Genomic DNA, 57,521 nt, shown 5'->3' with positions numbered 1-57,521 from the left:
TGGCCGCGCGGTGTCAGCAAGGAGGATGCCGCGCTGACGCTGTGGCTGAAGGAGATCGCGCCGAGCGACGACTTGCGCAAATGGTTCGGCCATGAGGCGGAGCGCTGGGCTGAGTTTCAGGAGCAGTACCGGGTTGAGTTGGACGGGAATGAAGCTGCGGTGGACAAATTGCGCGGCCTGCTCCGCCACGGCAAGGTGACGCTGCTCTATGGCGCACATGACGAAGCCCACAACAACGCGGCGGCGCTGGCGGGCTATTTGCGCGGGACAGGCTGAAGCGCTTACGTCCTACAACAGCGGCGATTGGCGAAAGCCGAGGCGACATCCGATCTCCCCCTTGCGGGGGAGATGCCCGGCAGGGCAGAGGGGGTGCTGTCCCGCCGACCTTTCAACCACTCGCATCCTCATGCTTCGACCGGTTCGTGTCGGAACAATTTCGTCAACAGATGGCGATCCTTCACACCCCCCTCTGGCCTGCCGGCCATCTCCCCCGCAAGGGGGGAGATCGGCAGTTCGCCGTTCCGCTGGCTCTACTTCTCACCTACCGCCTGCTCATAAACATCCGGCTTGAACCCCACCAGAATCCGATCACCTGTCTCCAGCACCGGCCGCTTGATCATGGTCGGCTTGGCCAGCATCAGCGCCTTGGCCTTCTTTTCATCCAGCCCTTGCTTGTCCTTGTCCGCCAGTTCGCGAAACGTGGTGCTCGCCTTGTTGAACAGCTTTTCCCAGCCGACCTTGCCAACCCAGCCGTCGAGGCGCTTGGCGTCCAGCCCCTCTGCCCTGAAATCGTGGAACCGGTAGGCAACGTCACGGGCCTCCAGCCAGACGCGCGCCTTCTTGACCGTGTCGCAGGTGGTGATGCCGTAGATGGTGATGGTCAAAACAGTGGCCCTTCGGACTTCGAATCTGATCGCAGACTAAGGGCGCCCACCGCACTTTGCCAGCGGCCGCATCCGTGCCCGGCGGGCTGTTCCGGACGCGCATGCAGTCGCGGGACGGCAATGAGGTCAATGACCGCCATTGCTGCTTTCTCGAAATCGTGCCGAACGAGCGGCTGGTTTGGCGTATGTGAAGACGATCTGAACCTCTCACATGGCGGCCAAGACATCGTCTTGGCCGCCACGCTTATCTCTACCCAGCTACGAAGAGAGCAGGCTCCCCAACGCCGTTCCGGCCTCAGTAGTAGAAGCGCTCTTCGGTAATCTTGCCATTCTTGACCGTGTACAGGCCAACCTCATCCATGGTGACACGCTCGCCGGTAGCCTTGGGCGTTATGTCGAACTTGAAGCGCACCGCGAATTGGTCGCCGTTGACATAGGGCCCCTCGACCGAGCCGCCATGCACTTCGTTGTTCTCCTGCCACCATTGGCCCTTCTGTTTGAGAGCCTCCTTGCCACGAGAGACGGCCATCGGCCCCTCCATGGCTTCGAGGCTGACAATGTCATCGGCATTGTATTTCTCGGCCGCAGCTTCGTTGTTCCCCTGCTTTAGCAGCTCGGTGAAGTCCTTGGCAATTTCTGCAATGGTCATTTGTGTTCCTCCGTTTAGACGAATTGCAAATAGGGAACAGCTTGCTGGCCTGCCATCGTCATCCGCTCGGTAGCTGACAAGCCATGTCAGGATGATATCGCGCGGACCGGCTCCCGCACATTCGGTTGCGGACACGAGCCATTTCCGCGATCCTAGGTGAATGTGCAACCTCTACAACATCACCACGACGCAAGAGGCGGTCCGCCAATGGACGCGCACACTGCGCGATATCAGCGGCAACCTTGAGCCTTCCGTGGACATCTATCCCAACCAGCCCGGCCCGGTCGTTCGCAACACGGCGGACGGGGAGCGTGAGCTGGCGAAACTGTTTTGGGGTTTGCCAACGCCGCCTGAACGCATGAAGGGCAAGGCGGACTACGGCACCACAAACGTTCGCAATCCGCAATATTCTCACTGGCAACAGTTTGTTGGCATCGAGCATAGATGCGTCGTGCCGGTGACCAGCTTTGCGGAACCCAGCCCTACACCGAACGACAAAGACCCGGAAACAGGAATCCAGCGCAATTATTGGTTTGCCCGTGATGAAAGCCGACCTTTATTTTTCTTCGCTGGTTTTTGGACTCGTTGGCATGGCGTGCGGAAAGTCAAGGATGGTCCTGCTGACTTCGAGTTGTACGCCTTCATGACAACCAAGCCTAATGCACTCATCGCGCCAATCCACGAGAGGGCCATGCCCGTGATCCTGACGACGTCGGAAGAGACCGAGGCTTGGCTGACAGCGCCGTGGTCAGACGCGCGGCATTTGCAGCGGACAGCGCTCGACGACGCGTTGGTGATCGTCGAGAAACCAGCCACACAGATCAAATTCCCGCAGCAGGCTCCGGCCCAGGGATCTCTTTTCTAAGCTGCAGGATCGCCGTGTCAGCCCCTTCCTCAATCCTCGTCTCGCCAAATCGCTCGGCGAACCACGCGGATTTCGACAAGGCGTCTGACACGAATTTTCAATCGTTCGACAGCACTCGGAAGGATGATATCGGCGTCAAGCTCGCGTAGTTTGCAGCGTTCGCACCGCATATGCCGTTCCACATCCCAAAAGGGGATGTCACCGACCAGCTTTGCGAGATCGCCGGGCAAGTAGTGCCGAGTGATGTTGCAGTTCCGGCATCGGACACGAACGAGTTGCCCGACGTCGTGCGCCAGGCACAGAGTTTGCACATTTCGGCGCGGTCGGCTGCTGGGTTCCGGCATCGGCCAGATCTAGGAATGTATTCCTTGCCAGTCAATCCATACTTAATTCCATGTGTTCACAACCGGCAGGAGGATCCCAGATAGGCCCAGGCCGACCGCCGACGCGAACCTGGTCCTAGACCCACTAAACCCCATAGCCGATGATGTCCTTGACCTCGAGAAAATCGTGGATCGCCCGGTCGTCATTTTCGCGGCCGCGGCCTGAGTGCTTGTAGCCGCCGAACGGCGCAAACGTGTGTTCCGGTTGTTATCGTCGATGAAACTAGCCCGGCAGCATGGGGCAGTTGGCGCCACGGCGCAGGCTGATATGCGCGACGTCGCCGACGCTGAATTGAAAACCCTCGGCCTGGCGCGGCGCGTCGACGACAACAGGTGCGCCCTGCCCGAGTTCGGCATGCAGGCGCAGCGTGCGACCGTGAAAGACGATGCTGTTGACGCGTGCCGGCGCCGTACCGGCCGCGGCCTCGGTGGCGGCCAGCAGATCCTCTGGTCGCACGCCGACGGTGCGCATGGCCCCTTCAGCGGGAGCGTCGCCGGCTTCGGACGTGGCCTCCAGCGGCAGAGCGCCGGCGACGAAATGCAGGCGATCGCCGTCGCGACCAATGAAACGCGACTGCAGCAGGTTCATCGTGCCGATGAAGCTGGCGACGAATGTGGTGGCTGGCCGGTCGTAGAGTGTGGCCGGCGGTGCGATCTGCTCGATTCGGCCCTTGTTCATGACGACGATGCGGTCCGAGATCGACAGCGCTTCGGTCTGGTCGTGCGTGACCATGACGAAGGTGGTGCCGAGCCGCGACTGCAACCGCTTTAGTTCGACCTGCATCTGCTCACGCAGATGCGCGTCGAGCGCCGACAGCGGCTCGTCGAGCAACAGCACGCGCGGTTCACAGACAATGGCCCGGGCGAGCGCGACACGCTGGCGCTGGCCGCCCGACAGTTCGGAGACGCGGGCGCCGATCTTGTCGGCGAGGCCGACCATGTCGAGCGCTTCGCCGACGCGTTTTGCCTGTTGGCTGCCTGAAAGCTTGCGCAGCGACAGGCCGAAGCCGACATTTTCTTCAACGTTCATGTGCGGAAACAGCGCGTAATCCTGGAACACGGTGTTGACCGGCCGGTCGTAGGGCCGCAGCGCCGTGATGTCGCGGCCGTCGAGCAGCACCTTGCCGCTCGACGGGCTTTCGAAGCCGGCGATGACGCGCAGGCTGGTGGTCTTGCCGCAGCCGGACGGGCCGAGCAGCGTGATGAACTCGCCGCTGACAATGTCGAGATCGACGACGTCGAGCCCGACGATGCCGCCGGGAAAGATTTTCGAGACCGCCTGCAGCCGGACGAGGGGATCAGGCGCCATCGCGAACCTCGGACGGCTTCGTGGTGTTGACCCAGAGGATCTGGCAACGCTCGGCGCCCGGATTGCGGAAGGCGTGCAAAAGCGTGCTCTTGAAGGCAAAACTGTCGCCCGCCTTCAGCACGTATCTTGTCGCATCCACCATCAGTTCGACCTCGCCCGACAGCACGAAGCCGAACTCATGGCCGGCATGGGCATAGGCCTCGGCCGTGCCGCCGCCGGCTTCCACCGTCACCAGCATGCCGGTCAGCGTCGCGCCAGGCGGCGACAGCAGCGCCTTGGCAATGCCTTCCGATTTGACCGGGATCTGCCGCCGCTTGTCGGCACGCACGCAATAGAGATCGTTGGCGGCATCGTTGCCGTCGGCGATCAGCGCCGACGGCTCGATGTCGAGGGCGGCAGCGAGCGGCCAGATCACCTTGACGCGCAGCGAGGACATGCCACGCTCGATCTGGCTCAACGCACCGATCGACACCCCTGCCCTGGCGGCAAGATCGGCCAGCGACAGCTTGCGCTCGAGCCGCAGCGCCCGCACGCGCCGGCCGACCCGCACATCGGCATCGTCCTTCGGCTTCTCAGCCGCTTCGTCCAGCATGTCCATTCATCCGTCCTCGTTTGCTTTTCCCTTCTCCCCTTGTGGGAGAAGGTGGATCGGCGCGAAGCGCCGAGACGGTTGAGGGGTGTTCCAGCGGAATGAGACGCTGGTGTTCCCTGGAACACCCCTCATCCGTCGCCTACGGCGACACCTTCTCCCATAAGGGGAGAAGGAAGAACGCCCTTACCCGCCTGCCTTGACCTTTTCGAACATCTTGGCGAGGTCGTCATTCTGTTTCATCGGTCCGGTGAAGATGGTGGTTTTCAGCATCACCTCGGGATCGGACGGCAGCTGCAATTTCTCCAGTTCCTCCTTCGGCACGGTGGCAAAGGCGGAGCTCAGCGAGCTGCCATAGCCATAGGCCTCGATCAGGTATTTGCCGGAATCGGCGTCCAGCCGGCTGTTGATGAAGTCATAGGCAAGATCGACATTCTTGGCGTCCTTGAGCATGACGAAACCGCAGGCCCAGGTCAGCATGCCTTCCCTGGGCTTCATGAACTCGACCGGCACGCCCTGCTTCTTGAGCGAGGTGGCCGACGCGTTCCAGGTCATGGCGGCGACCAATTGGCCGCTGGCCAGCGCCTGTTCGACCGAGGTCATGTCGGTGGTGTAGTTGGAGAGCAGCGGGCGCTGCTCGCGCAGCTTCTCGGCCACCTTGTCCATCTCGGCAGGCGTCATGTCGAACGGATTGACGCCGGCAAGGAGTGCGGCAACGATCGGCGTGTCATGCACCGCGTCGATGGTCGCCATGCGGCCGGCATACTGCTTGTCCCACAGGAGATTCCAGCTTGCTTCCGGGTTCTTCACCAGATCGGTGCGGTAGAGGATCGAGGTGTTGCCCCAATCCCACGGCACCATCCAGACCTTGCCGTCACCGGCCTGCAGGTCGGGCAGGTTCTTGAACACCGGGAAGATCGAATCCCAGTTCTTGATGCGCTTGGTATCGATCGGCTGCAGCAGGCCTTCCTTGTTCCAGCGCGCCACCTTGTCGTAGCAGGGATGCGCGATGTCGGGGCGGAAGCCGGCCTTGACCTTGGTGAAGGCGTCATCGTCGTCACCGAAGATCGAGGCCTCGACGCCGTCGGGGTGCGCCGCAAGGAAGCTCTTGTTGAAATCGGGCAGTTCGTAGCCCGACCAGGTGAAATATTGCAGCTTGTCGCCGGCGAAAGCGACGGTCGACGACAGCGCCAATGCCAAGGCGGCCAGGCCGGCCCGGACCGTCTTTCCGGATATCGGGTGGCCGGATATCGGGTGGCCAGATATCGGGTGGCCAGATTTCAGGTCGCCAGATTTCAGGTCGCCAGACTTCAGGTCGCCAGATTTCAGGTCGCCAGATTTCAGGTCGAATGCCATTGCAGTTCTCCTCTCTTGGTTTGTTTTGGTTGTGGTGGATCGGCGGGCGCCGCCGCGGCCAAGCCGCGATGGCGCAGGATCTCGGCTGCTGCAGCGATAACGAAGGACACCGCCAGGATCGACGTGCCCAGCGCCATGACCGTCGGCAGCGATTTGGGAAACCGCAGCTGGCTCCAGATGTAGAGCGGCAGCGTCGGCTCTGTGCCGGCCAGGAAGAAGACGACGATGAATTCGTCGAAGGAGATCAGGAAGGCCAGCATGAAGGCCGAGACGATGGCCGGCAGGCTGAGCGGCAGCATGACCCGCCGGAAGGTCGTCCAGTCGGAGGCACCGAGATCGAGAGCCGCCTCGCGAATGGTTTTGGGGATGGCGGCGAAGCGGCTGCGCATGATCACCACCGTTGTTGGCAGCGCCACCAATATGTGCCCGAGAACGATGGCGATGCGCGATGGCCCGAGGCCGATGAGGTTGATGAGGATCAGCAGCGATATGCCGACGATGACGCCGGGGATCAGGATCGGCAGCCGGGCAATGGCGCTGATGGCGGCGGCCAGCGGCGAGCGGCCATAGAGGTCCATATAGGACACGGTGATGCCGCACAGCGTCGACCCCGTGGCGGCAAGGGCACCGATGGCGAGGCTGTTCAGGAGCGCACCGGTCAGCGCCGAATTGCCGAACAAGGTGGCGTACCATAGCAAGGTAAAGCCTTGCAGCGGAAACGCTGCCTGGATCGAGTTGTTGAAGGAAAACAGCGGGATCAGCAGCACCGGCAGATAGAGAAAGACCAGATAGGCGATGACGTAGGCGCCAAGCCAGCGACCGCCCCGCTGCGTGCGTGTGGTGCTCATGTCCGGCTGCCAAATCTGCGGTCGGTGAAGCGCGCGACCAACACCACGGCAAGGATGACCAGCATCACGGCGACGGAGAGCGCGGCGCCAAACGGCCAGTCATTGGCCTTGCCAAATTGCGCCTGGATAAGGGTGCCGATCATGGTGCTGGCCGGACCGCCGACGAGAGCCGGCGTAACATAATCGCCAACCGTCGGCACGAAGACGACAAGGGCTGCCGCCAGCACTCCCGGCATCGAATTGGGCAGCACGACACGGCGGAAAGAGGTGAAGGGCCGCGCGCCGAGATCGGAAGCGGCCTCGATCAGCGATTTCGGGATCGTGTCCAGCGCCACATAAATCGGCAGGATGGCGAACGGCGCATAGGCATGGGCAAGCGTGACGACGACGGCGGCCGGCGTGTTGAGAAAGGCCAATGTCGGCTCGGACCAGATGCCGCCTTCGATCAGCGCCGAGTTCAAAACGCCATTATAGGCGAGCACGATCTTCCAGGCGAAGACGCGCAGGAGATAGCTGGTCCAGAACGGCAGCGTCACCAGGAACAGCAGCAGGCCGCGCCGCCGGCCGGCGTGGAAGGCAAGGTAGTAGGCGACGGGATAGGCGGTGACGACGGTGGCCAGCGTGACAAGCGCCGCAATGACCAATGAGCGCAGCGTCACCGTCCAGTACAGTGGATCGGACACGACAGTCGCAAAATTCGCCGCGGTGAAACCGGCGCCGAGCAGCGAACCGTCATTGCCGCGAAAGGCGAGGAAAAGCACCAGGCCGAGGGCAAACAGGATCAGCAGGAAGGTGACAAGCGCGCCCGGCAGCAGCATGGCGACCCGGAAGCCCGATGACGACCGGGCCTCTGGCGCTGATGCTGCAACGAGGGTCGACATCGACCTGCCTATCGAATTTTGAAATTGGCCTAGATTTTTTCATATTCATGAAACTGTCAAGCGGAATCCTTAATCGGGACCGTTGGCATGAATTGCCGTGGTCAGCGCTCCAGCGCGTCGAGCAGGCGATACCAGGCGATGGTCGCGGCGACGCCGACCTGGCGGAAGGCGTGGAATGGGATCGGCCGGATCGGTGAAAGCGGAAACGGCAATTGCCTCGCATCTCCACTTTGGAGATAGCCAGCGACACGTTCGCCAAGCGCTGTCATCAGGCCGACACCGCGGCCCTGGCAGCCGACCACGGCCAGCAGGCCCTGCTCCGGCACGTGGATGTGCGGCAGGTGGTCCGGCGTCATCGCCACCCGGCCAAACCAGCGCTTCTCGATCGCGATTTCGGACAGCATGGGATAGAGCCGCCGCAGCGCCCGCTCGAGATGTGCCCAGTCACTTGTGCTCGTCGGCAGCGCCATGCGCCCGCGCCCGCCGAGCACCAGCCGGCCGTCGGCGCTCTTGCGGTAATAGACGAGGATGCGCCTGGAGTCCGACACCGCCTGCCCCTCAGGCAGGATCGTGGCCGAAACGTCGGGCGGCAATGGCGCTGTTGCGATCTGGAACGAATGCAACGGCACGATAGTCTCGGCGAGGCCGGGGATCAGACCATCCGTATAGGCATTGGTCGCCAGCACGACCGCTTTTGCCTGCAATTGCAGCCCGTTCTCCGTTGAGATCCGCCAAACGCCGGCGCTTTTCCCCAACCGGACCACCTTCTGGTGTTCGGCGATTTTCGCACCCGTGGCCGCGGCAATTCGTGCCAGTTCCGATGTGTAGGCTAGCGGATCGATGACACCCGCGCGGCGATCTAGCCAGCCGCCGAGATAGCCCTGCGCGCCGGTCTTGGCTGCGATCTCAGCCGCGCTCAGAAGTTGGACATCGGCGCCGCGCGCCCGCCATTGCCGGTCACGGTTTGCCGCCGCCTTCAGCGCGACCTCGGTGTGCGCCGCCTGGATCCAGCCATGGCGAACGAAAGGGACCGTCAGCTTCTCGTCGCGGATCAGTTCGAACACTGCATCGGCGGTTGAAGCGGCGAAGTTGACGAGCGCCTCGCCGCGCTCCGGGCCAAAATGCTCCAGCAGCCATTCCGGATCGTATTTCAGGCCGGGAATGACCTGCCCGCCATTGAGCCCCGACGCGCCCTGACCGATTTCGCCGGCCTCCAGCACCTGAACGGACAGGCCAAGCCGGGCAGCATGCAAGGCGGTCGACAGGCCCATGATGCCGCCACCGACAATGACGACGTCGGCACGTTCGCCGCTGGGAAAAAGCGACTGAAACCTGGAAGTTGCCTGCGGCTTGCGCCAAATCGGATCGGAGAATGGTGCGGGCAAAGGGGTCACCTGGATGTGTTGCGGGCTGGTGAAAATCGTAGTGAGGATTTCACAATTTTGAAAGACCACTTCAGTTTTCGTCTGTGGACCGACGCCGACAGACGAGATCAGAAGCTGGAATCTCGATCGCCAACGACGGGATAGACCTTTGACGGGAATCCGGTGAAAGTGCCGCGCCGATCCAGCCAGCCGCTTTTTTCGATCATTTCAGAGGACCGAATACCAATGACGAACCAGACGCATCTGCCCACCGAGGGCCTTTTTGTCGGCCGCGCCAGCAGCGCCTCGCATCCGCTGGTGGTCACGGTGCGCGACGGCACGGTCTTCGACATCACGTCGCGCGCGGCGCCAACCATGCGCGACCTTTGCGAAATGGGCGACCCGGCAGGGCACGTCCGCTCGGCCAAGGGCAGACCGATCGGGTCGCTCGATGACATCGCCGCCAACAGTTTCGAGGCGACACGCGATCCGACAAAACCCTATCTGCTGTCTCCGGTCGATCTGCAGTCGGTAAAAGCCTCGGGCGTTACCTTCGTCGTCAGCCTGCTGGAACGGGTGATCGAGGAACAGGCGCGCGGTTCGGCTGAAAAGGCCGACGCCATCCGCGCTGACATTGCCGGACTGATCGGCCACGATCTGTCGAAGCTGAAGCCCGGTTCGCCCGAAGCCCTGGAGATCAAAGCCAAGCTCATCGCGCGCGGCGCCTGGTCGCAATATCTGGAAGTGGGCATCGGCCCAGATGCCGAGATCTTCACCAAATGCCAGCCGATGGCCTCGGTCGGCTTCGGCGCCGATGTCGGCCTGCACCCCGTATCGACCTGGAACAATCCGGAGCCCGAGATCGCCATGATCGCCGCCAGCAGCGGCAGGATCGTCGGCGCCACCATCGGCAACGATGTCAACCTGCGCGACGTCGAAGGGCGTTCGGCCCTGCTGCTCGGCAAGGCGAAGGACAACAATGCCTCGGCCGCGCTCGGTCCCTTCATCCGCCTGTTCGACGACACGTTCTCGATCGACGACGTCAAGCGGGCCGTCGTGCACCTGAAGGTCGAGGGCGAGGACGGGTTCTCGCTGGAGGGCGCAAGCTCGATGGCCGAGATCAGCCGCTCGCCGGAAGAGCTGGTTGCCGCCGCCATGGGTCCGCACCACCAGTATCCGGACGGGCTGGCGCTCTATCTCGGCACCATGTTCGTGCCGTCGAAGGATCGCGGCGAGAAAGGCAAGGGTTTTACCCACAGGGTCGGCGACATCGTCACCATCTCGTCGGAAAAATTCGGCGCGCTGGTCAACAGGGTGCGGCTGTCGCCCGATTGTCCGCACTGGATCTACGGCGCCAGCCATCTGATGCGCGAATTGGCGAAGGCCGATCTCATCTAGCATCTCGACACCCAGCCAGGCTGCGGCTGCCGACGCTGGTCCTGATAGGCGTTGGGTGGCCGCCGGCGTCATCCATGTCGGGGCTGATCGCGCTATCGCGGCCCGAGGCGAGGCAATTCGTTTGGCTGCCTCGCCGCCAATTATCCGACAGTCGGAAAATCGCCTCAACTGATGCAATCTGATGGGACCGTTGATGGCGCCCCGTCAGGCGCCAACTACATCTGCAGATGGAGGCTTGCCATCCGTCGAAAAAGGGAATGCTCTGACGCGTCCGACCGGCGCTGGCAAAAGACGTAATCCGGCGGTCGCCGGAACAAGGGACGGACTGAGAACTGACCATCTACAAACGGGAGGAAATCAAATGCTGACACGGCTAAGACTCGTCCTATACGGCCTGTTGGTGGCGCTGACGATTGTTCCGGCAGCGGCACAGGCCAAGACATTCTACTGGATTTCGCATGGTGGCCCGGCCGATCCGGTCTGGACCTACTTCCTGGCCGGCGCCAAGCAATGGGCCAAGGACACCGGCAACACCGTCAACACCTCGTTCCACAATGGCGATGTCGCCTCGCAGCAGGAAGCGGTTCGCGCCGCCCTCTCCGCCAAGGCCGATGGTATCGTCACCACGAGCCCCGATCCGGGCAGCCTGGTAGAAATCGTCAAGGAAGCGCGTGCGGCGAAAGTGCCGATCATCAATTTCAACACGCCCGACCCTAAAGCGGACTTCAACGCCTATGTCGGCGGCGACAATGTCACCTTTGGCAAGCACTGGGCGCAGTATCTGGTCGACAAGGGGCTGGTGAAGAAAGGCGACTTCGTCTGGATGCCGGTTGAAATCCCCGGCGCCACCTATGGCGTCCAGGAAGAAGAAGGCATCAAGAGCGTCTTCGAGCCGCTCGGCATCACCTACGAGATCACCGAAGCCACGCTCGACCAGGCTGAAGTGATCAACCGCATGGTCGACTACCTGACCGCCAACAAGGCCAAGGTCAAGGCGATCATCGGCCTCGGCGACCTTGTCACCGGCTCGATCAAGCGGGTGTTCGACCAGGTCGGTATCAAGGCGGGCGAAATCCCGGTCGTCGGCTGGGGCAACTCGCTCGACACCACCCAGGAAGTGCTGAACGGCTATGTCAATGCCGGCCAGTGGCAGGACCCGCAGGCGACCAGCTATGTGGCACTTTCGCTGGCCAATATGGCCGCCAGCGGCATTCCTCCGGGCTTCAACGTCATCACCGGCGCGCTCTACGAAAAGGACACCGCGCAGGTCTACGACGACATCCTGTCCGGCAAGTAACATCCCAAACCCAAACAGTCGCGATCGCCCGGGCGGTCGCGACTGGCTTCTCATTTTCGCCGAGCCCTTCGCGCACGGATGTGCCAGGCTCAGCCTTTCCACTCATGTCGCGGGTTGCTCGTGGAAAATCGTTCGCTCATCCAACACCTGGTCGCGCGGCCAGAATTCGGCCCCTTCGTGCTGCTCGTCGTCGAGATCGCCGTTTTCTGGGGCTTCAATCACGACTTCCTGTCGCCGCAGAACATCTCCAACACGCTCGCCTTCACCGTCGAGCTCGGCCTGATCGCGCTGGCGATGACGCTGTTGATGACGTCGGGGGAATTCGACCTCTCGGTCGGTTCGCTGTTCGGTTTCTCGCCGGTGCTGATGTGGACGCTGTTCAACAGTGGCCTCACATCGCTGGAGGTCGGCTTTGTCGCCGCACTTCTGGTTGCCGGCTTCATCGGGCTGGTGAACGGCTGGTTCGTGACGCAACTCAAGATCCCGTCCTTCCTGGTGACGCTCGGCATGCTTTTGGTGGTGCGCGGCACCGCCCTGTTCGTCACCGATGGTTTTCCGCAGCGCACCTGGAGCGCGGAAGGCAGCTGGCTGGCGGAAGCGCTGGTCGGCGACTTCTTCATCGGGCCGTTCCGCATCTACATGTCGCTGTTCTGGTTCATCGCCGCGGCCATCGCGCTCGGCTATGTGCTGACGCAGAGCCGGACCGGCAACTGGATCCAGGCGGCCGGCGGCAATCCCAGTGCGGCGCGCGCCCGCGGCGTCAATGTCAGCGGCGTCAAGATCGGCCTGTTCGTGCTGTCGTCGGTCATGGCGTCGCTCGCCGGCGTCATCTCTTCGCTGCGCACTTCCGCCGCCAATCCCAACAGCGGCACCGGCTATGAGCTCGAAGTCATCGCCATGGTGGTGATCGGCGGCACGGCGCTGACCGGCGGGCGCGGCACCATCATCGGCACCGTGCTCGGCATCCTGATCCTGCGCGTGATGCGCAACGGCATCGTGCTGATCGGCGTGCCAGGTCTTGCCTACAACATCTTCATCGGCGCGATCATCCTTGGCATGATGGCGCTCCATTCATGGCTGGAACGCCGGCATCAGGCGGGGACTTGAACCATGGCCGAGCCACTGATCCGCATGACGAACATCCGCAAGTCCTATGGCCGCGTGCAGGCGCTGGAGGATGCCAATTTCCATGTCAATGAACGGGAGATCGTCGGCCTGCTCGGCGACAATGGCGCCGGCAAGTCGACACTGATCAAGGTGCTTTCGGGCGCCGTTCCATTGACCAGCGGCGATATCTTCATCCGCGGCCAGAAGGTAAGCCTACGCAGCACCAGAGACGCCATCGCCCAGGGTATCGAGACGATCTACCAGGACTCGGCGCTGGTCACGCAATTGTCGATCGCGCGCAATCTGTTCCTCGGACGCGAACCGATCAAGCCGCCGCGCTTCCTCAACCGGATGGACCAGGACGCCATGAACACGGTTGCCCGCGACCTGCTCAAGCAGGTCGGCATCTCCAAGAACATCCCGCCGACGACGCCGATCGGCTCGCTGTCGGGCGGCGAGCGCCAGGCGGTGGCGATCGCGCGCGCCATGCATTTCGACAGCGACCTGATCATCCTCGACGAGCCGACCAACAATCTCGGCGTCGCCGAAACACAGGGCGTGCTGAGCTTCGTGCGCAACGCCCGCGATTCCGGTCATTCCTGCATCTTCATCGCGCACAACATCCACCATGTCTTCCAGGTGGTCGACCGCATCGTCGTCATGCGCCGGGGCAAGGTGGTCGCCGACGACATCGACCCGAAGAAAACCAGCGTGGCGGAAGTCGAACGGATCATCACCGGCATGTCGGACAAGGAAATCCGCGATGCCATCGCCGATGGCAAGCCATCGCACTGACTATCGGGTGATGGGCGGCAATCATCCATCACCTCAGATCGCATCGCTCGTCTGGCGCGGCATCGCATCGGCGCATAGGTTGCGGCATGAAAATCCACCGTCTCGGATATCGCCCGCAATTGCGGGCCGTGGGTTGCGGCATGAAAATCCACCGTCTCGGATATCGCCCGCAATTGCGGGCCGTGGGTTGCGGCATGAAAGCCACCGTTTCGGATAACGCCCGCAATCGCGGGCCGGGGGTTGCGGCATGAAAGCCACCGTCTCGGATATCGCGCGCAATTGCGGGCTGTCGACCGCAACGGTCGACAGGGTGCTCAACAACCGGCCGGGTGCGAGCGCCGCCAACCGGCAGCGCGTCATGGAGGCGGCCAAGCAGCTGGGCTATCTGCCGGTCGCCGATCAGGTGACGCTGCCTTCGCGGCCCGCGCACCTCGAATTCCTGCTGCCTATCGGCAGTAATGCCTTCATGCGCGATCTTGCCGGGCATATCGAGGACTACGCCGCGCGCCTGCCGCTCGTCGCCTCGTGCCGGATCCACAATCTCGCTGGCATCTCGCCGAACGCGCTGCAGAGTGCCGTCGAAAATCTCTCACTGCGGGCCAATGGCGTCGGTGTCATCGCCGTCGATCATCCGCGTACGCGCAACATCCTGCGCGACATTGTCGACGCTGGGATGCGCCTGGTGACGCTGGTGTCAGATGTTCCGGCGGCACCGCGATCGGCCTATGTCGGCATCGACAACCGGGTGGCGGGACGAACGGCGGCGCTGTTGATGGGACGCTTCCTTGGCGGCCGCACCGGCCATCTGGCGATGGTCGTAGGTTCCCGCTCCTATCGCGGCCACGAGGAACGCGAAATGGGTTTCCGCTCGGTGCTCAATGAAGAGTTTCCCAACCTGACTGTGAGCAGCGCCGTCGAGATCAACGACGAACCCGACGTCAGCTACATCGAAACCATGAAGGCACTGCACAACGAGCCGGAACTGTTGGGCATCTATTGCGTGGGAGCCGGACACTCGGGCGTTGCAAGGGCGATCCGGGAAGCCAGGCCGAACCGCAAGCCGGTGTTCATCTGCCACGACCTCACCAAGGACACGCGCGGCCATCTCGTCGACGATCTGCTCGATGTCGTCATCGACCAGAATGCCAGGCTGATCGCGGAACAGTCGGTCATTCGCCTGCTCGGCTCGATTGCATCCTCGGCGCCGTATCTGACGCGGAAGTTTATCGAGCCGCGGTTGATCTTCAGGGAAAACGTTCCAGTGCAGTGAAGGCGCGTCTGATTGCAGACTGAGCTTTTCCTGCCACAACCCGCAACTTTCGCGGGCGTCACGGCAAATCTGCACAGCAGCTATGCACGATTCATTATTGCCGAATCATTGGGCAAATCGTAGTTTCTGGTTGTCGGCCATCTACTCCTCCCAGATGCGATGCCGACGCTGAATGGGGCGCACCTCCTCCCGCGCCACATTCGAAATCGAGCCCGCTGCCACCTCCTCCCGGCAGCGGGCTTTTTTCGTTCCAGCGACGGTTTGCAACATTGCTCACGTCAAAAGACGCGAGACATCGTTCACTCTCGGTCGCAAGATCGAATAAGGCCAGTCAGCTGCCGCAGTAAGACTTCAGCCGGCAGCGGTGCCTCTGAAAGAGACGATCAGCCCTTCCGCCATGCGGACGAACTGCGCGCTCGGGCCTTCCGTGCCGACGCTCTGAACACTGACACGGGCGCCTTCAAGCAGAAGCGACAGAGTGTCGGCGAGCAACTCGGCCTGGCCGATGCCGGCATCCCTGCACAGCGTCACGAGGCGATCGCGCTGTGCTTCCTTGAGTTCCTTGATCACGCGCCTGGCCGGATGATCGGTCTCGCTCAGTTCGACGGCGGCATTGGCCATATCGCAGCCGCGGCCGTCCGCCCTGAGCATATCGGCGGCAACCCGGACCCAGGCATGCAGTTGCGCCAGCTTGTCGCCAGGGTGCTCGGTTTCGAACTTTTCCCACATTGCACCAGCCTTGCAGGCGGTGGCGCGCAGGCATTGGATGATGAGGTCGTCCTTTGAATCGAAATGACGATAGAGCGTCATCTTGTTGGTTCCGGCGGCCTCAGTGATCGCGTCGATGCCGACGCCCTTGATGCCATGCTTGTGAAACATGTCCTGCGCCGTCTCCAGGATCCTGTCCCGGGGGCGGGCGCGCTCCACAGTGCCGTCTTCCATCAAAACCTCCTTGGTTTCCCAAAAATCCCTCGGTACGCCTCTTGACTAGGGTGTTACCGGTCTGTAACGTCACGAATGTTACTTACTGGTAACACCTATGTCGCCTTTCGTCAATCACAAGGCCGTGATCTGGTCCTACCAGATCAAAACAGGCCAGATCGAGACAGGCGAAAAATTGCAGATCATGCGGCCTCGGCCGGTGAAGAGATGAAAACGGTTCGCGAGCATGGGCTGCGAATCGATAGACAAGGAGCCGGCCAATGCCACAGCGCCGCGATCTTACCATAGATGAAGCCGTCCGGGATCCGATGATCCGGCTGGTCATGAAAGCCGATGGCGTCGACCCGCGCGCCTTCGAGACGATGCTGCGCTCGCTCGCCGATGCACAGCGCCGCGAGGTGCCGTTGCTGCGTTCCCTGGAGGAACGCAGTGATGGGCGCGGCCAAAGGCTGTCCAGGGTTGCCAGCGCCTTCGGGCGGGCAAGAGCAGCCGGGGAGGCGTGCGTGTCGTGGTAAACTTTTTCATCCACCGTCCGATCTTCGCCTCGGCGATCGCCATCATCATGGTGCTCGCCGGGACGATTTGTTATTTCCTGCTGCCCGTTTCGCAGTTTCCCGACATCACGCCGCCACAGGTCGTGGTCAGCGCCCACTATCCGGGCGCCAGCGCGCAGGTGGTCGCGGACACCGTGACGACGCCGCTCGAGCAGCAGATCAACGGCGTGCAAGGCATGACCTACATGTCGTCGACGAGCTCCAATGACGGCTCCTCGACCATCACCATCACCTTCGATGTCGGTTATTCGCTCAGCACCGCCGCCGTCGACGTCCAGAACCGCGTCTCGCAGGCTGCCTCATCGCTGCCGGCGATCGTCAACCAGGGCGGCGTTACCATCAAGAAGCAGAATCCGAACTTCGTCCTCATCGTCAACCTGACCTCGCCCGACAGTTCGGTCGATCCGGTGGCGCTGAGCAACCTTGCCTATCTGCAGGTGGTCGATCCGCTGAAGCGGTTGCCCGGCGTCGGCGACGTGCAGATCTTCGGCGAACGGCGATATTCGATGCGCGTCTGGCTCGATCCGGACAAGCTCGCCAATCTCGGCATTACCGCGGTCGACGTTCAAAACGCCATCTCCGAGCAGAACGTCCAGGTGGCGGCCGGCAAGATCGGCCAGTCGCCGGCCCCCGCCGGCACCGCTTTCGAAATGCAGGTCAACGCCGTCGGCCGCCTGAGCGATCCCAAGGAATTCGGCGACATCGTCGTGCGCGCCAACACGGACACCGGCTCGCTGGTCAGGCTGCGCGACGTCGCCCGCATTGAGCTCGGCGCGCTGCAATATTCGTCGTCGGCCTTCTTTGGCAAGGACCCGACGGTGGTGCTCGCCGTCTACCAGATGCCCGGCTCCAACGCGCTCGATCTGCAGCAGCGTGTCAAGGACAAGATGCAGGAGCTTTCGGGCCGTTTCCCGAAGGGCGTCTCCTATGCGATGCACTATGACACGACCCGCTTCGTCTCGGCGTCGATGCATGACGTGCTGATCACGCTCGGCGAAGCGCTGGTGCTGGTCGTCGCCGTGGTGTTCCTTTTCCTTCAGAGCTGGCGCACGACGATCATCCCGACTATCGCCATTCCGGTGTCGCTGGTGGCGACGCTGGTCGTCATGGAGATGCTCGGCTTCTCGCTCAACATGCTCTCCCTGCTCGGCATGGTGCTGGCGATCGGCCTCGTCGTCGACGATGCCATCGTCGTGGTCGAGAATGTCGAACGACAGCTGGAGGCCGGGCTCAGACCGCTGGCGGCGACGAAGGCCGCGATGGCCGAGGTCACCGGTCCGATCATCGCCACCACAGCCGTGCTGATGGCGGTGTTCGTGCCGGTCGCCTTCATTCCGGGCGTCTCCGGCAAACTCTACAACCAGTTCGCGCTGACGGTGGCGATTTCCGTCGGCATCTCCGCCTTCAACTCGCTGACGCTCAGCCCCGCGCTCAGTGCCGCCTTCCTGCGGCATCGCGAGCCGACGCAGTTCGTGCTGTTCCGCTGGTTCAACACCGGCTTCGACAGGCTGTCGCATGCCTATGCCAATGGCGTGCGCATTCTCATCCGCTTGCGCTGGATCATGCTCGGCCTGTTCGCGGCCGGACTGGTCGCCACTTACTTCGTCTGGCAGCGACTGCCCTCGACATTCCTTCCGGTCGAGGACCAGGGCTATTTCTTCGTCGTCATCCAGTTGCCCGACGGCGCTTCGCTGGAACGCACCGACGCGGTGGCGCAGAAGGCGCGCGACATCCTGCAGGCAACGCCCGGCGTCGACATCGTCGGCTCGATCAGCGGACTGAACTTCCTGACCAGTGCCGCCCAGTCGAATTCGGCGGTCGAATTCGCCATCCTCAAGCCATGGGAGGAACGCGGTCCCGACCAGAGCGCCTCGAAACTCGTCGCCGACGTGCGCGGCAAGCTGATGCAGATTCCGGAAGCCTTCGCGCTGAGCTTCGATCCGCCCTCGATCCCCGGTATCGGCACCACGGGCGGCTTCGAGTTCGTCGTCGAGGATCTCACCGGTCGCGGCAGTTCAGCCCTCAACGATGCGACGCAAGCCGTGATCGCCGAGGCGCGCAAGCAGCCGGAGATCAATCCGCAGCAGCTGTTCTCGCCGTTCTCGACCTCGACGCCGCAGTTCAACTACGACCTCGACCGCAGCAAGGCCAAGCTGCTCGGCCTCAACCTGCCCGATGTGTTCAGCACGCTGCAGATCTATCTCGGCTCACTCTACGTGAACGATTTCAACCTGTTCGGCCGCACCTTCCGTGTGACCATCCAGGCTGACAAGGATGCACGTGCGGGTGCCGCCGACATTTCGCGGCTCTATGTGCGCAATGCCTCCGGCGGCATGGTGCCGCTCAACACGCTGGGCAAACTCGTGCCCTTCGTCGGCCCGGAAACCGTGCCGCACTACAACAACAACGCCTCGGCCTCGATCAATGGCGGCGCCGCACCCGGCTTCTCCTCGGGCCAGGCGGTCGCCGCAATGGAACGGGCCGCTGCCACCGCGCTGCCCAGGGATTTCGGTTTCGAATGGACCGGCATCACCTTCCAGGAGCTCAAGGCAGGATCGATCGCGTCCGTCGTCTTCGGCCTCGCCATCGTCTTCGTCTTCCTGATCCTAGCGGCGCAGTATGAGAGCTGGGCGATGCCGTTCATGGTGCTGCTGGCGGTGCCGCTCGCTCTGTTCGGCGCGTTCGTAGTGCTGTGGGCGCGCGGCATGCAGATCGACGTCTACTCGCAAATCGGCTTCGTCATGCTGATCGGCCTGGCGGCGAAGAACGCGATCCTGATCGTCGAGTTCGCAAGGCGACGGCGTGAGGAAGGCTTGAGCATTGTCGAGGCGGCGATGGAAGCCGCACGGCTCAGGCTGCGGCCGATCCTGATGACGGCCTTCGCCTTCATCCTCGGCGTGCTGCCGCTGATGTTTGCGACCGGCGCCGGTGCAGCAAGCCGTCAGTCGATCGGCACCACCGTCTTCGGCGGCATGGTCGCCGCGACCATCCTGTCGCTGGTGTTCGTGCCGGTATTCTACGCGGTCATCGAACAGCTGCGCGAACGCCGCGGCAATGACGAGCCCGCTACTCAAGACAATGAGCCAACGACTGACCACGCCTTCCCGCCCCTGGCGGAAGCGGCCGAATAAGATTGGAGACTGATCATGCGTAAATGGAAAATCGCGTTGGGAACAGCCGTCGCGCTGGGTGCGATCTCGGTGGCCAGTGTCCACCTGCTCGACATGGGCAACCTTAGCCTCAATGCCGGCACGGCCGGTGCCGCACCCGCTCCGGCGGCGTTCGTCATGCCGGTGCCGGTGGTCAGCGTCGTCAGGAAGACAATCCCGATCTACCTCGACTATGCCGCGCGGACGGAACCGATCCGCAGCATCACCTTGCAGGCCAGGATTCCCGGCTATCTGCAGGAACAGACCGCTGCTGACGGCGTCGACGTCCGGCAAGGCGATCTTCTCTACAAGATATCGCCTGACGACTTCCAGGCCGCTCTTGACCAGGCGAAGGCGCAGGTGCAGCGCGACATGGCGACGCTCGACTATGCCCGCTCCAATCTTGGCCGTGGCACCGAGCTCGCCAAGAGCGGTTACCTCGCCAAGGATGGCTTCGACCAGCGCACCAGCACCTTGCGCGAGGCACAGGCGTCGCTCGCGCTCAACCAGGCGACGGTTCGCACGGCAGAGCTCAATTTGAGCTATGCCGAAATCCGGGCGCCGTTTGGCGGACGCTTGGGCCGCAACCAGGCCTCTGTCGGAACGCTGGTCAGCGTCGCCGGCACGGTGCTCAACACGCTGGTGCAGCTCGATCCGATCTACGTCACCTTCAATCCGAGCGAGACGGATCTGGCCGAGATCGAGCAGGCCCGCGCCAACGGCCCGATCGAGGTCGAGGTGCTGCTTCCAGGCCAGACCGAGGCCAGCCAGAAGGGCGAGCTCACCTTCATCGACAATTCGGTCGACCGCTCGACCGGCACCATCACCGCGCGAGCGACGATCGGCAATGGCAAGTTCACCCTGTTGCCCGGCCAATATGTTCGTGTCCGGCTGCATGTGAGGCAGCAGCCCGATGCGCTCATGGTACCGCAGACGGCGCTGGGCTCGAGCCAGCTCGGCAAATATCTCTATGTCGTCGGCAAGGGCAACACGGTCGACCAGCGGCTGGTTTCGCTCGGCCCGACGAGCGGCGGTCAGGTCGCCATCTTGAGCGGCGTCGCCGAGGGCGATCAGGTCATCACGGGCAATCTGCAGAAGATCGGACCCGGAATGCCTGTATCGCCAATGCCGGAAAAGCCGGCCACCTGAACACCCCCGTCAGGACCGGCTTCAGCGCGGCGCCCCGACCTTCCCACAGGTCGTGGGCGCCGTTTTCGTGAGCAGTTCCACCAGACCGGCGACATCGGCGCGGTCGGCCTTGGCCGGCGGCTTCAGCGGCCGCGCGGCCTGAGGCTGAAGAGGCAACATTCCAGCGGTCCCCAAGAATCCGAAGATGACCTCTTGTTAGATTGTCGACAATCTGCTTGTCTTGCTTTCGGTTACCTTGGGAGCAGCCGAATGGGGAAAGCGGACTTCAGTCCGATTGCGGACACGACGCGCCGCGCCGAGATTGTCGCGCTGCTGCGGCGCGCGATCCTGACCGGGCAGCTCGAACCCGGCCAGAAGCTCAACGAGCTTAGGATTTCCGAACAGATGCGGGTCAGCCGCGCGCCGCTGCGCGAGGCGATGCGCGAGCTGGTCCAGGAAGGCATCCTGACCGGCATTCCCTATGCCGGCACCTTCGTCATCGAGGTCACGGCCAAGGACATCGACGACGCCTATTCGTTCAACAAGGTGATGGACGAGCTGGCCATCGAGCGGGCGTGGCCGCTGCGCGACCAGCGCTTCTTCGACGAGCTCGACCGGCGCCATGAAGCAGTGAAGCAGGCGACCCGTGCGTTGGACACGACGCGCCAAATCGAAACCGCGCTGCAACTGCATGGCCTGATCTACGAATGGGCCGACAATTCGGTGCTGCTGGAAACCTGGCATCGGCTGACCAGCCGGCTGCAGATGTATTTTGCGCTCCACCAGCATGCCCGCAATGAGCCGGTGCCGGCCGAAGACGCTCACGAAACCTATGTGCGGTTGCTGAAGGGCAAGGACATGCGTGCAGCGCAACGCCATGCCAGGGAGCACATCGATCTCGATTTCGAGGAGTTGCTTTCCTACGCGCGCGGCCTCGAACACCGCCCATCGAAGGGCGCCTGACCCGTTCCCAACATCACAGACAGCGGAAAAGACACGTGCAGATCGAAATCATCAAGGCCTACCATGTCGTGCAGCCCTTCGTGGACGGGCCCTACCGCATGTCGAAGGGGCGGGTTGCCGACGCCTTCGACGCGGTCATCGTGTCGATTACATCAGACAGCGGCATCACCGGCTGGGGCGAAATGGCGCCGCTCGGCAATTTCTACTCGCCCGCCTTCGCCGCCGGCGTTCGCGCCGGCGTGGTGGAGATCGCGCCGCATCTGATCGGCCAAGAGCCGCGCGGACTGGCCGGCATTGGCCGGCTGATGGACACGGTGTTCAAGGGCCATCCCTACATCAAATCGGCGCTCGACATGGCCTGCTGGGATCTCGCCGCACGTGCCGCCGACGTGCCGCTGGTGACACTGCTCGGCGGCCGGGAGAGCGAGACCACCGAACTCTACAAGGTCGTCACCCATGGCAGCGTCGACGCCATGGCCGCGCTGGCCAAGCGCATCGTCAAGGACGGCTTTCACCGGCTGCAGGTCAAGGTCGGCGGCAATGTCCATGACGACATCGAGCGCGTCACTGCGGTCGCCGCTTCGGTGCCGAAAGGCACGGTCATCTTCTGCGACGCCAATGCCGGCTGGACACCCTACCAGGCGCGCCAGTTCGCCGATGCGACGCGCGCCATCGACTACACGTTCGAGCAGCCCTGCACGACGATCGACGAATGCATGTCGGTGCGCCGCTCGCTCGACAAGCCGATGGTGCTCGACGAGTCCGTCGCCTCGCTGGATGACATGCTCGACATCCATCGCAAGGGTGCGGCCGACGGGCTGACCTTGAAGATTTCGCGGCTCGGCGGCGTCAGCAAGACACGCCAGATCCGCGACCTCGCCGTCGACCTCGGTTTCATGATCACCGTCGAGGACACCGGCGGCGCCGAGATCGACACCGCTGCCATGGCGCATCTGTCGCTGTCGACGCCCGAAGAGCGCCGGCTGCACGCGATCGCCTTCCATGAATGGGTGACCGTGCGCACGGCGTCGAACGTGCCCCCGGTCACCGGCAGCCGCATGGGCATTCCGGACGGACCGGGCCTTGGCATCGACGTCGTTCCCGACCTGCTCGGAAAACCTTTCTTCGAGGTCGGTCGCTGAGATGAAAATCCGCGGCATCAAAGCCACGCCGATCAGCTTGCGCCTCGAAGCGCTCTATGCCTGGGCGTTCGGCGAGTTCGACGGGTTTTCACCGACCATTGTCGAGGTCCAGGATGGGAGCTTGCTCGGGACATAGCGCGGCGCGTACCCTCCCGAAGGCAGGGAGGGCTATCGATGGATCTTTTCAAACTTAAAGGCGATGTCGCGCTGGTCACCGGCGCCGGCAGCGGCATCGGCCAGGCGATCGCGATCGGGCTGGCCGAGGCGGGTGCCGACGTCGCCTGTTTCGGCCATGCCTCGAAAGGTGGACTGGACGAAACCGCGCACCGGATCACGGCACTCGGCCGCAAGGCGCTCGTGCTGGCCGGCACGGTGACGTCTGAGGGTGATCTCGCGGCGGCGATCGAACGCGTCGAGAGCGAACTCGGTGCGCTGACCGTCGCCGTCAACAATGCCGGCATTGCCGGCTCCGATCCGGCCGAGACGCTGTCGCTGGAGACATGGCGGAAGGTGCACGAGGTGAATGTCGCCGGCGTCTTCCTGTCCTGCCAGGCCGAGGCCCGCAAGATGCTGGCGCGACGCAAGGGCTCGATCATCAACATCGCCTCGATGTCTGGCACCATCGTCAACCGCGGCCTGACGCAAGCGCACTACAATTCCTCGAAAGCCGCCGTCATCCACATGTCGAAGAGCCTCGCCATGGAGTGGGCCGACCGTGGGCTGCGGGTCAACGTCGTCAGCCCGGGTTACACGCTGACGCCGATGAACAAGCGGCCGGAGGTGGCGGAAGAGGTCAAGATCTTCAAGCGCGACACGCCGATGGGGCGCATGGCGGCGCCGGAGGAAATGGTCGGACCGACAGTGTTCCTGGCCAGCCGCGCATCGAGCTTCGTTACCGGCCTCGACCTGATTGTCGATGGCGGCTACGTCTGCTGGTAAGGCTGTTTCGTGGCCGGGTGCCGCGACCGACTTCGCCCTCAGTCTGGAATTCCGCAGTGCGTAGCGGCGTCAGCCGTTGCGCCGCATGAACGTTGGTATATATAATTTCATCCTATGAAACGGCGTCGACGAGGATGGAGCTCGCCGGCCGAGATCATGGGATTTTGATGGCTCGCACGTCTCAGAGCGCCGCCGGAGCGGCGATCGATCCGTTGACGATTGCTCGCGCAGCAATCCACCCGATGCCATGACGCGGATCCATCCGATATCACACCATCACCAGATTGAGCACCATTTTGCCTGCGCCGATCGCGGCTGCAGCATGGGCATGGTGCGAACGAGCTTGCGTAACGACCAGCCTTTCCAACACAATCAAGAAAAGACGCAAGAAGGGAACGACTGAAAACATCCACATGGTTTGACAGGAGAACCAAACATGTCATTTCGCAGTGTGATTTCGAATCTATCAATGGGAGCCTTCGCGCTTGCCGCCGCAAGTGCGCTTACATCGCCGGCCCAAGCCGCCGCACCGGAATCCAACGACCCGATCAAGATCGCGCTGTTCGACTGGACCAGCGTCAATCTGAACGCCAAGATCCTCGGCGGCATCCTGGAAAAACTCGGCTACACTGTCGAATATCCGACCGCCGACTACCTCTCCAGCCTGACCACGGGTCTCACCAATGGCGATCTCGATGTCGGCCTGGAGTTCTGGGACACGACCGCCGGCGAGGCGATGAAGGCTTCCGATGCAACCGGCCAGACCGAACGGCTGGGCAAGCTCGGACCCAAGGCCAAGGAAGAGTGGTGGTTTCCCGAATACATGAAGGAGAAGTGTCCGGGCCTGCCCAATTGGGAAGCGCTGAAGGACCCGAAATGCGCCGAAGCCTTTTCAACGGCGGAGACCGCACCGAAGGGCCGTTATCTCGGCGGCCCGGTAACATGGGAAGGCTTTGACGACGAGCGCGTCGAGGCGCTGAAGCTGCCCTTCACCGTCATCCATGCCGGCACCGACGCGGCGATGTTCGCCGAACTGGACTCCGCCTATCAGCGCAAGGCGCCGATCATGCTGTGGATCTATTCGCCGCATTGGGCGCCGGCCAAATACAAGGGCGAATGGGTCGAATTCTCCGAATATACGCCCGAGTGCTACAACGATCCGAAATGGGGCACCAACCCCGACGCCAAATACGATTGCGGCAAGCCGCATGGCGAGATCTGGAAGTACTCCTGGGCCGGCATGAAGGACAAATGGCCGGTCGCCTACAAGGTGGCGAAGGCCTACACGGTCGACACCGACGAACTCAACAAGATGAGCGGCGAGATTGATCTCGGCGGCAAGACGCCGGAAGACGTCGCAGCCGCCTGGATCGCCGCCCACGAGGCCGACTGGAAAGCCTGGGCGCAGTAATCGTCCCAACTGGAAAAATGAGACCCGGCTGTTGATCAGCCGGGTCTCAATTCTTGATGTTCCAGAAGGACGTTTGAATGACGGACAAGACTGAACAGGGACCAAACGCGGCAGGCACGCCAAAGGATGCCCGCCCGATAAAGCTTGCCTGCCGCAATGTCTGGAAGCTGTTCGGATCGAACGCGGCCAACTTCATCCGCGAACGCGACGGCAAGGCCAGCATGGCCGATGTCACTGCCGCCGGACTGGTCGGCGCGGTGCGCGCCGTCGACCTCGAAATCCGCCAGGGCGAGACCTTCATCATCATGGGCCTGTCGGGCTCCGGCAAGTCGACGCTGGTGCGCTGCATGTCCAGGCTGGTCGAGCCGACCCACGGCAAGGTCGAATTCGAGGGCAAGGACCTCCTGAAAATCTCGGATGCCGCGCTCATCGAACTGCGGCGACACCGCATGGGCATGGTGTTCCAGAATTTTGCGCTTCTGCCGCATCTCAACGTGCTGGAGAACATCGCCTTCCCGCTCAGCATCCAGGGGCAGGACCGGCCGACGCGCGAGGCACGGGCCCGCGAGGTCATCGAGCTTGTCGGCCTGCGCGGCCGCGAGCACTTCTATCCGCGCGAGCTTTCCGGGGGCCAGCAGCAGCGTGTCGGCATCGCCCGCAGCCTGGCGACAAAACCGGAGATCTGGTTTCTCGACGAGCCGTTCTCGGCGCTCGATCCGCTGATCCGGCGCGAGATGCAGGACGAGCTGATGCGGCTGCAGACCATGCTGCACAAGACCATCGTCTTCATCACCCATGATTTCGACGAAGCCATCCGGCTGGCCGACCGCATCGCCATCATGAAGGACGGCGAGGTCATCCAGATCGGCACGCCGGAGGAGCTGGTGGTCAATCCGGCGACCGACTATGTCGCCGAGTTCACCCGCGACGTCGACCGCGCCAAGGTGATTTCGGCACGCAGCCTGATGCGCGCCTGCGACGGCTCGGAGCATGGCGGCACGGTGGCGCCGGATGCCAAGATCGCAAGCTTCTCGGCCGGTATCGTTGCCGCCAACAAGCCGTTCGCGGTGGTCAACGGCACCGGCAAGCCGATCGGCGAGGTGACGCCGCAAGCGGTGATCGATCTGCTGGCCGGCATCGACCGCTCGAGGGCCGGCGCATGACGGTGACGGCAAGCGCCAGCCAGGCAAGGTCGCGGCCGATTCAGGTCTGGCTGCTGGTCTGGGCGTTCGCGCTTGCCGCCGTGCTTGTCGTGTTCCTGTTGCAGGACCGGCTGCCCTGGGCCGTCAACTATCCGGCAAGCGCCACCGTGCCGGTCGCCGACTGGGTCAGCGCGCTGATGCGCTGGATCAAGTCGAACCTGTCGTGGTTGACCCGCTCGATCACCGCGGTGCTCGGCGTGCCGCTCGACTTCGCGCTCGATCTGCTGGCCAAGAATTTCAAGATAGGTCACGGCACTGAGGCCTATGTCCTGCCGCGCCTGTCCTGGATCGGCGTCTGCGCTGCCGCTTTCCTCGCTGGACATGCCGTTGGCGGCCGGAAACTCAGCCTGCTGGTTGGTGGCTGCTTCCTCTACATCGCGCTGTTCGGCCAATGGACCAGCGCCATGCTGACGCTGGCGCTGATCTCCATCGCCGTGCCGTTCTGCATCGTCACCGGGCTGTTCGCCGGCATCTGGGCGTGGCGCAAGCCATGGGCGGAAAGGCTCATCGTCTCCCCGGCGCTCGACCTGATGCAGACGATCCCGACCTTCGCCTACCTGATCCCAATGCTGCTGCTGTTCGGCAACAGCCCGGTCTCGGCGATGATCGCGACCGCAATCTTCGCCACCCCGCCGATGGTGCGGGCGACGATGCTGGGCCTGTCGCGGGTGCCGTCGGAGATCGACGATTTCAGCGAAATGGCCGGCTGCACGGCGCGGCAGAAACTGTGGCGGGTGCTGCTGCCGTCGGCGCGACCGACACTGATGGTCGGCGTCAACCAGGTGATCATGCTGGCGCTGAACATGGTGATCATCGCCTCGATGATCGGCGCCGGTGGCCTCGGCTACGACGTGCTTCTGGCACTGCGCGCGCTGAAGGTCGGCGAAGCGATGGAAGCCGGTCTCGCCATCGTCGCGCTCGCCGTCGCGCTCGACCGGCTGAGTCAGGCCATCGCGCACAAGCAGGCCAAGGGTCATGTCCATCAGGAGATGGGCCCGAGCCTCTGGCGGCGCTACCCCAATCTGACGCTGGCCATCGCCATCCTTGTCGTGACAACGCTGCTCGGCCTGTTCGTGCCGGCCTTCGCGGCGGTGCCGAAGGCGATCACCTTCACCACCGCGCCGCTGTGGAAGGCGGCGGTGAACTGGATAACGATCAATTTCTTCGATGCGATCGAGGCGTTTCGCGTGGCGCTGATCCTCAACGTGCTGAACCCGCTGCGCGCCTTTTGCGAAGGCTTTCCGTGGCTGGGTGCCATCTTCCTGCTCGGCCTCGCCGGCTACCAGCTCTCCGGCCTGCGTCTAGCCGCCCTGGTCGCCGCTCTGACCGCCTTCTGCGCCATCACCGGCCTGTGGGAAAAAACCATGGCGACCGTCTATCTCTGCGGCATCTCGGCCTTCATCGCTTGCCTGATCGGCATCCCCATCGGGCTGATGGCCTCGCGTAGCGACCGCTTCGAAAAGATCGTCACCCCGGTCATCGACACGCTGCAGGTGCTGCCGTCCTTCTGCTTCATCATTCCGGTGGTGATGCTGTTCCGGGTCGGCGACGTCACGGCGATGATCGCAACGATAGCCTTCGCCGTGGTGCCGGCGATCCGCTACACCAATCACGGCATCAGGCAGGTGCCGCCGGCGCTGATCGAGGCGGCCAAGGTGTCCGGCTGCACGCCGCGCCAGACTTTCTTTCGCGTGCAACTGCCGCTCGCGCTGCCGGAGATAATGCTCGGCGTCAACCAGACGATCCTGATGGCGCTGGCGATGATCATCATCTGCGCCATGGTCGGCACGCGCGATCTCGGCCAGGAGGTGTTCATCGCGCTGTCGAAGGCCGATTCCGGCCGCGGCATCGTCGCCGGCCTGGCGATCGCGTTCATCGGCATCGTCGCCGACCGGCTGTTCAGCGCCTGGACGGCAAAGGCACGGGCAAGGCTGGGGTAGCTTGAGGCGCGACGGCTATTCCGCCGCCACGCCTTTGACTTCCAGATAGCTCTCCATCGAATCGTCCAGCGCCTGCAGCCACGGGGTATGGTGCAGCGGCGCCATGGTGCCGGTCATCAACGAACGGTAGGCGTGGTCGCGGAAGCTCATAATGTCTTCCACCTTGTGGTGTTCCCACTCCATGAAGGTCTGGTTGACCGCCTCGACATCGAAACCGGGATAGTCGGTCTGGTCCATCAATTCCTTGGTGTAGTCGCCCTGGAACCAGATCATCTGCTCGGCGTCTTCCAGCGTTTCCTCGCGCGCGCGCCACTTCGCGCCGTGCTCGGCCATCGCCTCGGCGGACGGCAGCTTGATGCGGCCCAGGATGACGTCTCGCGCGAACCATGCCTGCGCGTCGAACATATTGAAGGTGTAGAACTGGTCCTGCATGCCGATATAAGAAAGCTGCGGGTTCTTCTCCCAGACGACGCCTTCATAGAGATCGAGCGGCCACATGCGGTTGGCGGTCTTGAGCTTCAAATCGTCGGTCAGGAACGGGAAGGAATGCAGGTAGCCGGTGCACAGGATGATGGCGTCGACGTCCTTGGTGGTGCCATCCTTGAAATGCGCCGTCTTGCCGACGACCTTCTGCAGCAGCGGCACCTCTTTCCAATTCTCCGGCCATTTGAAGCCCATCGGCTTCGAGCGGTAGCTGGAGGTGATCGATTTGGCACCGTATTTGTAGCATTGCGAGCCGATGTCCTCGGCCGAATAGGAACGGCCGATGATCAGGATGTCCTTGCCCTTGAACTCCATGGCGTCGCGGAAGTCGTGGCTGTGCAGGATGCGGCCGTTGAAGGTCGAGAAACCCTCGAAGTATGGCACGTTGGGCACCGAGAAATGCCCGGAGGCGACGACGACGTTGTCGAACTCTTCCGAGTAGGTGACGTCGTTGGTGCGGTCATGCGCGGTGACCGTGAATTTTTTCGTCGTGTCAGAAAAGGTGACCATGCGCACCGGGCTGTTGAAGCGCACCCATTTGCGCACACCTGATTTTTCGACGCGGCCCTTGATATAGTCCCACAGCACGGCGCGCGGCGGATAGGAGCCGATCGGCCGGCCGAAATGCTCCTCGAAAGTGTAGTCGGCGAATTCCAGGCATTCCTTCGGGCCGTTCGACCAGAGGTAGCGGTACATCGAGCCGTGCACCGGATCGCCATGCTCGTCGAGCCCGGTGCGCCAAGTGTAGTTCCACAGGCCGCCCCAGTCCGACTGCTTTTCGAAGCAGACGATCTCGGGAATGTCGGCGCCCTTGTCGGCCGCCGACTTGAAGGCCCTGAGCTGTGCCAGGCCGGATGGCCCGGCTCCGATGACGGCAACGCGACTTTTCATTGCAGGCCTCCCGATCTGATTTCGGCTTTTGTCTTGACGCAATCCCCAAGGGAAAGCGCTATAGGCTTTTCCCGGGAAAACCGGTTTACGCTTTTCCTGGAATTGCTCTTACGAAACAAATTTCACTCACAGGGACAGTAAATGGCCGTTTCGTGCTGTCAACAGGCCGGTGCTGAAACAAGGTTGCACCGTGGTGGATTTTCGCAAGAAACTGGCGCGGCCAAACGCGGGATCACGCGCATGCGCCTTCAGGCAACTTGCCGTCGCAGTTGCGCTGCTGTATCGGCAGCTTACATGTTCACCTAGAGTGAAATGAATCCGCAGAGTGCCGGGGCCGACATGGCGAAGACAGTTTCCGATTCCAAGGCTGGTTCCGCCGGTGCAACGGCCAAGCCGCTGCCAAAGGTCTCGGCCGACGGGAAGACCATCCGCGCGCCGCTGACGCAGAACCCGCATGCCATTCGCGACACGCGCGAAAAAGTGCTGGAGGTCGCGATCGGCCGCGAGGTGCGGGCTTTCCGCAAGAAGCTCGGTATCACCGTCGCCGACCTGGCGGTCGCCACCGACATTTCGCTGGGCATGCTGTCCAAGATCGAGAACGGCATCACCTCGCCGTCGCTGACCACCTTGCAGGCACTGTCGCGGGCGCTCGGGGTTCCCGTGACCGCCTTCTTCCGCCGCTTCGAGGAAGAGCGCAGCGCCGTCTTCGTCAAGGCCGGCCAAGGCCTCGATGTCGAGCGCCGCGGCACCCGCGCCGGCCACCAGTACAATCTGCTCGGCCATATCGGCTCCAACACCAGCGGCGTCGTCGTCGAACCCTATCTGATCACGCTGACCGAGGATTCGGATGTGTTCCCGACCTTCCAGCACGAAGGCATGGAGTTCCTCTACATGCTCGAGGGCGAGGTCGTTTACCGGCACGGCAGCAACCTTTACCCGATGAAGCCCGGCGACAGCCTGTTCTTCGACGCCGATGCACCGCACGGGCCCGAACAGCTGACCAAACTGCCGATGCGCTATCTCTCGATCATCTGCTATCCGCAGAGTGCGAGTTAGTCCGGCCCAAACCCCGGGCTCGTCAGGCTGCCATCATCGAGCTTCGACAGCCATTCGACCAACGCCGGGCGATAGCGTGTCAGGCCCTTGTAGTTGGCCAGTTCGTCGGGCAGGTCGCGGATGACGCGGTGCAGGCGCCGCGCCCATTTCGGCTGGGTCACCAGTTCGTCCATCTTGATCAGGTAGCAGCGGATCGGAAAGACGATGCCGTTCGAGCGCGGCAGGCGCCAGAAGCTCTGCAGTTCGACCCGCAGATGCACCTTGTCGCCGACATTTTCGGGCGTCACCGTCGCCCGGTCCGGACCCCATTTGTGATAGTTCTCAGGGCTCGTATCGAGGCGTGGATTGACGGTCATCGTCCAGTTCAGGCGCCGCGCCGGCTTGCCTTGCTGGATGTTGGTGAGGAATTTCAGCGCCCTGACGAAAATCCCCTTCTCATGCGCCAGCGGCACCGGCGCGTGCCATTCGAAGAAGTTCATGCCGATGTCGAAATCGAGTGACCAGTCGGCCTGGGTGGTGACCATGCCGGCATCCATCCACAGATTGCCGTCGCGCTGGTCGAGGATGCAGAAATCGCCCTGGCTCTGGCGAGTGATGTACTCCATCGGTCCGTAAGGCAGTGTCGAGGTGTCGCCGAAGGTGAAGGTGTCATCGATGCCGAGCGGCCGGTTGATCCAGCGCCAGCGGTCGCCATCGCGCGTCAGCGTGAAGTGCTCGGGATAGCCTAATGCCTGCTGCTCCATCAGGAGTTCGAGCAGGTCCCAGCCGGCCAGCGTCATGTGCGGCAGCGACTGGCAGCGCAGCGGATCCTCGGCCAACACCAAGGCACGGTCCTGCATCTCGGCGACATAGTGCTCGTCGACGTCGATCAGGTTTTCCAGCACGCTGCCCTTCGGCCCGACGACATGCGGCTCGATGTTCACCGCGTACATGTAGGCATCTTCGTGGAACGGGAACGGAAACCGCCTTATGTGTTCCGGGCTGTTCTTGAAGGTGAAATCGTCGCGGAACGTTTCCTTGCGAAAGGTGATGCCCATGATTTCCTCCTAGCGCTCCAGGACCAGCGACCGGCCCTCGAAGCGCGACACGCACGGCATGATCTTTTTGCCTGAACGGTGCTCTTCCTCGCTCAGCCAGTGGTCGTTGTGGATGAACCTGCCGTCCGAAGAGATGACGTTGGTTTCGCATTGGCCGCAGACGCCGCCGCGGCAGAGATAGGGTGGATCGACGCCGGCCGCCTCGATCGCCTCCAGAAGGCTCTGCTGTTCATCGACACGGATCGTCTTGGCGCTGACGGCAAGCGTCACGTCGAACGGCAACCCGGGCTGAGGTGCCGCGAAATGCTCGAAATGCACGGTCTCCCGCGGCCAGCCAAGGGCTGCTGCGCGATCCCGCGCCCAATTGATCATGCCGGCCGGGCCGCAGACATAGAGATGCGTGCCGAGCGGCTGCGTCGACAGCAAGCGGTCGAGCTCGATGCGTTCCTCGCGGTCGTCGTGATAGAGCCTGATGCGGCTGCCGTAGCGCTCGCGCAGCACATCGGCATAAGTGCCGAGCGATGCGGTGCGGCAGGTGTAGTGCAGCTCGAAATTGCCGCCTTCGGCCGCCAGCTGCGCGGTCTGCGCCATGAACGGCGTGATGCCGATGCCGCCGGCCAGCATCAGGTGCTTCCTGGCGCGCAGGTCGAGCGAGAACAGGTTGACCGGATAGCTGACCACCATCTCCAGTCCAGGCCGGACATTACGGTGCATGAACAGCGAGCCACCGCGGCCGACATCGTCGCGGCGCACCGAGATCGTGTATTCACGTGTGTCGAGCGGCGAGCCCATCAGCGAATACGGATTGAGCCTGGTGCGCTCGCCGTCGCGCATCTCGACCACGACATGGGCGCCGCCGGAAAAGGTCGGCAAAAGCTCGCCGTCGCGGCGGCGGAAATGGAAGCGGGTGACCAGGTCGTTGACCGGGACGACATCGCTGACGACGACGTCGAGTTTTGTTGTTCCGGTGCTCATCGAAAAATCTCCTCCATCGGAGGAATCTCCGAGCGATCTTCCGCATTGATGCAGACGCCCTGGAAGGCGGCGATGCGCCGGGAATAATGATCGCGCACCAGGAGCAGCAGCCCGCAATGCGCGCAGGGCGCCGGCTGCGTCGTCACATTGTCGGTGATGCCCTTGCAGTGCACGCACTGCATGCGCCGCGCCAGCGAGCCGCGGTGCTCGGTCTGGATCGAGGTGTGGTCGATGCCGGCTTCAAGCGCCACCTGCATCGCCTGGCCGATCAGGCCTTCAGTGCCCGAGAGATAGAGGCGCAGGCCCATATGCGCGTTGGCGAGCGTCTGCCTGAGCCGTGGCAGCAGGCTGGCGAAGGATGGCGCCTGGTGAAACCGCGCCGGCTTCAGCGCTTCGAGCGCGGCGATGTGCTTGCCGTCCGACCCTGGAATGAAGATGATTTCGGCATCGTCGAAGAACCCCGCGGGCGCGCTCCCCGCCATGTCCTTTATCGCCAGCGCCCCTTCCGCATCCGCGATAAAAAGATGATGCTTGCCAGGCTGCGGAGACAGCGTTCCGTAAACGGGCCGGCTGATGATACTTTTGACTGCCATCTAACTCTTCGTGCCTCGAACCTCTCGACCTGACTATGCCTCAACCTTTCGCCGTGCGCTTGGTCTTCTTGGGATCATCGAAGGGAAGCGGCTGCGCCGTCGCTTTGATGGCACCGCTCTTGTTGCGGATTTCGAGTTTGGTGTCCTTGACCGCGCAATCGACGTCGAGCCGGGCGATGCCCATCGATTTCTCGACCAGCGGCGAATACATGGCGCAGGTCACCACGCCGACCTTTTTGCCGTCGCGATAGACCGGCGCGCCCTCATCGGCCGGCTCCTTGCCGTCGAGCAGAACCCCATAGATCTTGAAGCGCTCCTTGCCCTTCAGGCGGTAGTGCTCCTCGGCGCCACGAAAGCCCGTCTTGCCAGGACTGACGGTGAAGTCGAGGCCGAGTTCCCACAGCGTGTCGCCGGGGCCTTCATTGTCGAACGGATACTTCTGGGAGTTGTCGTAGGGATAAAAGAGCAGATAACTTTCGACGCGCAGCATGTCGAGCGTGGTGAAGCGGCACGGAATGATGCCGGCGCTCTTGCCCTCGTCGAGGATCCTGTCCCAGATCGTGCCGGCATCCTGGCCGCGGCAGAAGATCTCATAGCCGCGCTCGCCGGTGTAACCGGTGCGCGAGATCATCACCGGAAAGCCGAACAGCTGCGTCTGCATGTGATGGAAATAGTTGAGATCGCGAATGCCCGGCACGTGCTTGGCTAGGTAGTCGACCGATGTCGGCCCCTGCAGCGACAAATCGTGGAGATTGTCGTCGAAGCGGAGTGATACGTCGCGGCCCACGGCCGCGCGCTGCAATTCCTCATGGCCGGTGCCCGAGCCATGCACGACCATCCAGGCATTGGGGCCGGTGCGGTAGAGGATGCAGTCGTCGGTGAATTTTCCCGCCTCGTTCAGCATGCAGGCATAGGCCGACTTGCCGGGATAGATCTTTTCGACATCGCGCGTCGTCGCCAGATCGATCAGGTGCGAGGCATGCGGTCCGGTGATGTGGACCTTCTTGAGGCCGGAGACATCCATCAGACCGGCCTGGGTGCGGATGGCGATGTATTCCTCGTCGGCATCCTTGTCGTAGGTCCAGGCGGTTCCCATGCCGCTCCAGTCTTCGAGCTTCGAACCGAGCGCGCGATGGCGATCCGCCAGGGTCGAAAATCTCCAGGATGCCGTCATCCGCTCGTCCTCCGTTTCGAAAATTCTTTAGCTGTTCCCTGCCCCCTGCGCAGCGGCGGGAGCTTTGACCGAATATTGACCGCAAACGTCGAGGCGCCGCAATACCCATAAGCAATTAATTTCATTGTCAGGCAAAATCCGCCACGCTAGGCAAACGGTTAACCCCACGTAAATCGCGCTTGACAATTGCGGAATTCGGACGGAATTTATGAAAAAAATTTCACTCTCTTGAAAGAGGGCAGCGGGCGGCCAATTCGGGGTCGAGCGTTGGAAAAGGGGAAAAACCGATGTCAGACATGCAGCAGCGCATCGAAACGCTGTACCGCTCCGACGTGCGCGGGTCCGCACTCCTGATCGTGTGCCTGTGGGCGACGATCCTCTTTGTCCTCTTCATGACATGGCCGTACGTCCCGAACGCGGGGATCAAGGCGGTCGTCGCCGCCGCCGCCGCTGCCGTGCTGATCTTCAACACGGCAGCCATCCTGGCGATGGTCAAGCACTACAAGGAAGACAAGGAATTCATCTACGGGCTCGATATCAAGAACGCCGACGCGTTCCGCAACCGCAAGTCCTGAGGGGTAGAAGAGATGCCGCGCTACACGCCACCGGAGCAGAGCAAGGCCGGGCAGGTTTTCGACATCGCCGTCGTCGTGGTCGCCATTTTCGTGGCGCTGTGGCTGCCGCTCAAGCTGGGTCTTGCCGGTGCGGCGAAATCAATCGACGCGCTCGACGCCAAGACGTGGGAAGCGCTTGGCCAGAACCCGACAATGGCCTCGATCTGGGAAAAGCTCGGCTACACACCCGAGACCGCGCATGACATCATCCAGAACCGCTTCCACTATGTCATCGACTGGCCGACGCTGATCATCATGGCCGCGGTGCTGATCGGCTATTTCGTCTTCCTGTTTCGCGCGTCCGACCGCGAATATCGCGACGTCATCAACGAAAAATTCGACGACAAGTAAAAGATTCGACGACAAAAATTGGGGGACGCACCATGTGGACCGCACTCTCTTACGCATGCTGGGGCATCTCGATCGTGCTTGCCCTGTGGATGCTCTATGACTGGTTCAAGGTCGATACGACCTTCTCCGAAGAGGTGCTGACCTCATCGCGCGAAGGTGAGCTGGAAGCCGTTTCCGAAAAACACCGGATCTGAGTGGGGATTGAACAATGACGGTTACACTTGAACCGGCAATCCACGGAGACAGGGTTTCACTGCTCCGCGTGCTTGGCCCGGCCCATGTCTGGGCGCTTGGCGTCGGCATCGTTCTCGTCGGCGAATTCACAGGCTGGAATTTTGCCGCCGACAAGGGCGGCGCGCTGGCCGCGCTGATCGTCTGCTGGGTCGTCGGGCTGCTCTACACCTCGGTCGCGATGATCGATTCCGAGGTCACATCGACCGTCGCCGCCGCCGGCGGCCAATATGCGCAGGCCAAGCACATCGTCGGACCGCTGATGGCGTTCAATGTCGCGCTGTTCCTGGTCTTTGCCTACACCATGCTCGAAGTCTCCGACGCCATCCTGCTCGGCGACACGATCGTCGCCAAGGCGGGGGTCGAAGGGCTGACCCACAATTCCTTCATCGCCGCGACCATCGTCGTGCTGGCGTGGCTGAACTATCGCGGCGTGCTGATGACGCTCAACGTCAACTTCGTCATCACCGCGATCGCCTATGTCTCGATCGTCATCCTGTTCTTCTCGGTCAGCCCGTGGACGCAAGGCGCCGTGCTGAAGCTCAACGAACTGGTCACCCCCGGCAACGCCCTGCCCTATGGCTGGATCGGCGTCATCGCCGCCTTCCAGTTCGGCATCTGGTATTATCTCGGCATCGAGGGCACCACGCAGGCCGCCGAGGAAGTGCGCTCACCGGCCCGCTCGCTGCCTTACGGCACCATGGCCGGCATGATCACGCTTTTGATCGCCGCCGCCATGACCTGGTATGTCTGCGCCTCGATGATGCCGTGGGAATATCTGGGCATCACCTATTATCCGCTGTGGGACGCGGGCAAGCTGACCGGCAGTCCGTTGCTTGAGAACCTGCTATTCGTCGCCACGCTGCTTGCCGCGCTGGCCTCGGCCAATGGCTGCATCAACGACGCGGCGCGCGCCTGGTTTTCGCTCGGCCGTGACCGCTATCTGCCGACCTGGTTCTCGGCCGTGCATCCGAGATATCGCACGCCCTACCGCTCGATCCTGTTCCTGCTGCCGATCGCGCTGGCATTCGCCTTCATCGCCGACCTCAACCAGGCGATCACCTTCTCGATCCTGTCGGGCGTGCTGCAATACACGTTCATGAGCATCAACATCATCATGTTCCGCAAGAAGTGGCCGCTGGGCTCGATCCGCCGCGGCTACACGCACCCCTTCCACCCGGTCCCGGCCATCGTACTGTTCTGCCTTTGCGTGGTGACCTTCTTCGCCATCTTCCTCGGCTTCGGTTCGCAGCTGATCGCGATGGTCGCCTTCTATTTCCTGATCTCGCTGTGGTTCCATTTCTACCGCTACAGATTCGTGCGGCGCGGCGACCAGTTCACCATGCCGTGGCCGAAGCCGCAGGGTTATTGATGGGGGTTGGCCCGTCCGGATCCCGGGCGGGCCTGGCATGAGAACATGTCCGAGGTGACATCAGCACTGCTTGCCGGGGCCATTGTCCTGGCTCTCGTCCTCCACCTTGCCTGGCAGGCGCGTACCAGCCGCAACAGGGCATCGGCGCTCGCCGTCGAGCAGGGCCAGATCCGCACGGTCATCGCCGACGCAGCCGATGTTTCGGACGGCACCGCCGGTGTCACCACCTGGCAAGGGTCATGGAACAGTCAACGCGTCCAGGTGCGCACCATCGTCGATACGCTGGCGACCAGGAAACTGCCGGCGCGCTGGCTCAGTGTTTCGGTCACCGAAGAGGTGGCGGTGCCAGCTACCTTCGACATGATGATGCGGCCGGGTTCGCCGACGACCTTCTCCAATTTCGATCACCTTGAGCATACGCTGCCCAAGGCCCCGGGGTTTCCTGCCGAGGCGGTGCTGCGCACCGACCGCAGGGCGGCGCGCTTTCCCCAGGGCCTCATCGCCAGCCATATCGAGATCTTTGCCGAGGGGCGTGCCAAGGAACTGCTGATCACCCCGAACGGAGTGCGTATCGTCTGGCTGCTGGCCGAGGCCGAGCGGGCGCGCTATGGCGTCTTCCGGCAAGCCGAATTTGGCGGCGCCACTCTCGATCCGTCCCTGATCGAAAGGCTGCTGGTTTCGGCGTCGGCGCTGCGCGACGCCATCAACAAGAACGAGCGGCAGGCCGCATGACCAGTTCCATCCCCGCACCCACCAATCCCTATCTGGTTCTCGGCGCCGCAATCGTGCTGCCGGCAAGCGGACATGTCATTCTCGGCGTGCCGGTGCGCGGCTTGCAGTTCCTCTTCTTCATGGTGATCCTGGCATGGGTCACGGCCAAGATCGCGCCGCCTGACGCCAGCTTCGTCGGCCGGCATGCCGGCGGCTTCCTGATCTATGCCTTGTCGATCCTCGACGCCTACAAGACCGCCCGCATCCGCACCGTCAAATGGGTTCACAATGCCCGGCGAGACGGCGACAATGCACAGAGCGGCATTGGGCCGCACACGTAACTAGAGGAAAATTTTTTTCATATGATTGAATTTATGAGACTCATTCGATACATCATCTCTTAGCTGCAAACGTTGGGAGGCTGACATGTGTGGAATTGTCGGACTGTTCTTGAAGGACAAGGCGCTGGAACCCCAGCTTGGGGCGATGCTGTCGCAGATGCTGATCTCGCTCAGCGATCGCGGCCCGGACAGCGCCGGCATCGCCATCTATGGCGCGCCTTCCAAAAATGAGGCCAAAATCACCATCCAGTCAGCCAAGCCGGAGCGCGATTTCCGAGACCTCGAGGCGGAACTCGCCAAGGCCATCGGCACGCCGGTGACGATCGCGGTGAAATCCAGTCATGCCGTCGTCCGGACCACGCCCGCCAAGATCGACGAGGCGCGCGAGACCATCCAGGCGCTGCGCCCCGACATCCGTATCATGGGCGCCGGCGACGTTGTCGAGATTTACAAGGAAGTTGGCCTGCCCGAGGCGGTCGTCGATCGCTTCGATGTCCGCAAGATGACCGGCACGCATGGCATTGGCCACACCCGCATGGCGACGGAATCGGCGGTGACGACTATGGGTGCGCATCCGTTCTCGACTGGGGCCGACCAGTGCCTGGTTCACAATGGTTCGCTGTCCAACCACAACAATGTCCGCCGCGAGCTGATCCGCGAAGGCATGACCTTCGAGACCGAGAACGACACCGAGGTCGCCGCCGCCTATCTCTCCTCGCAGATGGCGCATGGCAAGAATCTCGGCGAAGCGCTGGAAGGCACGCTCTCCGATCTCGACGGCTTCTTCACCTTCGTCGTCGGCACCAAGAACGGCTTCGGCGTGGTGCGCGACCCGATCGCCTGCAAGCCCGCCGTGATGGCCGAGACCGACCAGTATGTCGCCTTCGGCTCGGAATATCGCGCACTGACCAAACTGCCCGGCATAGACAATGCGAGGGTCTGGGAACCCGAGCCCGCAACCGTCTATTTCTGGGAGCACTAAGTTCATGTCGGCAATCACCCTTTCAAAGACGGCGGCGCACGACCCTCGGGTCTTCGATCTCGACCAGCTGTCGCTGCGCGAACTCAACCAGGCGCTTCACAATCTGGCTCCCGGCTCGAATGAAACAGCCTGGGAGGTGCTCCATCCGAAAGGCAGTCATTCGGTCGCCGTTGGCGTCGACCAGCCTGTCGCCATCGATGTGCGCGGCAGCGTCGGCTATTACTGCGGCGGTATGAATTCAGGCGGCACGATTACCGTGCATGGCTCGGCGGGGCCCGGTGTCGGCGAGAACATGATGTCGGGGTCGATCACCATCAAGGGCGACGCCAGCCAGTATGCCGGCGCCACCGGCAGGGGCGGCCTGCTGGTCATCGAGGGCAACGCGTCGTCGCGCTGCGGCATTTCGATGAAGGGGATCGACATCGTCGTGCATGGCAATATCGGTCACATGTCGGCATTCATGGCGCAGTCGGGCAATCTGGTGGTGCTGGGAGACGCGGGCGACGCGCTGGGCGATTCCATCTACGAGGCGCGGCTGTTCGTGCGCGGCAAGGTCGACAGCCTGGGGGCAGACTGCATCGCCAAGGAGATGCGAGCCGAACATCTGGAGTTGCTGCAGGGTCTGCTCGACCGCGCCGGCGTCACCGGCGTCAAGCCGTCGGAATTCAAGCGCTACGGCTCGGCGCGCACGCTCTACAATTTCAATATCGACAACGCCGACGCGTATTGAGGCAGCATGACCTACAGGAACCCGCCGACGACGCCACGCAAATCCGCGACCTTCGACGACTACACGCTTTCCGAAATTCGCCGTGCCGCGGCGACCGGAATCTATGACATCCGAGGCGGCGGCGCCAAACGCAAGCTGCCGCATTTCGACGACCTCTTGTTCCTCGGCGCCTCGATCTCGCGTTACCCGCTCGAAGGCTATCGCGAACGCTGCGACACCAGCGTGGTGCTGGGTTCGCGCCATGCCAAGAAGCCGATCGAGCTGAAGATCCCGATCACCATAGCCGGCATGAGCTTTGGTTCGCTGTCGGGGCCCGCCAAGGAAGCACTTGGGCGCGGCGCCACGCTGGCCGGCACCTCGACCACGACGGGCGACGGCGGCATGACAGAGGAAGAGCGCGGCCATTCCAAGCAGCTGGTCTATCAATACCTGCCCTCCCGCTACGGCATGAACCCGCGCGATTTGCGCCGTGCGGATGCAATCGAGGTGGTCGTCGGCCAGGGCGCCAAGCCCGGCGGCGGCGGCATGCTGCTTGGCCAGAAGATCTCCGACCGCGTCGCCGAAATGCGCACGCTGCCGAAAGGCATCGACCAGCGCTCGGCCTCGCGCCACCCGGACTGGACCGGACCCGACGATCTCGAGATCAAGATCCTCGAACTGCGTGAAATCACCGACTGGGAAAAGCCGATCTACGTCAAGGTTGGCGGCGCGCGGCCCTATTATGACACCGCGCTTGCCGTGAAGGCCGGCGCCGATGTCGTCGTCGTCGACGGCATGCAGGGCGGCACCGCCGCGACCCAGGAAGTGTTCATCGAAAATGTCGGCATGCCGACGCTTGCCTGCATCAGGCCTGCGGTGCAGGCGCTGCAGGATCTCGGCATGCACCGCAAGGTGCAGCTGATCGTCTCCGGCGGCATCCGCAACGGCGCCGATGTCGCCAAGGCGCTGGCGCTCGGCGTCGACGCGGTCTCGATCGGCACGGCTGCCCTTGTCGCGCTCGGCGACAACGATCCCCATTGGGAGGCGGAGTATAACGAACTCGGCACCACGGCCGGCGCCTATGACGACTGGCACGAGGGGCGCGATCCGGCCGGCATCACCACGCAGGACCCAGAACTGATGAAGCGGGTCGATCCTATCGCCGCCGGACGCCGGCTGGCGAACTACCTCAAGGTGATGACGCTCGAGGCGCAGACCATTGCGCGCGCCTGCGGCAAGAACAGCCTGCACAATCTCGAACCCGAGGACCTCGTCGCGCTGACGATCGAGGCAGCCGCCATGGCTGGCGTGCCGCTGGCCGGCACCAACTGGATACCGGGGAAGAACGGCTTCTGATCAACGAAGGGCCGAAGCCCACATGCTCTGGGGCCAACAATCGACAAAAAATGGGGAACTACGGTGACAATTGATCTTGCTGAATTCGCAAGGGCGAAAAACGTCAAATACTTCATGATTTCCTACACCGACCTGTTCAGTGGCCAGCGTGCCAAGCTGGTGCCGGCGCAAGCGATCGCCGACATGCAGAAGGACGGCGCCGGCTTTGCCGGTTTCGCCACCTGGCTCGACCTGACGCCGGCGCATCCCGACATGCTGGCGGTGCCGGATCCGGATTCGGTCATTCAGCTGCCGTGGAAGCCGGAGGTCGCCTGGGTCGCAGCCAACTGCATCATGGACGACAAGGAGGTCGATCAGGCGCCGCGCAACACGCTGAAGCGGCTGATCGCGGAAGCCGCCAGTGATGGCATGCATGTCAAGACCGGCGTCGAAGCCGAGTTCTTCCTGATCTCACCCGACGGCAAGACGATTTCCGACGAATACGACACGGCGTCGAAGCCGTGCTACGATCAGCAAGCGGTGATGCGCCGCTACGACGTCATCGCCGAAATCTGCGACCACATGCTGGCGCTCGGCTGGGGCGCCTACCAGAACGACCACGAGGACGCCAACGGCCAGTTCGAGATGAACTGGGCCTTCGACGACGCGCTGGCGACCGCCGACAAGCACTCGTTCTTCAAATTCATGGTCAAGTCGATCGCGGAAAAGCATGGCCTGCGCGCCACCTTCATGCCCAAACCCTTTCAAGGGCTGACCGGCAATGGCTGCCATGCCCATATCTCGGTATGGGACAAGACCGGCAAGACCAATGTCTTCGCCGACAATTCGATGGAGCTTGGCCTGTCGGCCAAGGGCAGGAATTTCCTAGGCGGCATCATGAAGCATGCCTCCGCGCTGGCGGCGATCACCAACCCGACGGTGAACTCGTACAAGCGCATCAACGCGCCGCGCACCATTTCGGGCGCGACCTGGGCGCCGAACACGGTGACCTGGACCGGCAACAACCGCACCCACATGGTGCGCGTGCCCGGCCCCGGCCGCTTCGAACTGCGCCTGCCGGATGGTGCCGCCAACCCCTATCTCCTGCAGGCCGTCATCATCGCGGCCGGTCTCGACGGCGTCCGTTCGAAGGCCGATCCCGGCAAGCGCTACGACATCGACATGTACCAGAACGGACACACTGTGAAGGGCGCGCCGAAGCTGCCGCTCAACCTGCTCGACGCGCTGCGCGAGTTCGACAAGGACAAATCGCTGAAGGCGGCGCTGGGTGAGGAATTTTCGTCGGCCTACCTAAAGCTGAAGCACCAGGAATGGAATTCCTATGCTTCGCACTTCACGCAATGGGAGCGCGACCACACGCTGGATATCTGACCACCCAGCGCGATGCGAGCGACCTCGGAATGAACGCATGAAATACTCCATCTTCTCGCTCGCCCGCGCCGCCCTGTCCGGCCACAAGAACTGGCAACGCACCTGGCGCGACGCCACGCCGAAGGACCGTTACGACGTGGTGATCATCGGCGGCGGCGGCCACGGGCTGGCAACCGCCTGGTTCTTGGCCAGCGAGTACGGCATCAAGAACGTCGCTGTGCTCGAAAAGGGCTGGATCGGCTCCGGCAATGCCGGCCGCAACACCACCATCATCCGCTCCAATTACGGCCTGCCCGGCAACACCGGCTTCTACGAGCTATCGATGAAGCTGTGGGAAAGGATGGAGCAGGACCTCAACTACAACACGATGGTCAGCCAACGCGGCGTCATCAACCTCTACCACTCCGACGCGCAGCGCGACGCCTATGCGCGGCGCGGCAACACGATGCGCATCAACGGCATCGACGCCGAACTGCTCGACCTTGCGGCGGTCAGGAAGATGATACCGTTCCTGAACTTCGACAATGCACGCTTTCCCGTGCAGGGCGGCCTCTTGCAGCGGCGCGGCGGCACGGCGCGTCACGATGCGGTGGTCTGGGGCTACGCGCACGCGGCGAGCGAACTCGGCGTCGACATCATCCAGAACTGCGAGGTCACCGGTTTTACCCGCGACGCCAATGGCAAGGTGACCGGCGTCGAGACATCGCGCGGCAGGATCGGCGCCGGCAAGGTCGGCATGGCTGTTGCCGGCAGTTCGTCGCGCGTGGCGGCGATGGCCGGCCTGCGCCTGCCGATCGAAAGCCATGTGCTGCAGGCCTTCGTCTCCGAGGCGATCAAGCCACTCATTCCCGGTGTCATGACCTTCGGCGCCGGCCATTTCTATGTCAGCCAGTCCGACAAGGGCGGGCTGGTCTTCGGCGGCGACATAGACGGCTACAATTCCTACGCCCAGCGCGGCAACATGCCTGTGATGGAGGACGTCTGCGAGGGCGGCATGGCGCTGATGCCGATGATCGGCCGCGTGCGGCTGCTGCGCCAATGGGGCGGCATCATGGACATGTCGATGGACGGTTCGCCGATCATCGACAAGACGCCGGTCGACGGGCTCTATCTCAACGCCGGCTGGTGCTATGGCGGCTTCAAGGCGACGCCGGGCTCGGGCTTTGTGTTCGCCCACCTTCTGGCCCGCGATGCGCCGCACGAAGAGGCGGCGCGGTTCCGCCTCGACCGCTTCCGGCGCGGCGCGATGATCGACGAGAAGGGCCAGGGCGCCCAACCGAACCTGCATTGAAGGCGGTTAGAAGCAAATGCGCATTGTCTGTCCCTTCTGCGGTGAACGCGAACTCGGCGAGTTCACCTATCTCGGCGACGCCAAGCCGGTGCGGCCAGTGGCCGGCGCCTCGGAAGACGAAGTCTTCGACTATGTCTATCTGCGCGACAATGTCGCCGGGCAGACCAGCGAATACTGGTACCATGGCGGCGGCTGCAGGGCCTGGTTGAAGGTTGCACGCAACACGCTGACGCATGAGATTTCGGCCGTGGAGCCGGCTGCGGGTGCTGGGGCGAGGCAGGTCGCGAAATGAGTTTTCCTGTCCAAGTCAGCGCTGCCCCTCATCGCCCTGCCGGGTACTTCTCCCCGTATAGTGACGGGGAGAAGGGAGCTGGCCGCAACGAGAGCGCCCCTCTCCCCGTCACTATACGGGGAGAGGATGCCGGCAGGCAGGTGAGGGGCAGCGCGACGCTCCCGCATGACATCGAATCGATGAGAGGCCGGCAATCGTGACGTCCAGCCAATCCCATCGTCTCCCTTCCGGCGGTCTGATCGACCGCTCGGCGCCGCTGAACTTCCGCTTCGACGGCAAGGCTTTCTCCGGCTTCCAGGGCGACACGCTCGCCTCGGCGCTGATCGCCAACGGCGTCAAGCTGGTCGGCCGCTCGTTCAAGTACCATCGCCCGCGCGGCATCCTCACCGCCGGTTCGGAAGAGCCAAACGCGCTGGTCGAGCTACGCACGGGCGCTCGGCGCGAGCCGAACACCAAGGCGACGACGGCGGAGCTCTATGACGGGCTCGAGGCTGCCAGCCAGAACCGCTGGCCGTCGCTGCGCCATGATGTGATGTCGGTGAACCAGCTATTCGCGCCGATCTTCGTCGCCGGCTTCTACTACAAGACCTTCATGTGGCCGGCGAAATTCTGGGAAGCCATCTACGAGCCGGCGATCCGCCGCGCCGCCGGTCTCGGCCGCGCTGCCGGCGTTGCCGATCCCGACCACTACGACAAGGCATGGGCGCATTGCGATGTGCTGATCGCAGGCTCCGGCCCGGCCGGTTTGGCCGCGGCATTGGCAGCCGGCCGCGCCGGCGCCCGCGTCATCCTGTGCGAAGAGGATTTCACGCTTGGCGGCCGCCTGCTATCGGATGGCGGCACGATCGATGACCTGCCGGCAGCCGAGTGGCTGTCGCGGTCACTGGCAGAACTGGCTGATATGCCCGATGTCCGCATCATGACCCGCACGACATTGTTCGGCGTCTACGATGGCGGCACATATGGCGCGATCGAGCGGGTCAACGACCATTTGCCCCAGCCGCCCGAGCATCAGGTGCGCCAGCGCTTGTGGCGGATCGTGGCCAAGCGCTGTGTCGTCGCGGCCGGCGCCATCGAACGGCCGATCGTCTTTGCCGGCAACGACACGCCCGGCGTGATGATGGCCTCCGCCATGCGGACCTATGTCGCGCGCTACGCGGCAACGCCGGCCAAACGCATCGCGCTGTTCACCAACAATGAGGATGGCTGGCGCACGGTCGAGACGGCCCTCGGTGCCGGACTGCGGATTGCCGCGGTCATCGATGCGCGGCCTGATGTATCTCCAGCCCACCGATCGCTCGCCTCCAAGGGTGGCTTCGCGGTGCTGCACGGTTCCGTCAGTGGTGTCGAGGGCGGCAAGGACGGCGTCAGGAAAATCGCGGTGTCGCTCACCGGCGGTGCGCGCGCCGAGGTCGAAGCCGACGGGCTCGCCGTCTCCGGCGGCTGGAATCCGGCGGTCGGATTGACCTCCTTCCATCGCGGCCGGCCGACATGGCGCGACGATATCGCCGCCTTCGTTCCAGATGGCGCCCCTCCGGGCATGGTTGCCGCCGGTGCCGCGAACGGCGACTTCGGCCTCGGCGCCTGCCTGAGCCGAGGATTTGCCGCCGGCGCGGCAGCGGCGCGTGACGCGGGGCACAATGGTACGGCGGGCGCTGGTCCTGTCGCCGACGACGAGGCGTTTTCACTGACGCCGCTCTGGCATGTCGCCGGAAAGGGCAAGGCCTTTGTCGATTACCAGCACGATGTGACCGCTTCCGACATCGAACTGGCGCAGCGCGAGGGCTTTGAATCCGTCGAGCACCTGAAGCGCTACACGACGCTCGGCATGGCCACCGACCAGGGCAAGACCTCGAATGTTGCCGGTCTCGCCATCATGGCGGCGGTCAGCGGCCGTTCCATTCCAGAGACCGGCACGACGATCTACCGGCCGCCCTATGTGCCGGTCGCCATCGGCGCCTTCGCCGGTCATCACCGCGATGAGACTTTCCATGCGACGCGGCTGACGCCGTCGCATCACTGGGCGGCCGAACAAGGCGCGGTGTTCGTCGACACCGGCCTGTGGAAGCGTGCGCAATGGTATCCGCGCGCCGGCGAAAAAGACTGGCTGGAATCGGTGACCCGCGAGGTCAAGGCGGTGCGCGGCGGCGTCGGCTTCTGCGATGTCTCGACGCTCGGCAAGATCGACGTGCACGGCCCGGATGCCGGCGCCTTCCTCGACCGCGTCTACATCAACACCTTCTCCAGCCTTGCGGTGGGAAAGGCGCGCTACGGGCTGATGCTGCGCGAGGACGGCATCGTCTATGACGACGGCACGACGTCGCGGCTGGCCGAGGACCATTATTTCCTGACGACGACCACGGCCAAGGCCGGGCTGGTGATGCAGCATCTTGAGTTCTGCCGGCAGGTGCTGTTCCCCGAACTCGACGTGCAGCTAACCTCGGTCTCCGACCAGTGGGCGCAATTCTCGATCGCCGGACCCAAGACTCGTGACCTGCTCCAGGAGATAGTCGATCCGTCGGAAGACCTGTCGAACGAAGGCTTTCCGTTCATGGGCGCGCGCGAGGTCAGCTTACGCGGCGGCCTCAGGGCGCGGCTGTTCCGCATCTCATTCTCCGGCGAAATGGCCTTCGAAATTTCAGTGCCGGCACGCTTTGGCGACGCCATGGCGCGCAATCTGATGCTTGCCGGCGCGCCATTCGGCGTCACACCCTACGGCACCGAGGCACTCGGCGTCATGCGTATCGAAAAGGGCCACATCGCCGGACCGGAACTGAGCGGCACGACGACCGCGGCGGATCTTGGCCTGGGCAAGATGATGTCGACCAAGAAGGATTTTGTCGGCCGCGTCATGGCCGGGCGCGAGGCACTGGTCGCGCCCGACCGGCAGGTCGTGGTTGGCATCAAGCCGACCGACAGGGCCCGCCGGCTGCGCTCCGGCGCGCACGTCATTCCGAAAGGGCAGACACCTGGCCCCGGCAACGACCAGGGCTATGTCACCTCGGTCTGTTTCTCGCCGACATCAGATCAATGGATCGGGCTGGCCTTGGTCGAGCGCGGCCGCGAGCGCATCGGCGAGATCGTACACGCGCACGACCCGATACGTGGCGAGGACTATGACGTCGAACTGTGCAATCCCGTCTTCTACGATCCGGATGGAGGGCGCCAGCGTGGCTGATTTTTCCTGGGCTCCCCGCAGTCCCCTCGAGCATGCGCTGGTCGCCGGTAGGCATGGTGCAAGCAGCATCGAGGCCGGCGTTTCGTTGACCGAGATCCGCAATTTCGACCTGATCCAGGTAATGGCGCGGCGCGGCCAAGCGGCCGAGTTGGCAAAGGCGGCCATAGCCCGTTTTGGCGTGGCGGCTCCCGATGCGCCCAAGGCGATACAGGCTCAAGACGCCACGTTGATCTGGTCCGGACCGGATCAGTTCTTCGTCCTGTCGAAGGGCGGCAAGCACACAATGCAAACGCTGGGGCCGGCATTGTCCGGACCTGCCTCGCTGTCCGACCAATCGCATGCGCGAGTGGTGGTCAGCATTTCCGGAGCTAAGGCGCGGACAATGCTCGCCAAGCTGTCGTCTATCGATCTGCATGCGGGAGCATTTCCGACTGGCGCTGCCGCCGCAACCTCGATGGACCATACCAGCGTGACGCTCTGGCGCGGGAATGACAGGGCGGATGGGCTGGCGGTGTTCAGGTTACTGGTGTTTGCGACGTTTGCCGAAAGCCTTTGGCATACGATGCTCGACTCGGCTGCGGAATATGGAGTTGCTGTCAGCCATTCCGAGGAATTTTAACTCGCCAATTCCATATCTCGGCGCTGCCATTGCCCTGCCGGGCATTTCTCCCCGTAAACGGGGCGAAAGAGGCTGGCCGCAATGCCGGTGCCTTTTGCATCGCTGGCGATTGGCGAAAGCAACGAGGACAGCGTCCTTCGCCCCGTTTACGGGGAGAAGATGGCGGCAGCCAGATGAGGGGCAGCGCCGACGTTCGGAGACAAGCCTGATCGGCGAAATTCAACCTGAGCCGACTGCGCCCGAAATGCCACCTCCGCCTTGCCAAACGCAACCGCACTGCTATTCTTGCTGCTAAAATAATTTCACACACAGGCAAACTTGTTTCTCGAACCGCAAGGCTGAGATGAGCCAGTCGCCCTACCCCGCAATTGCAGCCGGACCGCCCCGGCCGAGCCTCATCCTGAGGCCCGGCCAGATCGCGCTGCCGACCGGCATGGAGTGTTATACGATACAGGGCAACGGCGCGGTGCTGATCGACATCGAGGCCGGCGACACGATCAGCGTGCGCAATGTCGAAGGCGGACAGGCCTGCGAGTTGCTGGCCTGGGACAGGACCGGCGCGACCGAAGCCGGCATTTTCGGCGAAACATCGAACAGCAATGCCGCCGGCATCAAGACGCTGCTGGCCGAGGGCGACGATAGTCTCGCATCGCTACGGGGCAGGCTCGCGCGCCGGCAGGTGCAGCTTGATCAGGCGAAGGCCGTGCGCGTATTTGGCGGCACCACGCCAGCCGGCACCGAGCAGGGTTTCACGGTCATACGCGACGGCGCGATGGTCATCGCCGCTCCCGGCGGGCCGATGCTGGTCGACGGCCACGACACGGCAACGCCACTTACCGTCATCGTCCGGCGCGCCACCATCCGCCCAGTGGCGAAATCGCAATTGGCCGACCCGCTCACCGACCCGGTGCTCGACCTGCGTGTCCACTCGGCGACGGCGGAATCCTACTTCGTCAAGGCCGGCGACTATCTGCAGATCATCGATGTCGACGGGCGCCAGTGCACCGACTTCCAGTGCTTCTCGGCCCGCAAGCTGGACAAGGGCCTCGACCATCCACTCGACGTGACGACGACCCGCACGCTGATGGGTGCAAGTTATCCGATGCCCGGCCTGTATTCGAAATATTACGACCAGGACATGGAGCCGCTGGTCGAAGTGGTGCAGGATACATGCGGCCGGCACGATGCGTTCGCGCTCGCTTGCGCGGCGAAATATTACGACGACATCGGCTATCCCGGCCACATCAACTGCTCGGAGAATTTCAACCGCGCGCTGGCCGACAAAGGCGTCAATCCTCGTGCCGGCTGGATGGCGATCAACTTCTTCTTCAACACCGCGATCGACGCGCATGGTGTCATGGTGTCCGACGAGCCGTGGTCACGGCCCGGCGACTATGTGCTGCTGCGCGCGCTCACCGACATTGTCTGCGTTTCCTCCGCCTGCCCCGACGACACGACGCCGGCCAATGGCTGGAACCCGACCGACATCCATGTGCGCACCTATTCCGGCCAGCACAAATTCTCGCGAGCGATCGCCAGACGCATGACGCCTGATTCGGAACCGAAAATGACCCGCGAGACATCCTTTCATTCGAGCTTTGCCAAGCACACCCGCAACTTCGTCGAGTACAGGGGCTACTGGCTGGCCAATTCCTTCGCCAAGGAAGGGCCGATCGCCGAATACTGGGCCTGCCGGCAGGACGCGGTGATCATGGACCTGTCGCCGCTGCGCAAGTTCGAGGTCACCGGCCCGGATTCGGAAGCGCTGCTGCAGTACACGCTGACCCGCGACGTGAAAAAGCTCGGTGTCGGCCAAGTGGTCTATTCGGCCATGTGCTACGAGCATGGCGGCATGATCGACGACGGCACGCTGCTGCGCCTCGGCAAGGATAATTTCCGCTGGGTCGGCGGCGACGATCTGTCCGGCGAATGGCTGCGCGAAACAGCGGCGAAACTCAACCTCAACGTGCTGGTGCGCTCGTCGACCGACCAGATGCACAATGTAGCCGTGCAAGGGCCGAAGAGCCGCGACATCCTCCGAGAAGTCATCTGGACCTCGCCGCTGCAGCCGTCGATCGACGAGCTCGAATGGTTCCGCTTTGCGGTGGCGCGCATCGGTGCCGGCAACGGCATTCCGGTCGTCATCTCCCGCACCGGCTATACCGGCGAACTCGGCTACGAGATCTGGTGCCATCCGCGCGACGCCGAAAAAGTGTTCGACGCCATCTGGGAGGCCGGCCAGCCGCACGGACTGAAGCCGATGGGGCTGCAGGCACTCGACATGGTGCGCATTGAGGCCGGGCTGATCTTCGCCGGTTACGAATTCTCCGACCACACCGACCCGTTCGAGGCCGGCATCGGCTTCACCGTCCCGCTGAAGAGCAAGACCGACGATTTCATCGGCCGCGAGGCGCTGATCCGCCGCAAGGAGCACCCGCGGACGAAGCTGGTCGGCCTCGATATCGATGCCAACGTCGCCGTCGGCCATGGCGACTGCGTGCATGTCGGCCGCGCCCAGATCGGCGTCGTCACCTCAGCCATGCGTTCGCCGGTGCTGAACAAGAACATCGCGCTGGCCAGGCTCGATGTCACCCATGCCGCCGTCGGTACCGAGGTCGAGATCGGCAAGCTCGACGGCCATGCCAAGCGGCTGCCGGCGCGCGTCGTCGCCTTCACGCATTACGATCCGCAAAAGACCAAGCCGCGTTCCTGACCGCCGCCTTCGCGATGGTTTGGCCGGCTGACCGGCGATGTCGCCGGCCGTGTGAGTCCGTGCGCTCACAAGCGTGATGTGCACGACTTCACAAAACGCTTGACCTGAAAGCGCGCCGGATCAATCTTCACTGTTAAGAAAAAAATGCGACTGAGTGGAAACACCGGCAGTCGCTCAATGCACGCGTCGATGATGAAGCCTCGCAAAGCCGCGGCCGTCACGAACGGGGAACATCAAAAAGGGGAACAAAGACACATGAGCACGATTACGACTGCCCTGGAGCCGCTTGCGGAAGGCAAGCTGCATCGGAACATAGATTGGCGCGGCGCCTTCTGGGTGGCGAGTGGCGTCCCTGCCCTCGTCCTGTTCTCGATCGGCGGCATCGCCGGCACGACCGGCACGCTCGCCTTCGCGATCTGGATCGCCTCCATGATCATGGGCTTCCTGCAATCCTTCACCTATGCCGAGATCGCCGGCCTGTTCCCGAACAAATCCGGCGGCGCCTCGATCTACGGAGCCACGGCCTGGCTGCGCTATTCCAAATTCATCGCGCCGCTGTCGGTCTGGTGCAACTGGTTCGCCTGGTCGCCGGTGCTGTCGCTCGGCTGCTCGATCGCCGCCGCCTATATCCTCAACGCGCTGGCGCCGGTGCCGCTGTTCACCGAAACCTCGCCCGATGTCGTCGCCTATATCGCCGCGCATGCCGGAACGAGCGCCGCCGACGCCATCACGGCGGCGACCGCCGCCGCGACGCCGGCGATCCGCAGCTGGACGCTTTACAGCCACACGCTGGGACCGGTCTCGTTCACGTTCAACGCGACCTTCTTCATCGGCGCGGTGCTGATGCTGATCATCTTCGCTATCCAGCATCGCGGCATCCTCGGCACGGCCAACGTGCAGAAATATATCGGCCTGCTGGTGATCATCCCGATGCTGATCGTCGGCGTCGTGCCGATCATCACCGGCCAGATCAACTGGGCGAATTTTTCGCCATTTGTGCCGCTGGCTGCTGCCTACGCGCCCGAGCCCGGCTCGTGGAACATTGCCGGCTGGACGCTGGTGCTCGGCGGCATGTTCATCGCCGCGTGGTCGACCTACGGATTCGAGACCGCCGTCTGCTACACTTCGGAGTTCAAGAACCCGGGCACCGACACGTTCAAGGCCATCTTCTATTCCGGTCTGCTCTGCATGCTGCTGTTCATCCTGGTGCCGTTCACCTTCCAGGGCGTGCTTGGCTTGAACGGTATGCTGGCCACCCCGATCGTCGACGGCTCGGGCGTTGCCGACGCTCTGGCCGGCATGGTCGGCGGCGGCGCGCTCATCCACAGCCTCTTGGTGATGCTGATGATCCTGGCGCTGGTGCTGTGCATCATGACCGCCATGGCCGGCTCTTCGCGCACGCTCTACCAAGGCTCGGTCGACGGCTGGCTGCCGCGCTATCTGAGCCACGTCAACGAGCACGGCGCACCGACCCGCGCCATGTGGACCGATCTCGTCTTCAACCTGATCGTGCTGGCCATCGCCTCGGCCGACGCGACGAGCTTCTTCTTCATCCTCGCCGTGTCGAACTGCGGCTACATCATCTTCAACTTCCTCAACCTCAACGCCGGCTGGATCCACCGCATCGACAACGGCCATATCGCGCGGCCTTGGAAGGCGCCGAGCTGGCTGCTCGGGATCGGGGCGATCTTCGCCTATGTCAACGCCATCTTCATGGGCGCCGGCGCCAAGGTGTGGAACCCGATGGCACTGTGGGCCGGACTGATCACAGCGGCGCTGATCATCCCGGTGTTCTGCTTCCGCCACTACGTCCAGGACAAGGGCAAGTTCCCCGACCACATGCTGGCCGACCTCGGCATGACGGGAGCCGACCTCTCGGTCAAAAAGGCAGGCATGCTACCCTATCTGACGCTGGTCGCCGGCGTGGTGGTGATGCTGCTCGCCAACTGGTTCTTCGTCATCTGACGACTTCCGGAAAAGTCGGCAGCGGAAAGCCGTAACAGGATGGACAATCGGCCGGTCGAAACTCGACCGGCCGATATCGTTTATTCAGCCGCCAGGGCCAGTTGAGGCCTTTCGGCTTCTTCGCTGGGTGCCAAATCGTCTTCCTTCTCGACAACCCTCTTGGGCTCGCGGCCGAAGAACAAGGCGTAGCCCGCCGGCAGAACCAGGATGGTCAGCACGGTGGCAACGAGGATGCCGCCCATCATGGCGTAGGCGAGCGGCCCCCAGAACACGCCGCGCGAGATCGGGATCAGTGCCAGCACCGCCGTCATCGCCGTCAGCACGATCGGCCTGAAGCGGCGCACGGCCGAGCCGATGATCGCTTCGGAGCGGTCCATGCCTCTCGCAATATCCTGGTCGATCTGGTCGACCAGGATGATCGAGTTGCGCATGATGATGCCAAGCAGAGCGATGACGCCGAGGATGGCGACGAAGCCGAACGGCGCGCCGCTGATCAAAAGGGCCGCCGCAGCACCGATGATGCCGAGAGGACCGGTCGCCAGAACCAGCATCGCCTTGCCGAAATGCTGCAGCTGGATCATCAACAGCACGACGATGACGGCCAGCATGATCGGCGCCTTGGCGGCGATCGAAGCCTGGCTTTCGGCCGAATCCTCCGCACCGCCCTGAATCTCGATCTTGTAGCCGGGCGCCAGCCCGTCACGCAGGTCCTGCATGTCCTTGTACATCTTGGTGATGACGTCGTTGGACTGCACGCCATCCGGCAGCGTCGCCCGCACGCTGATGGTCGGCAAGCGGTCGCGGCGCCATTCGATGCCTTGCTCCAGCACCGGCACAACCTTGGCTACCTGCGACAGCGGCACGAAGCCGCCGAAATCGGTCGGAATATAGACGGAGTCGACCGAGGACAGCAGGCTGCGGCTGGCATCCGGCTCGCGGGCGACGATCGACACCGTCTCCTCGCCGTCGCGGAAGTCGTCGAGCGGCACGCCGGACATGGCCGCCTGCAGCATCTGGCGGATGCGCTGCGAGGTGACGCCGAGCGCACGGGCGCGATCCTGGTCGATGACCAGCTTCATTGCCGGCACCGGTTCGAGCCAATCGTCATGGACTGCGCCAAGCAGTGGATCCTCGCGGAACTTCGCCTTCACCTGGTCGGCGATGCGGCGCACCTCCTGGCGATCCGGCCCCATGACGCGCATCTGCACTGGCCAGCCGGTCGGCGGCCCAAGGAACAGGCGGTCGACCTTGGCGCGGATCGACGGGAAATCTTGCGCCAGGACGGCGCGCAATTTGACGATCAGCCGTTCGCGGGCCGGTTCGTCATTGGCCATGACGAGCAGCTGGGCGAAGTTCGGATTGCGCAATTGCTGGTCGAGCGGCAGGAAGAAGCGCGGCGCACCCTCGCCGATATAGGTAGCGATGAAGCGCTTGTCCTTGTCGCCCATCATCTTGGCTTCGAGCGCCTTGGCCTGCGCCTCGACCTCCTTGATGCTGGTGCCTTCCGGCAGCCAGAGATCGACGAGGATTTCCGGCCGCGAAGACTGCGGGAAGAAGTTCTGCGGGATGAACTGGAAAGCCCACAGGCTGGTGCCGAAGGTCACCAGAGTCATCGTCAGGACGATGATGCGATGGCGCACCGCCCAGCCGACGGTTCCGCGCAGCCGGCGATAGAAGCGCGTGTCGAAGGCGTCGTGGTGGCTGCCGGCATGCTTGCGCTGCTTCAGGATCATGTTGCCGAGCCACGGCGTGAAATACACCGCGACGAACCAGGAGACGACCAGCGCGATGCCGACCACATAGAACAGAGTGCGGACATATTCGCCGGCCGTCGAGGCGGCGAAACCGACCGGGATGAAGCCGGCCGTGGTGATCAGCGTGCCGGTCAGCATCGGAAAGGCGGTCGAGGAATAGGCGAAGCTTGCCGCCTCGATCTTGACCAGCCCCTCCTCCAGCTTGCGCTCCATCATTTCGACGACGATCATGGCGTCGTCGACGAGCAGGCCGAGCGCGATGATCAGCGCGCCGAGCGAGATGCGCTGCAGGTCGATGCCGAGCTCGTACATGATGGCGAAGGTGGCGGCGAGCACCAGCGGGATGGTGATGGCGATGATCAGGCCCGAGCGCCAGCCGATCGACAGGAACGAGACGACGAGCACGATCAGCAGCGCTTCGCCGAGCGCATGCATGAACTCGGCCACCGCATCCGTGACAACGCCCGGCTGATCGGAAATCTGGTCGACCGAAACGCCATAGGGCAGCGCCTCCTCGAAGCGCTTGTAGGTGGCCTCGACGTCCTTGCCGACATCGGTGACCTTAAAGCCCTTGGCCATGACGACGCCAAGCTGCACGCTGTCATGACCGTTGAAGCGGTATTTGCGCTGGAACGGATCTTCCAGCCCCGAGGTCACCGTGGCGATGTCGCCCAGCCTTGTGACCTGACCGCCGGCGCGCAGGCGCAGGTTCCTGATGTCCTCGACCTTGCCGACATCGCCTTCGACGGAGATGCGGACCGAATTGGTGCCGGTTTCGACGGAGCCGGCCGGGTCGACATTGTTCTGTCCCTTGATCGCGTTCTGCAGATCGGTCAGGGTCAGACCACGTTCGGCGAGCGCCTTGGACGAGACGTCGATGTAGAGTTTTTCCGGCTGGTCGCCGATGATGACGGCTTTCTCGACGCCGGGCGTCGTCAAAAGCATGTCGCGTGCCTGGATGGCGAACTTCTTCAGTTCGGGGTAGCTGAAGCCATCGCCGCTGATCGAATTCAGCGTGATGAAGGTGTCGCCGAACTCGTCGTTGAAATAGGGGCCGAGCAGACCCTGCGGCAGGTCGCCTGATATATCGCCGACCTTCTTGCGCACCTGATAAAAGGCGTCGGTCACCTCCGCCGTGTTGGTGTCGCCCTTGATCTGCACCGTGATGATGGCACTTCCCGCGCGGGTGAAGGAGCGCACGAAGTCGAGATGCGGCGTCTCCTGCAGCTTGCGCTCGATCTTGTTGACGACCTGGTCTTCCATCTCCTTGATCGAGGAGCCCGGCCAGATCGCCTGGACCACCATGACCCGGAAGGTGAAATCGGGATCTTCCTTCTGGCCCATGCGCATCAGGCCGAGCGCGCCGGAAATGATGATCAAGCCGAACAGGAACCGCGCAATGGACGGATGGCCGATTGCCCAGCGCGACAGGTTGAAAGGCCGATTTTCTTCCGTGGAATTGGTCATGGATGCAGATCCATCTGTTCAACAATCGAGTTCGGATCGGCTTCCGGGCGGCAAGGCTCTCCGAGCGGAGAAACACTCATCGCGGTGGGACGCGAGCATCGATGTGGGGGTTACATCAATCGAGCGTCTCAGGTCGGGCGCTTGCCGCCCGGAAACCAGCGGCTGCGGTAACGCGCAGCCGGTTGTCTGTCGTTCAGCGCACCTGCTTGGCGTCGCCGTCGTCACCCGCCGCGGAGGCCGATTGCAGCACCGTATCGCCGGCGAGTTTCACCTTGAGGTTCTCGGTCATGAACTGTGTGCCGGCGGCGACCACGATGTCGCCAGGCTTCAAACCCTCCGCGACACGCACACCATCGGCGGCGAACTTGGCTATCTTGACCGGACGGGCATGAACGGTGTCGGCGTCCCGATCGACGGTCCAGACGATCGACTGGCTGTCTTTCTCAGCCAGTGCGCTCAGCGGGATCGAAACGAGTTGCCGCTCATTGGCCGCCGATGCTTCGATGCTGGCGGTCATGCCGAGAAGCACACGCGGATCCTTGGGCAGGCTGACGCGGACGGCAAAGGTGCGCGACTGCGGATCGGCGCTGCCGGCGACTTCACGGACCTTGCCGTCCAGCGCCAGCGCGTCGTCGGACCAGAAGCCCGCCTTGACGATCTTGCCTGGCTTGAATTCGGCGATCTCCATCTCCGGGACAGCGATCAGCACTTCCTTTTCGCCGTCAACGGCGACGGTGACCACCGGCGATCCGGAGCCGACCACCTGGCCGACATCGGCGCTGACCGCGGTGACGATGCCATCCCTGTCGGCCTTGAGGTCGGTATAGCCAACCTGGTTCCTGGCCTGGGCAAGCGTCGAGCGAGCGGAATCGCGAGTGGCGACGGCTTGGTCGTAGGCCAGGGTCGCCTGCTCCAGCTGCGATTTCGGCGCGAATTTCTTGTCGAACAGCTGTTCGGCGCGCTTGCGGGCAAGCTCTGATGTCTCGACCTGCCGATCGGCGGCATCAAGGGCTGCCTGCGCGCTCTTGACCGATAGGTCGTAATCGATGGGATCGATGCGGGCGAGGACATCGCCCGAGGCCACGTGCTGGCCGATGTCGACGAGGCGCTCTGTGATCTTGCCGTTGACCCGGAAAGCCAGTGCGCTTTCGGTGCGGGCCCGCACCGAGCCGGAATAGGAGAGCGTGCGGGTGTCATGCGCCTGGGCGATCTCGACGACCTTGACCGGCCGGATTATGTCCTTGACTTCGGCTTTTTCTTGGCTGCAGCCGGCGAGCCCGAGGGCCGCGACCATCAGGCCGGCAACTGGTAGTTTGCGGAGGATGGAATTGGACAAAGACATCTTGTTACTCCCGACTGGAGATGAACGGTCGACACCGGCCTTCGGTGGCTATTACTTCAGAGCCCTGATCGCATAGTCGATCAGGTCGTCGGGCATCGCCCGGTTGGTCTTGGCAAGGCATTGCGCCACCATCTGCGGATGGCACAGGATGACGGTCGTGGCGCCGAAACACCGCGACGCGATCACCGGATCCTGCTCCCTGAACTCACCGGCCGCGATGCCATCGCGGATCACTTCCGCAAACAGGTCATGAATGCTGTCGACATGCTTGTCGATGACGGCCCAGTC

Annotated in this window: 53 protein-coding genes and 1 pseudogene (2 of these 54 running past the window's edge); 35 read left to right on the top strand and 19 right to left on the bottom strand. The window is 63.1% G+C overall.

The annotated features are described in order from the left end of the window. On the top strand, positions 1-276 hold the 3' portion of the coding sequence (locus NKH03_RS09620; RefSeq protein ID WP_352870390.1) for a DUF488 domain-containing protein. 81 nt of this gene lie to the left of the window's left edge; only the last 276 of its 357 coding nucleotides appear in the window; its start codon lies off the left edge, out of view; the stop codon is at positions 274-276. Positions 277-530: 254 nt separating this feature from the next. Here NKH03_RS09620 and NKH03_RS09615 read toward each other — a convergent pair whose 3' ends face one another. Beyond that, positions 531-884, bottom strand: a complete 354-nt coding sequence (locus NKH03_RS09615) for an ArsC family reductase (protein WP_352968202.1) — start codon at positions 882-884, stop codon at positions 531-533. Between the two features lie 74 nt (positions 885-958). On the opposite strand from NKH03_RS09615, the gene NKH03_RS09610 reads away from it, so the two are divergent. After that, a complete protein-coding gene (locus tag NKH03_RS09610) occupies positions 959-1,075 on the top strand; it encodes an SRPBCC domain-containing protein (RefSeq protein WP_352870411.1) in 117 nt (38 codons plus the stop codon). Positions 1,076-1,179: 104 nt separating this feature from the next. Here NKH03_RS09610 and NKH03_RS09605 read toward each other — a convergent pair whose 3' ends face one another. Beyond that, positions 1,180-1,533, bottom strand: coding sequence for a SnoaL-like domain-containing protein (locus tag NKH03_RS09605; RefSeq protein ID WP_352870392.1), 354 nt, complete (start codon positions 1,531-1,533; stop codon positions 1,180-1,182). Positions 1,534-1,693: 160 nt separating this feature from the next. Between NKH03_RS09605 and NKH03_RS09600 the strand changes: the two genes are divergently transcribed. Beyond that, on the top strand, positions 1,694-2,398 hold the full coding sequence (locus NKH03_RS09600; protein ID WP_352870393.1) for an SOS response-associated peptidase: 705 nt from the start codon (positions 1,694-1,696) through the stop codon (positions 2,396-2,398). 468 nt (positions 2,399-2,866) lie between these two features. Here the strand turns inward: NKH03_RS09600 and NKH03_RS09595 are convergent. From NKH03_RS09595 to NKH03_RS09565, 7 genes and pseudogenes are all read right to left on the bottom strand, one after another. Continuing rightward, positions 2,867-2,965: pseudogene (locus tag NKH03_RS09595) on the bottom strand (hypothetical protein); the annotation flags it as partial. A 39-nt stretch (positions 2,966-3,004) separates the two neighbouring features. Continuing rightward, on the bottom strand, positions 3,005-4,090 hold the full coding sequence (locus tag NKH03_RS09590) for an ABC transporter ATP-binding protein (RefSeq protein ID WP_352968201.1): 1,086 nt from the start codon (positions 4,088-4,090) through the stop codon (positions 3,005-3,007). Then, a complete protein-coding gene (locus NKH03_RS09585) occupies positions 4,080-4,688 on the bottom strand; it encodes a cupin domain-containing protein (RefSeq protein WP_352968200.1) in 609 nt (202 codons plus the stop codon). The genes NKH03_RS09590 and NKH03_RS09585 overlap by 11 nt, the downstream gene beginning before the upstream one ends. A gap of 177 nt (positions 4,689-4,865) precedes the next feature. Next, entirely contained in the window at positions 4,866-6,035 is a 1,170-nt protein-coding gene (locus NKH03_RS09580) for an ABC transporter substrate-binding protein (protein WP_502913496.1), read from the bottom strand. After that, entirely contained in the window at positions 6,020-6,883 is an 864-nt protein-coding gene (locus NKH03_RS09575; RefSeq protein WP_352968199.1) for an ABC transporter permease, read from the bottom strand. Before NKH03_RS09575 ends, NKH03_RS09580 begins: the two co-directional genes overlap by 16 nt. Further along, the gene (locus tag NKH03_RS09570) at positions 6,880-7,764 is read right to left on the bottom strand and encodes an ABC transporter permease (protein WP_352968198.1); all 885 of its coding nucleotides are present in this window, start codon (positions 7,762-7,764) and stop codon (positions 6,880-6,882) included. Before NKH03_RS09570 ends, NKH03_RS09575 begins: the two co-directional genes overlap by 4 nt. 101 nt (positions 7,765-7,865) lie before the next feature. Next, complete coding sequence (locus NKH03_RS09565) at positions 7,866-9,149, bottom strand: NAD(P)/FAD-dependent oxidoreductase (RefSeq protein WP_352968197.1); 1,284 nt, start codon at positions 9,147-9,149, stop codon at positions 7,866-7,868. A 225-nt stretch (positions 9,150-9,374) separates the two neighbouring features. Between NKH03_RS09565 and NKH03_RS09560 the strand changes: the two genes are divergently transcribed. From NKH03_RS09560 to NKH03_RS09540, 5 genes are all read left to right on the top strand, one after another. Then, positions 9,375-10,526 (top strand): fumarylacetoacetate hydrolase family protein, encoded by a 1,152-nt coding sequence (locus NKH03_RS09560; protein WP_352968196.1) that lies wholly within the window; start codon positions 9,375-9,377, stop codon positions 10,524-10,526. Between the two features lie 361 nt (positions 10,527-10,887). After that, positions 10,888-11,823 carry a substrate-binding domain-containing protein gene (locus tag NKH03_RS09555; RefSeq protein ID WP_352870400.1) on the top strand — a complete coding sequence of 312 codons (936 nt, stop codon included), beginning with the start codon at positions 10,888-10,890 and terminating at the stop codon, positions 11,821-11,823. A 120-nt stretch (positions 11,824-11,943) separates the two neighbouring features. Then, entirely contained in the window at positions 11,944-12,930 is a 987-nt protein-coding gene (locus tag NKH03_RS09550; protein WP_352870401.1) for an ABC transporter permease, read from the top strand. Between the two features lie 3 nt (positions 12,931-12,933). After that, positions 12,934-13,725 carry an ATP-binding cassette domain-containing protein gene (locus NKH03_RS09545; RefSeq protein ID WP_352875477.1) on the top strand — a complete coding sequence of 264 codons (792 nt, stop codon included), beginning with the start codon at positions 12,934-12,936 and terminating at the stop codon, positions 13,723-13,725. A gap of 247 nt (positions 13,726-13,972) precedes the next feature. Continuing rightward, the gene (locus tag NKH03_RS09540) at positions 13,973-14,995 is read left to right on the top strand and encodes a LacI family DNA-binding transcriptional regulator (RefSeq protein ID WP_352867090.1); all 1,023 of its coding nucleotides are present in this window, start codon (positions 13,973-13,975) and stop codon (positions 14,993-14,995) included. Positions 14,996-15,346: 351 nt separating this feature from the next. On the opposite strand, the gene NKH03_RS09535 is transcribed toward NKH03_RS09540, so the two are convergent. Then, complete coding sequence (locus tag NKH03_RS09535; protein ID WP_352626440.1) at positions 15,347-15,937, bottom strand: TetR/AcrR family transcriptional regulator; 591 nt, start codon at positions 15,935-15,937, stop codon at positions 15,347-15,349. A 260-nt stretch (positions 15,938-16,197) separates the two neighbouring features. On the opposite strand from NKH03_RS09535, the gene NKH03_RS09530 reads away from it, so the two are divergent. From NKH03_RS09530 to NKH03_RS09520, 3 genes are read left to right on the top strand one after another with little or no spacing between them, the layout of a single operon-like run. Then, positions 16,198-16,452, top strand: coding sequence for a hypothetical protein (locus tag NKH03_RS09530; RefSeq protein ID WP_352968195.1), 255 nt, complete (start codon positions 16,198-16,200; stop codon positions 16,450-16,452). After that, complete coding sequence (locus NKH03_RS09525; protein WP_352968194.1) at positions 16,446-19,622, top strand: efflux RND transporter permease subunit; 3,177 nt, start codon at positions 16,446-16,448, stop codon at positions 19,620-19,622. The genes NKH03_RS09530 and NKH03_RS09525 overlap by 7 nt, the downstream gene beginning before the upstream one ends. A gap of 15 nt (positions 19,623-19,637) precedes the next feature. Continuing rightward, a complete protein-coding gene (locus NKH03_RS09520; RefSeq protein ID WP_352968193.1) occupies positions 19,638-20,789 on the top strand; it encodes an efflux RND transporter periplasmic adaptor subunit in 1,152 nt (383 codons plus the stop codon). Positions 20,790-20,810: 21 nt separating this feature from the next. Here NKH03_RS09520 and NKH03_RS09515 read toward each other — a convergent pair whose 3' ends face one another. Then, on the bottom strand, positions 20,811-20,948 hold the full coding sequence (locus NKH03_RS09515; protein ID WP_352968192.1) for a hypothetical protein: 138 nt from the start codon (positions 20,946-20,948) through the stop codon (positions 20,811-20,813). 90 nt (positions 20,949-21,038) lie between these two features. Here NKH03_RS09515 and NKH03_RS09510 point away from each other — a divergent pair, with 90 nt between their 5' ends. The 7 genes from NKH03_RS09510 (at position 21,039) to NKH03_RS09480 (ending at position 28,365) form a co-directional block, all read left to right on the top strand. Continuing rightward, positions 21,039-21,731: a GntR family transcriptional regulator gene (locus NKH03_RS09510; protein WP_352968190.1), complete on the top strand. Its 693-nt coding sequence runs from the start codon at positions 21,039-21,041 to the stop codon at positions 21,729-21,731. Between the two features lie 35 nt (positions 21,732-21,766). After that, positions 21,767-22,873 carry a mandelate racemase/muconate lactonizing enzyme family protein gene (locus NKH03_RS09505; protein ID WP_352968189.1) on the top strand — a complete coding sequence of 369 codons (1,107 nt, stop codon included), beginning with the start codon at positions 21,767-21,769 and terminating at the stop codon, positions 22,871-22,873. A gap of 1 nt (position 22,874) precedes the next feature. Beyond that, complete coding sequence (locus NKH03_RS09500; RefSeq protein WP_352968188.1) at positions 22,875-23,009, top strand: hypothetical protein; 135 nt, start codon at positions 22,875-22,877, stop codon at positions 23,007-23,009. 38 nt (positions 23,010-23,047) lie between these two features. Next, positions 23,048-23,812 carry an SDR family oxidoreductase gene (locus tag NKH03_RS09495; RefSeq protein ID WP_352968187.1) on the top strand — a complete coding sequence of 255 codons (765 nt, stop codon included), beginning with the start codon at positions 23,048-23,050 and terminating at the stop codon, positions 23,810-23,812. 436 nt (positions 23,813-24,248) lie between these two features. Beyond that, entirely contained in the window at positions 24,249-25,223 is a 975-nt protein-coding gene (locus tag NKH03_RS09490; protein WP_352968186.1) for an ABC transporter substrate-binding protein, read from the top strand. A gap of 77 nt (positions 25,224-25,300) precedes the next feature. Beyond that, entirely contained in the window at positions 25,301-26,386 is a 1,086-nt protein-coding gene (locus NKH03_RS09485) for a quaternary amine ABC transporter ATP-binding protein (protein WP_352968185.1), read from the top strand. Then, positions 26,383-28,365, top strand: coding sequence for an ABC transporter permease (locus NKH03_RS09480; protein WP_352968184.1), 1,983 nt, complete (start codon positions 26,383-26,385; stop codon positions 28,363-28,365). The genes NKH03_RS09485 and NKH03_RS09480 overlap by 4 nt, the downstream gene beginning before the upstream one ends. A gap of 15 nt (positions 28,366-28,380) precedes the next feature. Here NKH03_RS09480 and NKH03_RS09475 read toward each other — a convergent pair whose 3' ends face one another. Further along, positions 28,381-29,739 carry a trimethylamine monooxygenase gene (locus NKH03_RS09475; protein WP_352867117.1) on the bottom strand — a complete coding sequence of 453 codons (1,359 nt, stop codon included), beginning with the start codon at positions 29,737-29,739 and terminating at the stop codon, positions 28,381-28,383. A 339-nt stretch (positions 29,740-30,078) separates the two neighbouring features. On the opposite strand from NKH03_RS09475, the gene NKH03_RS09470 reads away from it, so the two are divergent. Beyond that, positions 30,079-30,795: a helix-turn-helix domain-containing protein gene (locus tag NKH03_RS09470; protein WP_352968183.1), complete on the top strand. Its 717-nt coding sequence runs from the start codon at positions 30,079-30,081 to the stop codon at positions 30,793-30,795. Here NKH03_RS09470 and NKH03_RS09465 read toward each other — a convergent pair. Genes NKH03_RS09465 through NKH03_RS09450 form a run of 4 tightly spaced genes read right to left on the bottom strand, consistent with a single transcriptional unit; the run spans position 30,792 to position 34,574 of the window. Further along, positions 30,792-31,832 carry a heme-dependent oxidative N-demethylase family protein gene (locus NKH03_RS09465; protein WP_352867121.1) on the bottom strand — a complete coding sequence of 347 codons (1,041 nt, stop codon included), beginning with the start codon at positions 31,830-31,832 and terminating at the stop codon, positions 30,792-30,794. The two genes, NKH03_RS09470 and NKH03_RS09465, sit on opposite strands and share 4 nt — an antisense overlap. A gap of 9 nt (positions 31,833-31,841) precedes the next feature. Continuing rightward, positions 31,842-32,807: a PDR/VanB family oxidoreductase gene (locus NKH03_RS09460; RefSeq protein WP_352867124.1), complete on the bottom strand. Its 966-nt coding sequence runs from the start codon at positions 32,805-32,807 to the stop codon at positions 31,842-31,844. Then, on the bottom strand, positions 32,804-33,400 hold the full coding sequence (locus tag NKH03_RS09455) for a dimethylamine monooxygenase subunit DmmA family protein (protein ID WP_352867127.1): 597 nt from the start codon (positions 33,398-33,400) through the stop codon (positions 32,804-32,806). Before NKH03_RS09455 ends, NKH03_RS09460 begins: the two co-directional genes overlap by 4 nt. A gap of 40 nt (positions 33,401-33,440) precedes the next feature. Then, on the bottom strand, positions 33,441-34,574 hold the full coding sequence (locus NKH03_RS09450) for an aminomethyl transferase family protein (protein ID WP_352968182.1): 1,134 nt from the start codon (positions 34,572-34,574) through the stop codon (positions 33,441-33,443). 296 nt (positions 34,575-34,870) lie between these two features. Here NKH03_RS09450 and NKH03_RS09445 point away from each other — a divergent pair, with 296 nt between their 5' ends. From NKH03_RS09445 to NKH03_RS09370, 16 genes are all read left to right on the top strand, one after another. Further along, entirely contained in the window at positions 34,871-35,149 is a 279-nt protein-coding gene (locus NKH03_RS09445; RefSeq protein ID WP_502913063.1) for a hypothetical protein, read from the top strand. Between the two features lie 12 nt (positions 35,150-35,161). Continuing rightward, positions 35,162-35,539 (top strand): hypothetical protein, encoded by a 378-nt coding sequence (locus NKH03_RS09440; RefSeq protein WP_023759015.1) that lies wholly within the window; start codon positions 35,162-35,164, stop codon positions 35,537-35,539. Between the two features lie 32 nt (positions 35,540-35,571). Beyond that, positions 35,572-35,733, top strand: coding sequence for a hypothetical protein (locus tag NKH03_RS09435; RefSeq protein WP_352867136.1), 162 nt, complete (start codon positions 35,572-35,574; stop codon positions 35,731-35,733). Positions 35,734-35,747: 14 nt separating this feature from the next. Then, complete coding sequence (locus NKH03_RS09430) at positions 35,748-37,142, top strand: APC family permease (protein WP_352968181.1); 1,395 nt, start codon at positions 35,748-35,750, stop codon at positions 37,140-37,142. A 45-nt stretch (positions 37,143-37,187) separates the two neighbouring features. Then, the gene (locus NKH03_RS09425) at positions 37,188-37,874 is read left to right on the top strand and encodes a hypothetical protein (protein WP_352968180.1); all 687 of its coding nucleotides are present in this window, start codon (positions 37,188-37,190) and stop codon (positions 37,872-37,874) included. After that, positions 37,871-38,194, top strand: coding sequence for a hypothetical protein (locus NKH03_RS09420; protein WP_352968179.1), 324 nt, complete (start codon positions 37,871-37,873; stop codon positions 38,192-38,194). Before NKH03_RS09425 ends, NKH03_RS09420 begins: the two co-directional genes overlap by 4 nt. Before the next feature lie 85 nt (positions 38,195-38,279). Next, the gene (locus NKH03_RS09415) at positions 38,280-39,176 is read left to right on the top strand and encodes a class II glutamine amidotransferase (protein ID WP_352968177.1); all 897 of its coding nucleotides are present in this window, start codon (positions 38,280-38,282) and stop codon (positions 39,174-39,176) included. Between the two features lie 4 nt (positions 39,177-39,180). Then, complete coding sequence (locus NKH03_RS09410) at positions 39,181-39,906, top strand: GltB/FmdC/FwdC-like GXGXG domain-containing protein (protein WP_352867145.1); 726 nt, start codon at positions 39,181-39,183, stop codon at positions 39,904-39,906. A gap of 6 nt (positions 39,907-39,912) precedes the next feature. After that, positions 39,913-41,241, top strand: a complete 1,329-nt coding sequence (locus NKH03_RS09405) for an FMN-binding glutamate synthase family protein (RefSeq protein ID WP_352875503.1) — start codon at positions 39,913-39,915, stop codon at positions 41,239-41,241. 63 nt (positions 41,242-41,304) lie between these two features. Next, positions 41,305-42,612 (top strand): type III glutamate--ammonia ligase, encoded by a 1,308-nt coding sequence (gene glnT, locus NKH03_RS09400; RefSeq protein ID WP_352968176.1) that lies wholly within the window; start codon positions 41,305-41,307, stop codon positions 42,610-42,612. Between the two features lie 37 nt (positions 42,613-42,649). Beyond that, positions 42,650-43,903 carry a sarcosine oxidase subunit beta family protein gene (locus NKH03_RS09395; RefSeq protein ID WP_352867150.1) on the top strand — a complete coding sequence of 418 codons (1,254 nt, stop codon included), beginning with the start codon at positions 42,650-42,652 and terminating at the stop codon, positions 43,901-43,903. Positions 43,904-43,919: 16 nt separating this feature from the next. After that, on the top strand, positions 43,920-44,195 hold the full coding sequence (locus tag NKH03_RS09390) for a sarcosine oxidase subunit delta (RefSeq protein ID WP_352867152.1): 276 nt from the start codon (positions 43,920-43,922) through the stop codon (positions 44,193-44,195). 196 nt (positions 44,196-44,391) lie between these two features. Next, on the top strand, positions 44,392-47,373 hold the full coding sequence (locus NKH03_RS09385) for a sarcosine oxidase subunit alpha (RefSeq protein ID WP_352968175.1): 2,982 nt from the start codon (positions 44,392-44,394) through the stop codon (positions 47,371-47,373). Further along, positions 47,366-47,992, top strand: coding sequence for a sarcosine oxidase subunit gamma (locus tag NKH03_RS09380; protein WP_352968174.1), 627 nt, complete (start codon positions 47,366-47,368; stop codon positions 47,990-47,992). Before NKH03_RS09385 ends, NKH03_RS09380 begins: the two co-directional genes overlap by 8 nt. A gap of 343 nt (positions 47,993-48,335) precedes the next feature. Then, complete coding sequence (locus NKH03_RS09375) at positions 48,336-50,705, top strand: trimethylamine N-oxide demethylase (RefSeq protein ID WP_352968173.1); 2,370 nt, start codon at positions 48,336-48,338, stop codon at positions 50,703-50,705. Positions 50,706-50,960: 255 nt separating this feature from the next. After that, a complete protein-coding gene (locus NKH03_RS09370) occupies positions 50,961-52,670 on the top strand; it encodes a trimethylamine N-oxide permease (protein ID WP_352867160.1) in 1,710 nt (569 codons plus the stop codon). Positions 52,671-52,750: 80 nt separating this feature from the next. Here the strand turns inward: NKH03_RS09370 and NKH03_RS09365 are convergent, their stop codons facing one another. From NKH03_RS09365 to NKH03_RS09355, 3 genes are all read right to left on the bottom strand, one after another. Next, positions 52,751-55,891 carry an efflux RND transporter permease subunit gene (locus NKH03_RS09365; RefSeq protein WP_352968172.1) on the bottom strand — a complete coding sequence of 1,047 codons (3,141 nt, stop codon included), beginning with the start codon at positions 55,889-55,891 and terminating at the stop codon, positions 52,751-52,753. A 193-nt stretch (positions 55,892-56,084) separates the two neighbouring features. Further along, on the bottom strand, positions 56,085-57,233 hold the full coding sequence (locus NKH03_RS09360) for an efflux RND transporter periplasmic adaptor subunit (protein WP_352867162.1): 1,149 nt from the start codon (positions 57,231-57,233) through the stop codon (positions 56,085-56,087). A gap of 51 nt (positions 57,234-57,284) precedes the next feature. Then, on the bottom strand, positions 57,285-57,521 hold the final stretch of the coding sequence (locus NKH03_RS09355; protein WP_352867165.1) for a TetR/AcrR family transcriptional regulator. Its footprint extends 369 nt past the window's final position; only the last 237 of its 606 coding nucleotides appear in the window; its start codon lies beyond the right edge, outside the window; it ends in the stop codon at positions 57,285-57,287.

The organism is Mesorhizobium sp. M1406, from assembly GCF_040317555.1.
Classification (GTDB): Bacteria; Pseudomonadota; Alphaproteobacteria; order Rhizobiales; family Rhizobiaceae; genus Mesorhizobium.
This window is presented reverse-complemented; position numbering and strand designations above follow the sequence as displayed.

Coding starts and splice junctions, on each gene's coding strand:
- NKH03_RS09470 (WP_352968183.1), top strand. CDS start 30,079: ATGGCGAAGACAGTTTCCGATTCCAAGGCTGGTTCCGCCGGTGCAACG.
- NKH03_RS09365 (WP_352968172.1), bottom strand. CDS start 55,891: ATGACCAATTCCACGGAAGAAAATCGGCCTTTCAACCTGTCGCGCTGG.
- NKH03_RS09545 (WP_352875477.1), top strand. CDS start 12,934: ATGGCCGAGCCACTGATCCGCATGACGAACATCCGCAAGTCCTATGGC.
- NKH03_RS09590 (WP_352968201.1), bottom strand. CDS start 4,090: ATGGCGCCTGATCCCCTCGTCCGGCTGCAGGCGGTCTCGAAAATCTTT.
- NKH03_RS09465 (WP_352867121.1), bottom strand. CDS start 31,832: ATGGGCATCACCTTTCGCAAGGAAACGTTCCGCGACGATTTCACCTTC.
- NKH03_RS09570 (WP_352968198.1), bottom strand. CDS start 7,764: ATGTCGACCCTCGTTGCAGCATCAGCGCCAGAGGCCCGGTCGTCATCG.
- NKH03_RS09450 (WP_352968182.1), bottom strand. CDS start 34,574: ATGACGGCATCCTGGAGATTTTCGACCCTGGCGGATCGCCATCGCGCG.
- NKH03_RS09455 (WP_352867127.1), bottom strand. CDS start 33,400: ATGGCAGTCAAAAGTATCATCAGCCGGCCCGTTTACGGAACGCTGTCT.
- NKH03_RS09395 (WP_352867150.1), top strand. CDS start 42,650: ATGAAATACTCCATCTTCTCGCTCGCCCGCGCCGCCCTGTCCGGCCAC.
- NKH03_RS09600 (WP_352870393.1), top strand. CDS start 1,694: ATGTGCAACCTCTACAACATCACCACGACGCAAGAGGCGGTCCGCCAA.
- NKH03_RS09555 (WP_352870400.1), top strand. CDS start 10,888: ATGCTGACACGGCTAAGACTCGTCCTATACGGCCTGTTGGTGGCGCTG.
- NKH03_RS09580 (WP_502913496.1), bottom strand. CDS start 6,035: ATGGCATTCGACCTGAAATCTGGCGACCTGAAATCTGGCGACCTGAAG.
- NKH03_RS09360 (WP_352867162.1), bottom strand. CDS start 57,233: ATGTCTTTGTCCAATTCCATCCTCCGCAAACTACCAGTTGCCGGCCTG.
- NKH03_RS09370 (WP_352867160.1), top strand. CDS start 50,961: ATGAGCACGATTACGACTGCCCTGGAGCCGCTTGCGGAAGGCAAGCTG.
- NKH03_RS09475 (WP_352867117.1), bottom strand. CDS start 29,739: ATGAAAAGTCGCGTTGCCGTCATCGGAGCCGGGCCATCCGGCCTGGCA.
- NKH03_RS09460 (WP_352867124.1), bottom strand. CDS start 32,807: ATGAGCACCGGAACAACAAAACTCGACGTCGTCGTCAGCGATGTCGTC.
- NKH03_RS09420 (WP_352968179.1), top strand. CDS start 37,871: ATGACCAGTTCCATCCCCGCACCCACCAATCCCTATCTGGTTCTCGGC.
- NKH03_RS09495 (WP_352968187.1), top strand. CDS start 23,048: ATGGATCTTTTCAAACTTAAAGGCGATGTCGCGCTGGTCACCGGCGCC.
- NKH03_RS09435 (WP_352867136.1), top strand. CDS start 35,572: ATGTGGACCGCACTCTCTTACGCATGCTGGGGCATCTCGATCGTGCTT.
- NKH03_RS09445 (WP_502913063.1), top strand. CDS start 34,871: ATGCAGCAGCGCATCGAAACGCTGTACCGCTCCGACGTGCGCGGGTCC.
- NKH03_RS09410 (WP_352867145.1), top strand. CDS start 39,181: ATGTCGGCAATCACCCTTTCAAAGACGGCGGCGCACGACCCTCGGGTC.
- NKH03_RS09375 (WP_352968173.1), top strand. CDS start 48,336: ATGAGCCAGTCGCCCTACCCCGCAATTGCAGCCGGACCGCCCCGGCCG.
- NKH03_RS09520 (WP_352968193.1), top strand. CDS start 19,638: ATGCGTAAATGGAAAATCGCGTTGGGAACAGCCGTCGCGCTGGGTGCG.
- NKH03_RS09490 (WP_352968186.1), top strand. CDS start 24,249: ATGTCATTTCGCAGTGTGATTTCGAATCTATCAATGGGAGCCTTCGCG.
- NKH03_RS09605 (WP_352870392.1), bottom strand. CDS start 1,533: ATGACCATTGCAGAAATTGCCAAGGACTTCACCGAGCTGCTAAAGCAG.
- NKH03_RS09480 (WP_352968184.1), top strand. CDS start 26,383: ATGACGGTGACGGCAAGCGCCAGCCAGGCAAGGTCGCGGCCGATTCAG.
- NKH03_RS09585 (WP_352968200.1), bottom strand. CDS start 4,688: ATGGACATGCTGGACGAAGCGGCTGAGAAGCCGAAGGACGATGCCGAT.
- NKH03_RS09530 (WP_352968195.1), top strand. CDS start 16,198: ATGCCACAGCGCCGCGATCTTACCATAGATGAAGCCGTCCGGGATCCG.
- NKH03_RS09405 (WP_352875503.1), top strand. CDS start 39,913: ATGACCTACAGGAACCCGCCGACGACGCCACGCAAATCCGCGACCTTC.
- NKH03_RS09515 (WP_352968192.1), bottom strand. CDS start 20,948: ATGTTGCCTCTTCAGCCTCAGGCCGCGCGGCCGCTGAAGCCGCCGGCC.
- NKH03_RS09430 (WP_352968181.1), top strand. CDS start 35,748: ATGACGGTTACACTTGAACCGGCAATCCACGGAGACAGGGTTTCACTG.
- NKH03_RS09560 (WP_352968196.1), top strand. CDS start 9,375: ATGACGAACCAGACGCATCTGCCCACCGAGGGCCTTTTTGTCGGCCGC.
- NKH03_RS09510 (WP_352968190.1), top strand. CDS start 21,039: ATGGGGAAAGCGGACTTCAGTCCGATTGCGGACACGACGCGCCGCGCC.
- NKH03_RS09500 (WP_352968188.1), top strand. CDS start 22,875: ATGAAAATCCGCGGCATCAAAGCCACGCCGATCAGCTTGCGCCTCGAA.
- NKH03_RS09535 (WP_352626440.1), bottom strand. CDS start 15,937: ATGGAAGACGGCACTGTGGAGCGCGCCCGCCCCCGGGACAGGATCCTG.
- NKH03_RS09390 (WP_352867152.1), top strand. CDS start 43,920: ATGCGCATTGTCTGTCCCTTCTGCGGTGAACGCGAACTCGGCGAGTTC.
- NKH03_RS09575 (WP_352968199.1), bottom strand. CDS start 6,883: ATGAGCACCACACGCACGCAGCGGGGCGGTCGCTGGCTTGGCGCCTAC.
- NKH03_RS09440 (WP_023759015.1), top strand. CDS start 35,162: ATGCCGCGCTACACGCCACCGGAGCAGAGCAAGGCCGGGCAGGTTTTC.
- NKH03_RS09540 (WP_352867090.1), top strand. CDS start 13,973: ATGAAAGCCACCGTCTCGGATATCGCGCGCAATTGCGGGCTGTCGACC.
- NKH03_RS09415 (WP_352968177.1), top strand. CDS start 38,280: ATGTGTGGAATTGTCGGACTGTTCTTGAAGGACAAGGCGCTGGAACCC.
- NKH03_RS09425 (WP_352968180.1), top strand. CDS start 37,188: ATGTCCGAGGTGACATCAGCACTGCTTGCCGGGGCCATTGTCCTGGCT.
- NKH03_RS09485 (WP_352968185.1), top strand. CDS start 25,301: ATGACGGACAAGACTGAACAGGGACCAAACGCGGCAGGCACGCCAAAG.